The organism is Acidihalobacter sp. (genome assembly GCF_037381185.1).
In the GTDB taxonomy this organism is placed as follows: Bacteria; Pseudomonadota; Gammaproteobacteria; order DSM-5130; family Acidihalobacteraceae; genus Acidihalobacter_A.
Window position 1 is genome coordinate 1 of sequence record NZ_JARRQY010000033.1, and the last position, 51,990, is coordinate 51,990.

The window sequence follows — 51,990 nt, forward strand, 5'->3', positions numbered from 1 at the left end:
CGTATTCCAGATCCGAAAAGCTCGATTGCATGGCGATCAACCCAACTGTGACGATGACTCATTATCTCAGACTCACGACCAGCACAGACGCCTCAGGCGAATAAATCAGCGCTTCCTTAGCATCTTCCATGTGTTTTGACACGGCCTGGGCCGCTTTCAGCCCCTCCTGGGTATTTCGAGCCCCGGATACTCGATCAGCGTCATCGCCTTGTGCAGCCGCATGATACTGAAGCCTCTGCCGTAGCTTCTTCCTGTTTTGTCATTGTCACTGTGCCCCATCAGTGCATCGCTGATCTCTTCGTCGAGACCGGCCTCACGGCAAGCATCGCGGAAGTTGTTGCGAAAGCTGTGGAAGACCCGTGAGCGATGATTTATACCAACGTCCTGATGTAGAAATTCCGAAAAGGCCTTGCCAAGATAATCCGTATATTTCCCATCTTTCATCTGCTTGAGGTTGGGAAAGAGCCGAGTGTGGCCCTGGCTTCGGATACGCTCTACATAGTCGAGAAAGCCCAGTTCGATCACTTTTGGGTGTAGCGGCAACTTGCGTCGTGAGGATTTGTTCTTGAGTGTCTTGCCGCTGTTGATCTGCGGGTTGCCATCATCGTCCAGATCGGTGACATCGAGACAGATGATACCGTCGATCTTTCTGACAGGAGTTGACCGAGCTCTTCGCGGCGACAGCCCTGATACAGTGCGAGGATTGGCATCCAGTAGCCGGTCTCCCCCATCGTTCGACGGAATGGTCGTTCACCCCGAAATACGGGCGCCGTGAAGATGCGCTGGAGTTCGTCGTAGTCGAAAGGTTCACGGGGAACACTATCGTCAGGGGGCTTCGGTATTTTTTGGGCAGGGTTGACGCCTTTGAATTTTCCACTGTCGATCACGGTGTTGATCAGCGCACACAGTAAGTTGATCCGTTTTGAGACCGTCTTGGAGGCCAGCGGCCGTGCCGTGAGCGCATCGCGATAGGCGATGACCTCGGCCCGCTCGATCTGTTCGATAGGTTTGCCCTGTGTGTGGGCGTCGAACTCGGCGACCAGCCGTGCCACATCGCCAACGGTCTTGTCGGGCCGATTGGGGTCGTAGCGTTTCCAGTCCTCGAAGGCGTCCTGAAGGGTGATGCCTTTGCCCTGCCCTGCTATCGGTTGGGCTGTATCGGACCATGGCAGTTTTGCAGGGGAATCGTTTGCAGGGGAATCGGGCGTGAGGACGACTTCTCCGGCATCACGCTGAAGCTGTTCACTATGGACGCTCTTGGCAGTCTGGAGGAAACGGTAGAGCAGCTTCCTGTAGCCGTCACGGCTGGGATCGATAGGGGGGATCCCGGATAGCCAGAGAAACTGATGCAGCGCCGGCTCGAAGGCCTCTAGGTCGGTCTTGCCCAGTGTCTCCTTGAGAGCGAGATCGGTGTCCTGACGTTCGGCAAGGTACTCGGAATCGTTCAGCAGGCCATCAATACGATTTTCTTCGTCACCGGCAAGCGCCATGTGACGCCACAGGTCGCAGAGCTGCTGGATAAGCGCATCGGTAATGGGGCCGCTGGGAGGGAGTTGCCTGCGAAGCCGGTCCTGTTCGCGCAGGGCGTCGCAGCGCTGATCAAAGGCCACGGAGGCTTCGCGAACCTTACGGTTTGCGTCAGCCCTATCTTTGGTCTTGAGAGAGTATTTGACCTCTTTGCCGAGATACGGCTGTAGATCGTCAGGAACACGGGCCCGGAAGTAGTAGATGGAGCCTCGTTTCTGTAATCCCGTTTGTAGTGGCACGCTTTTCACCTCGGTAAGTGTACCACCTAGGTGTCTCACATGCCTGATTCTAAGTGACTGACAACCAATGCTTTATTGGGTAATCAATCACTTAGAAGCAATATGGCGGAGAGGGTGGGATTCGAACCCACGGAAGGTTGCCCTTCAACGGTTTTCAAGACCGCCGCTTTCGACCACTCAGCCACCTCTCCGAAGTCGATGGCGGACATCTTGAGGATGTCCGAAAGCAGACTGCGTAGAATACCGAAAGTGTTCCATTCTGTCCCCCCACAACGCTCTTCCAAAGCATGACCCACACATCTTCGACCGTAGGATCGAAAGCCCACCCGCTTTCGGTCATCTGTTCCACACCTGATGCAATGACACAGGCACACACCGTCGCCCAAGATCTGCATGCCCGATTCCTTGGCGAGTCGGCCCCCTCCTCCGACTATGTGCTCGAACTCGGAAAAGAAGGCTGGGAACTGAACACACCGCAGGAATTGGGGCTGGGCACATTGAAGCTCAGTTTTGCTCAGGGCCCGACGGCCTGGCGCCTGCGCCAGGCGGGGCGGCGTCAGCCGCTGGGCCGCGCCGTGGGCCTGAAGTCCGGCGCAACGCAACACGTGGTCGACGCCACTGCCGGGCTTGGCCGCGACGCCATGGTCCTCGCTAACCTCGGCTGCCGCGTTACGCTGATCGAGCGCAATCCCGTCATGGCGCTGCTGTTGCGTGACGCCCTGCTGCGCACCGCCCCGCCGGAGCTGCGCGAGCGCGTGCAAGTGATCGAAGCGGATGCGCGAAGCTATCTGCTCTCCCTGGCCGTTCCACCCAAGGCGGTCTACCTTGACCCGATGTACCCGGAGCGCAGCAAGTCCGCGCTGGTCAAGAAGGAAATGCGCATCCTGCGCGAACTGGTCGGCAAGGACCCCGACGCCTCCGAGCTGCTGGGTGCTGCGCTCGCCTGCGGCGCGCGCCGTGTGGCGGTCAAGCGTCCGCGCGGCGCACCGCTCATCGATGGAGCATCGCCGACGCACAGCATCCAGGCTCCAAACACGCGCTACGACGTATACCTAAGGCCGGCGAGTCATGAGTGAGCACGATTGGTGTAGGATGCGCCCCTGGAAGAAAGTCGAGGATTCTCCGCCATGCCCGCTGATCTGCGTAGCAAGACCTACGTCGGCATCCTGAACGAGGAATTCGGCGGCATGACGCCGACCGGTGCCATCGTCAAGGACGCCTGGACCTTTGGCCTCCTACCCGAGACGGAAACCTGTGAAGGCTGGGACGCAAACCGCCTGCAGGCGCTCTATGAGGAAACCACCGCGCTTTGGAGCCAATACGGCTATCGCGTCGCGAACCTGCCTGATGAAATGCGCGAACGGCACGAGCGGATCCACCAGGAGGCCATGACCCGCGCGCGTTCGCTCGGCTGGCAACCCGATGCGCTGGTCGACGAAGAGGACAACTGACGGGAATTCAGCGGCGGGTCAGTCGCGCAGGTTCTCGAACTGCAGCGGCCTGTCCCATTCCCCGCCACGCAGCAGCGCCATCGCCTCCTGCAGGTCATCGCGCTTCTTGCCGCTGACACGCAGCTTGTCGCCCTGAATCGCCGCCTGCACCTTGATCTTGGAATCCTTGACGGCCTTGACCATGCGCTTGGCGACATCCGCATCGATGCCCTGCTTGACCGTCACCGGCAGCTCCGCACGGCGCCCGGTCTCGGTCAGCTTGCCCTGCTCGATGCAACGGACGTCGATGCCGCGTTTGGCCAGTTTCTTGAGCAGGATGTCCATCATCTGCTCGATCTGGAATTCGCTCTGCGCCTCCAGCCGCAGATCGTCGCCGCTGCGTTCGACCTTGGCATCCGCCCCTTTGAAGTCGTAGCGGATTTCGATCTCCCGGTTGGCCTGATCGACGGCGTTGTTCAGTTCATGGTTATCGACTTCGGAAACCACGTCGAAGCTAGGCATACGTATTCTCCCGATTCGGTATGGACGACATTCAACAGGCTATTGAATTTCTACTCATGCGGCACGATAGGACATCAAAATCAGGCTCAAAATGCTCATTTACACTATGTAAACTGCGCTTCTTCGCCCGATTTTTCCTTCTCTCGCACTCGCCTGAGCGAATTTCAACAGCCTGTTAGGGCGAGTAGTGTAACCTCTGCCACCTGATCGGACTTCATCAACCTCAGCGGGACCATCCCATGGATAGAACCTTTCTCGCCCTCGGTGCGCTGCTTGCCCTGTTGGGCGTCATCTTCGGCGCCTTCGGCGCGCATGCGGTGCACGGCCATGTCAGCCCGCTCATGTACTCGGTCTACGAAACCGCGGTGCATTACCAGTTCTACCACGCGCTCGGTCTGATGTTGATCGGAGTCAGCGCCGCGCAGTTGGATGCGCGCGGCTGGCTGCGTACGGCCGGCTGGCTGATGTTCGCAGGCGTGATCCTGTTCTCGGGCAGCCTGTACCTGCTGACGCTGGTCGGCACGCGTTGGCTCGGCATCCTAACCCCCCTGGGCGGCACGGCCTTCATCGTCGCCTGGATTCTCTATATCGTCGCCATCCTCCGCAGCAGTCGCTGAGACTGCGCACATCGGGAGTTGCTTCATGACCCAGACCAATTTCGCCCTGCACGCCACGCAGACGCTCGAAGACATCCTCGACCGCATGAGCCGCGACGACACGCTTAGCGACCTCGACTTCGACCTCATCGACGCCGTGCTCACGATCGAGTTCGACGATGGCGGCAAGGTCATCCTCAATCGCCAGGAGGCAGCCCAGCAGCTGTGGCTGGCATCGCCTGAAGGGCCGGCGCATTTCGGCTACGATGCCCAGCAGGACGAATGGTGCAACGACCGCACCTCGGAGACGCTGATCGACACGCTCAACCGCGTGCTCAGCGAACAGATGGGCGAATCAATCGAGCTTTGAGTCACGCCCCCGCAGCCAGGCATCCACTTCCAGCAACACTTCCCGCTGCGAGCGGCCGTTCCATGCGCGCTCCAGCGCCTCGAGAGCGACACGCTGGCGCGGCTCTTCGGCACTGCGCCAACGCGCCCAATGCAGCGACAGCGGCGGATAGAGCCGAAAGAACAGATAGCTGACCGTTGCCACGCCCAACGCCAGCCAGAGCCTGCCGCTGAACAGCAGCCAGACCGCAGTGCCGTAACCGGCGAAACTGACCACGGCGATCGACGCCGTGGCGCGGTGAATAGCCGCGACGATGCGTTCGAGTTCCTCCGCGTATTGTTTCAACTCGTCATTCATTCCAGCCCCTTGTCCGTCACTCCCGAAGGTCTGTGCATTCGCAGCCAAAACGCTCTCGAGCACACAATTCCTCCGACCTCGATATACTCGGGCCATGAAGGCCGACGCTCAGCCCCGGCAGTACCATCTTTCGCTGGCCCGCAATGCGGGCGGGCGCGATTTCTGCGTCGGCGACCTGCACGGCTCCTTCAATGTGCTCGAACGCGCGCTCGACAGTCTCGGCTTCGATCCCGAACGCGACCGACTGATCAGCGTCGGCGACCTCATCGACCGCGGACCGCAATCGCCGCGGGTACTCGAATTCCTCCGCCGCCCCTGGTTCCACGCCGTGCGCGGCAACCACGAAACCATGCTGCTGGACAACATCGACGCCGCTGAGATCAACGTCCGCTGGCTGATCCAGGCCGGCGCAGGCTGGTGGCTGATGCTGGACGACGAGGAACGCGCGGCCTATCCCGCCCCCCTGTCCGAACTGCCCTACACCATCGAGGTGGACACCGCCGACGGACGGGTCGGCGTAGTCCATGCCGATGTTCCCGAAGGCCTGCACTGGGACGAATTCGTGGCCGAACTCCCGCACAACGCCCGCCTTCGCGAACACGCGCTCTGGGCCCGCACCCGCATCGGCCAGGTCCAGCAAGATACGCCTACGAACGAGGTCGAGGGCATCAATCTGCTGGTGGTCGGCCATACGCCGGTCTCGCCCATCACCTTCGCCCACAACGTCTGCTTTCTGGACACCGGCGCGGCCTACGCACCGAACTTCCCCGGCGCGGCGCTCACCCTGCTCGAAATTCACCCTCAGCGGCGAGTGCACACATTCCCGACGGCGTAGTCGGCAGCTCCGCCTCCAGCTCGTCCCAGGCATCCAGCAGCAGTCCAGGTCCGGCGTCCGGACGCCGCGCGTCCTCGCTCATATGCCGCCGGAAACGGCGCGCCCCCGGGAGCCCCTGAACCAGCCCCATCAGATGGCGGGTCAAGTGCGGCATCCGCGTTCCGCGCGCCAGCTCGCGCTCGCAGTACTCGACATAAGCCTGCAGCACCTCGCGGCGCGTCGGCAACGCGTCCGTCGCGGCGTACAGACGCCGATCGGCCTCGGCCAGCAACCAGAGATCATCGAACACCGCGCGTCCGATCATCACGCCGTCGACATGGCCCAACTCGCGCTCGGCTTCCGCCAGGCTGCGGATGCCGCCGTTGATGATGATCTCAAGTTCCGGATAATCACGCTTGAGTCGGTGCACGCGCGGGTAGTCCAGCGGCGGAATTTCCCGGTTCTGCTTCGGGCTCAGCCCCTGCAGCCAGGCCTTGCGGGCGTGGATGACGAAGGTTTCGCAGCCCGCTGCAGCCACCGTGTCGACGAAGGCGCGCAAGGCCTCGTAGCTGTCCTGGTGATCGATGCCGATGCGCGTCTTCACCGTCACCGGCACCTCGGTTTCCGCACGCATGGCGCGCACGCACTGTGCCACCGTATCCGGCTCGGCCATGAGGCAGGCGCCGAAACGCCCGGACTGAACCCGGTCGCTGGGGCAGCCGATGTTGAGATTGATCTCGTCGTAGCCGACCTCCGCCCCGATACGCGCGGCCCTTGCCATTTCGCCGGCGTCAGCACCGCCGAGCTGCAGCGCGACCGGGTGCTCGGCGGCATCGAACGCCAGCAGACGCGCCGTATCGCCGTGCACCACTGCGGCCGCAGTGACCATTTCCGTATACAGCAGCGTATGCCGGCTGATCAGGCGCAGCAGATAGCGTGCATGGCGGTCCGTGTAGTCCATCATCGGCGCCACGCTGAGCCGCCGATTCGGCATGCGCCCCATCGACATCAGCCGCCGCCGTAGCGCCGTTCGAGCCAAGCGTAGACCGCACGCAGGCCCATCGCCTCGCCGCCGCGCGGCCGACCCGGCCGGTTGCGCTGATTCCAGGCCATCAGGTCCAGGTGCACCCAGTCGGTAGTCTTCGGCACGAAAGCATCCAGAAACAGCGCCGCGGTGATCGCGCCGCCGAAGCCGGAAGTGCTGCAATTGAGCAGATCGGCGATCTGGCTGTCGAGCTGATACCGGTAGTCATCGAACAGTGGCAGGCGCCACACCGGGTCCTGCACCTCGCGGCCGAGCGCATCGAGTTCGGCGCCCAAGGCGTCGCTGTGGGTGAAGTAGGCCGGCAGCTCGGTACCCAGCGCCACGCGGGCGGCGCCGGTCAACGTGGCGAAATCGACGATCACCTCCGGCTCCTCGTCGGCCGCGTCGGTCAACGCATCGCACAGCACCAGCCGGCCCTCGGCGTCGGTGTTGTCCACCTCCACGCTCAGCCCCTTGCGGGTGCGCAGCACGTCGCCCGGGCGGAACGCGTCGCCCGACACCGAATTCTCGACCGCCGGGATCAACACCCGCAGGCGCACCGGCAAGCGCTCGTCCATGATGCGCCGGGCCAGACCGAGCACGTGCGCGGCCCCGCCCATATCCTTCTTCATATGGCGCATGCCGCTGGCATTCTTGAGATCCAGGCCGCCGCTGTCGAAGCACACACCCTTGCCGACGAGGGTCACGCGCGGATGCGCCTCGTCGCCCCAGCGCAAATCGATCAGCCGCGGCGGATGCACGCTGGCGCGGCCCACCGCATGGATGGTCGGATAGTTGCGGCTGAGCAGCGCATCGCCTACCGTGCAGGTGTACTCGGCACCGTGCTCCGCCGCGAGTTCTGCCGCCGCCTGCGCCAGTTGCGCCGGCCCCATGTCCTGCGCCGGCGTATTGATCAGATCCCGCACAAAAGCCACCGCCCCGGCCTCGCGCTGCACCGCGGCGCACAACAACTCGTCCTCGATCAGCAGCGTCGCCGCTTCGCGCCCCGGCTTCGTCTTGTAGCGGGAATAACGGTAACTGCCCAACGCCCAGCCCAACGCAAGCGTGTGCTGTTGCACCGCGTCCGCCACGCCCTCCAGGCGGTAGCAGCCGGCCGGCAGCCGGTGCGGCAGATCACCCAGTCCCCACACGTCGTCAAAACCATCGAGCAAGGCCAATGCCCGTGCGTCGCCGTCCACGGCCGGCAACATGGCATAGCGGCGGGCCTTGGGCTCGAATCCCGTGTCCGCCAGCCATTGGCGTACCGCCTCAGGCTGCGCCTGTAGCCAGGCGTCGTAACCGTCGACCGTCACGCACTCCAGAAGCCGTACCGTACCGTCGGCTGCGCTGACCAATCCCGTCATGATTGTCCGTGTCTCCTAGGGGTAAGCAAGTCCGCTATGGTAGACTGCTCTGCTCGGACTTTCATCTGTCCACCCTCATCACGACAGTCTTTCCAGCATGACTCAAGCACTCTCGATACGAAACCTAAAGAAGGTCTATCGTGGCGGCGTCGAAGCGCTGCGCGGTATCGACCTGGACGTCCAGGAAGGCGACTTCTTCGCCCTGCTCGGCCCCAACGGCGCCGGCAAGTCGACCACCATTGGCATCATCAGCTCGCTGGTCAACAAGAGTTCCGGGCAGGTTACGGTGTTCGGCAAGGACCTCGACACGCAAAAAGCGGCGGCCAAGACCTTCATCGGCCTGGTACCGCAGGAATTCAACTTCAACCAGTTCGAGCCGGTCGAGGAAGTCCTCATCAATCAAGCCGGCTATTACGGCATCGAACGCCGTCTGGCCCGTGAACGTGCCGAACGCTATCTACGCGAGCTTGACCTGTGGGAGAAACGCCGCCAGATGGCGCGCCAGCTCTCCGGCGGTCAGAAACGCCGCTTGATGATCGCCCGCGCGCTGGTACACGAGCCCAAGCTGCTGATCCTGGACGAGCCCACCGCCGGCGTGGACATCGAGATCCGCCGTTCGATGTGGACCTTCCTGCGCGAGGCGAATGCGCGCGGCACCACGATCATCCTCACCACGCACTATCTCGAGGAAGCCGAGAACCTGTGCCGCAACATCGCCATCATCGACCATGGCGAAATCGTCGAGAACACCAGCATGAAACGCCTACTGAGCAAGCTCGACCGGGAAACCGTGGTGCTCGACGTCGCCGAGGAACTCCACGCCGCGCCGGAGCTGCCCGGCTATCAGGTGCGACTGGTCGACGCCACCACGCTCGAGGCGGAGATTTCCCGCGAAAGCAGCCTGAGCGGTCTGTTCGCGCAACTCAGCGACCACGGCGTACACGTCACCAGCATGCGCAACAAGAGCAATCGTCTGGAGGAATTATTCCTTACCCTCGTCAACGATGACGGGGGCGACGAAGAACAGAGCGGGACAGACATCCGCCGCGCCGGCTAGGCCCGTTCACGCCGCCGCGCGGCGGCCTTGTTACGCCCATAAACCGCAGACCCATCGATCGGTACAGGGAAACCCGCTCCCATGAATTTTTATTTCATCGCGCTCAAGACCATCGTCATCAAGGAAGTGCTGCGCTTCTCGCGCATCTGGGTACAGACCATCGTGCCCCCCGTGATCACCACCTCGCTGTACTTCATCATCTTCGGCCACCTGATCGGCAGCCGTATCGGCGAGATGGAAGGTTACAGCTACATCGAATACATCGTGCCCGGCCTGGTGATGATGGCGGTGATCACCAACTCGTACTCCAACGTCGTATCGTCATTCTTCGGCGCCAAGTTCGGCCATTACGTCGAGGAACTGCTGGTCTCCCCCACGCCGAACTGGCTGATCCTGCTTGGCTACGTGCTCGGCGGCATGGCACGCGGCCTCACCGTGGGCATTGCCGTGACCGCGGTGTCGCTGGTCTTTTCGCACCTGCGTATCGAGAACCTGCTGGTCACGATCAGCATCGCCCTGCTGACCGCCGCTCTATTCGCCTTGGCCGGCTTCATCAATGCAGTGTTCGCCAACAGTTTCGACGACATCTCCATCGTGCCGACCTTCGTGTTGACCCCGCTGACCTACCTGGGCGGCGTGTTCTATTCCATCAACCTGCTGCCCGGTTTCTGGCAGCACGCGTCGCTGGCCAACCCGATCCTCTACATGGTCAACGCCTTCCGCGACGGCATGCTCGGGACTTCCGACATACCGCTTGGCGTGTCCTATGCGGTGATCCTGGCGTTCATCGCTGCGTTGTCGGCCATTGCGTTGACGCTGTTGAATCGGGGGGTGGGGATTCGGTCCTGAGGATCGTCTGCGGCCTTAGTTAAAACCGGGTCACTCTAGCCTGAATTTCCGGCGCGACTCGAGGTTTTTGGGCAATTGATTCTGCACAAAGCCCACGTATCGTTTTGCGTTTGGAGTGCTTTTCGGGCGCGAATCAGCGTTAGGTAGTGCTGATCTTACGTGTGTGACGCGCCCGAGTACCTTTCTTTGCACGCCCAAAGAAAGGTACGAAAGAAAGACGCCCGAAAGGCCTTGACCCTACGGGCAAACCTCGAGCGTACACCCCGTCACGGGGCACCGCAGGCACTTGCCCTCCTGGCAAAGCCTGCTCGGGCGGCTTCCCTGCCGCCCGACCCCGCGCCGGAGCGCACGCTCGAGGCAAGGCCACACGGGAACCGGAGAGTCAAAACAGCACGGCCCCCAAATGTCTGAGCTACGAATCGACCAATACAGAACGATTTCGCTTCGGACTCGCCCGGTTTTGACGTTAGGTCCCCCTTTGATCGCTTGCCTCGCGAACGTGCGCCTGGGCGGGGATGGCCGGCAGGACGCCGGCCAAGCAGCCCTTCGCAGGAAGCGAATGGCTGCGAGCCCCGTTCAGGCGTGCGTTCGCGAGGTTGCCCGCCAGGGACAAGCGATCCTGGGGTGCGTTTCTTTCGCCGGTTTCTTTGCGCACTCAAAGAAATCGGCTCGGGCGCGTCACTTCGATCGATCTGAGCCCCAAACGTCGAATCGCGTCCGAAACAAGCCCCCAAAGTCAGCAAGCACAACGCCTTCACTCACGCAAGATCAAAACCACAACCGCTGATTCGCGCAAGAAACCGGCCCAATCGCTCAACGAAAGCGCTAATTTGTACTCGAAATTCCCAAACACCCGAAAGAGCGTTCCGAACAACCCATCGGCGCTACAAGGTATGCGTCGGCCGATCCGACTTGAGCATACCCGCCAACGCGGTCTCGATGCGGCTGCGCACCTTCCCGTTGTCCTGGTCGCTGAACTGCACCCCGATACCCGGTAGCCGCCCACCCTGTGCCCCCTTGGGCGTCATCCATACGATACGCCCCGCCACCGGCAGCTTCTCACCTTCATCGAGCAGACTGATGAGCATGAACACCTCGTCGCCCAGCTTGTAGTTACGCTGCGTAGGCACGAACAGGCCACCGTTTTTGACGAAATTCATATAGGCCTGATACAGCGCGTTCTTGTCGCGAATCGTCAGGGTGAGAATGCCTTGGCCTATGGACATCTAGAACTACTCCCTAAGCGCGCAGCGCCGTCTGATAGCGCATTAATAATTCTTCGAGTTGTAGCTGCGCGTTCAAGCCGCTGTTGAGCAACCCGCGCAGCCGTAACGCCTGCTCCAGACAGGCGAAGACACCCTGCAAGTCTACCCGCTCGCCCAGCGAGCGCAAATCTCCGGCGCGGTCGGGGTTCTCCCGTACCGGCGCGCCGGCCCCCACCCGCGCCAAGTCGCGCAGCCATGCGGCGCATACGTCCAGAGCCTGGGCGTAGTCCGCTCCGGCCATCTCGGCGCTCAGCGCCGCCGGATCGAAGCGCGCTTTCGCCAACGCCGCAGTCCAGCCGCCACGGCGCCCCAGACGCTCCTCGTCTGCATGTCCCAGCGCGGCCAGGGGCGCTCCACCAGCCAGGGCCAAGGCGATCTCGGAACCTTCGCCCAATTGCGGCGCGAGCCACTTCCGCGCTTCGGCGATCTGCGGCACACCGAAACCGAGCACCTGGCAGCGGCTGCGCACGGTCGCCGGCAAGGCGCTGGGCAGACTCGTGACCAGCATCAGCAACACGCCCTCCGGCGGCTCTTCCAGCGTCTTGAGCAACGCGTTGGCGGCATGCACGTTCAGCGCATCGGCCGGGTCGACGATGGCGACCTTGTACTGCCCGAAGCTGCGCGTCAGGTTGAGAAAATCGATCAACGAACGCACCGCATCGATGCGTATCGCCTTGCCGGCCGACTCGGGTTCGATCACCGCGTAGTCCGGATGCGTGCCGGCGGCGAACAGGCGACAGGCATGACACTGTCCGCAGGACAGACCGTCCGACTGTGGTTGCTCGCACAACGCCGCCTGTGCGAAGGCCTCGGCCAGCTGCCGCTTGCCCAGACCCGGTGCACCGCTGAACAGCAGCGCATGAGGCACACGTTCCGCCTCGCGCTGCTTGCAGAGCTGATTCCATTGACGCTGCTGCCAGGGATACGGCACGCTCATGCTTGGCTTCCCCACTGTGTGGAGAACTCGATCAAGGTTTTGCGCACCTGTGCGCTCACCGTCTCCAACGAGTGCGCTGCGTCGATGATCCGGAAACGTTGCGGATCAGCCGCAGCCCGGGCCAGATAGCCTTCGCGCACACGCTCGAAGAAATCGAGCGCCTCCCGCTCGAAGCGATCACCGTCGCTGTTGCGACGCGCCGCCCGCGCCATGCCGACCTCGACCGGCGCGTCCAACAGCAGCGTCAAGTCGGGCTGCATGCCGCGCTGTACAAAGTCCTCAAGTTCTCTGATCCGCGCTGTGTCGATGCCGCGCCCAGCGCCCTGATAGGCGTAGCTGGCGTCGGTGAAACGGTCGCACACCACCCAGTCGCCGCTATCCAGCGCCGGACGGATCAGGCGGGCAAGGTGTTGATTGCGCGCGGCAAACATCAGCAGCAGTTCGGTATCGGCGTCCATGCATTCCTCGCACTCGCCGATCAGCAGCCCACGGATCTGCTCAGCCAGCGCTGTGCCGCCCGGCTCACGGGTGCGCACGACGGACAACCCTGCCGTTTCCAATGCCGCGACGACCTCGGCGATCTGGGTCGACTTACCGACGCCCTCGCCGCCTTCCAGCGTGACGAATGCTCCCCGCATCGGTTCAGCCTCCGTTCGCCCGACGACGATGCAGTTGGTACTCGGCCACTGCGCGTTCCTGTTCGGCATAGGTGCGCGAGAAGGCATGAGTGCCGTTGCCCTTGGCGACGAAGTAGAGATATTTCGTATGTGCCGGATGCAGCACGGCATGAATCGCCGCCGGACTCGGAATGGCAATCGGCGTCGGCGGCAGCCCTCTGTGCACGTAGGTGTTGTAAGGCGTGTCCCGACGCAGATCCTTAAAGGTGATATCGCCCTTGTAGGACGCCCCCAACCCGTAGATCACGGTCGGATCGCTCTGCAACCGCATGCCCTTGCGCAGGCGGTTGACGAATACACCGGCAATCAGCGGCCGCTCGCGGGCGACACCAGTCTCCTTCTCCACGATGGAAGCGAGGATCAAAGCCTGGTAAGGCGTTTTCAGCGGCAGATCCGGGGCGCGCTCCGCCCACTGCAATTTGAGATAGCTGTGCATGGCGTCATAGGCGCGGCGCAGCACGCTCAGCTCGCTTGCCCCATTGGAAAAGAAATAGGTATTGGGGTAGAACCAGCCCTCGGGCGACATACCCTTCGGACCGCCCAGCTTGTGGATCAGATCGGCATAGCCGGAGGGTTTCAGGCGTTCGCCGATGTGCGGATCCTTGTTCAGCTTCTCCATGATCTGGCGGAACGTCCAGCCGTCGATCAGTGTAATCGGGTACTGCACCGTGTGCCCGGCCACCAACAGCTCCAGCAGACTGGCCGGCGTCGTGCCCCTTTCCAACCGGTATTCGCCCTGCTTGATCTGAGCCGCGCGTCCGCTCAGGCGCGCGTACAGAGCCCATAGGCGCGGATTCCGGAGCGTTCCGCTGCGGCTCAGTTCCTGTGCCACATCGCGCGCGGAGGCACCTGCCGGGACGGTCATCAGCAGACCGTCGTCCGGGACGTCCAACGGCGTTTCCAGAGTCTGCCAGACACCGACGATCGCGATCAGCAGCCCCAAGCCCAGCACCGCACCTAACATGATGAACCAACGGCGCATCCTCAACACTCTCCCGCACGAACGGCTGACAACAGCTCCTCGATCAAGCCGGCCCGCGGCAAGAGATGTCGATCGAGGCGCGCGGCCGGCCAGATGCCGATCAGACTGTTGCACACGAAAACCGCATCCGCACTACGCAAGCGCTCCGGCGGACAGGCTTCGATACGCGCAGTCGCACCACGGCCATCGGCCCACTCGAGTATCCGTTCGCGCATGATGCCGGCCACTCCGCAACGGCTCAAATCAGGGGTCAGCAGTGTATCACCCTCGACCCAAAAGACATTGCTCATGGTGCCCTCCACGACGCAGCCGTCGGGATCGCACAGCAAGCCCTCCGCATACTCGTCGCGCCACTCGGCGCGCGCCAACACCGAGTGCAGACGATTCAAATGCTTGATGCCGGCGAGCGCCGGATCGAACGGCAGGCGCGTCCGGCACAAACGCAGCGCTGCGCCTTCGGTCGGCAACCTACGTTCAGGCCAGGTGCGTATGCAAAGAACACGTCGCGTCGGTGCACCGTCCGGCAAGCGATAGCCGACGCCGGCACTACCTGCTGTGAGCATCAACTTGAGCACCGCACGCTCGTGCCCCCGCGCCAGGCGCATGGCCTCGCCGCGCAGCAGCGCCTCGCCCGGCTCCGCCAGGCCCAGCCTGCTGCACCCGAGCACAAGACGCCGCCAGTGGCGCGCCCAGTGCGGCAGCTCGCCGGCAGCGATTTCGATCGTCTCGAACACACCGTGTCCATACGCCAGGCCGCGGTCGTCGGCCGACACGTCCTGGGCCGCCACCCCGTCTATCAGGCAGTCAATCACCGCAGCGCCCGCAGCAGGCCCTTGGCCTTGTGTCGGGTTTCGGCCAGTTCCGCCTCCGGATCGGAGTCGGCAACGATGCCGGCTCCGGCACGAAAACGCAGATGTCGCCCATCGACTTCCAGGGTACGGATCAGAATGTTCAGATCCATGCGCCCATGCGTGCTCAGGTAACCCAGTGCACCGGTATACGCCCCGCGGGCCGTATCCTCCAGCTCACGCAGGATCTGCATGCAACGCACCTTCGGGCAACCGGTAATCGTGCCACCGGGAAATACCGCGCGGATGAGATCACCGGGCGTGATGCCTGGGCGCAGGCGTGCACGGACGTTGGATACGATGTGATGGACGTGCGGATAACTTTCAGTGACCATCAGTTCGTCAACCTCCACCGAGCCAGGCCGCGCGACACGCCCCAGGTCATTGCGTTCGAGATCGATGAGCATGACGTGCTCGGCACGTTCCTTGGGGTGCGCCAACAGGGCCTCACGCAGCGCTGCATCGCTGTCCTCATCGGTACCGCGCGGCCGCGTGCCGGCGATCGGCCTCGTCGCTGCACAACCGGCATCCGCCTCCACCAGACGCTCGGGCGAGGAACTAACCACCGCCCGCTGTCCCCAGGTCGCCAAGCCGGCAAAGGGTGCCGGATTAGCGGCCCGCAAGGCCGCATACAGCGCAGCCGGCTCAACTCCCTCGGCCAGCTCCCCTTCCCACTCGCGTGACAGGTTGACCTGGAATACGTCGCCCTCGCGGATGTAGCGCTGTATCCGTTCGACCCCCTCGAGATAACGCAAAGTCTCCTCTTCGGCCATCCGCACTACCGGCTGCGGCGCGGATTCGCTACTCGTGTGCGCAGCCGCGGCCGCCGCATCCGCCGCGATCAGCTCCAACAGCCCTCCGCGACCCGGCGCCGCCACGGCATAACGCTCGCCGCGCTCGTGGTCGTGCACGATCGCCGCCGGTATATACTGAGCCCAGGCCGTGTCCCAGCCCCAGGGATGAGGCGGCGGATCGCCCAGCACGGGCTCGACCGCATAAACCAGCTCGTAGGCCAAATAGAGAAACCAGCCGCCGCGAAACGGAGGACCATCATCCCCACCAGCGGACAGTTGTCCGCCGAACTCCTCGTCCAGCGCAGACAGAAAAGCATCCGCCGCCGCGCTCAGGCGTCGCTCTGGAAAGGCGAACAGAATATCGTAACGCGCAGTCGCGCCGCCGGTCGTGGCGCTCTGCAGCAAATGAGGATAGCGGCTAGGTTGGCGCCGGTGCATCGTGAGCAGGTCCCAATCGTCGTCGAGAGGTACCCGTACAGCCACACGCCGCTCCATCACGCTATGAACGCCTCAACCCAACGGCGCCGGCCCGACCACTGCCTGCACCACAGAACCGCTCAGAGATTCTTGAACAACAAAGTGCCGTTCGTTCCGCCGAAACCGAAGGAATTCGAGAGCACGCAGTTCAGTTCCGCCTGACGCGCCTCGTTAGGCACGTAGTCCAGATCACATTCGGGATCGGGATCTTCCAGATTGATGGTCGGCGGAATCACCTGATCGCGCAGCGCGAGCACACAGAACACAGCCTCGATGCCGCCGGCCGCGCCGAGCAGATGCCCGGTCATCGACTTAGTCGAGCTGACCGCGAGCTTGTAGGCCCTGTCTCCGAAAACCAGCTTCATGGCCTCGGTTTCGGCCCTATCTCCGGTCGGAGTGGAGGTACCATGGGCGTTCACGTAGTCAACGTCGTCCGCATTCATACCGGCGTCGCGCAGAGCCCGTTGCATGCAGCGTGCTGCGCCTTCGCCGCCAGGCGACGGCTGGGTCATATGGTAGGCGTCGGCGTTGAGGCCGAACCCACCCAACTCGCAGTAGATACGCGCACCGCGTGCCTTGGCGTGTTCGTATTCCTCCAGCACCAGCACGCCGGCACCGTCGCCGAGCACGAAACCGTCGCGCCCGCTGTCCCAGGGGCGGCTGGCGCCGGCAGGATCGTCATTGCGCGTCGAGAGCGCCCGCGCTGCCGCGAAACCGGCCACACACAAGGGCGTGCTGGCCATTTCCGCACCACCGGCGATCATCACGTCCGCATCGCCGTAAACGATCTTTCGTGCCGCGTCACCGATGTTGTGCGTACCTGTGGTGCAGGCGGTGACAATGGCCGTATTAGGTCCCTGGAACCCGTACATGATGGCCAGGTTACCGGACACCATGTTGATGATGCTGGCCGGGATAAAGAACGGTGAGACCTTGCGAGCACCGCCGTCGAGCATCGCCAAATGCCCCTTCTCGATACCTGGCAGGCCACCGATACCGGAACCCACGGAAACGCCCACGCGCTCCGGATCGAAGCCGAATTCGTTCAGGCCGGCATCGCTGATCGCCTGGACGGCGGCGCCGATGCCGTAATGGACGAAGACGTCCATCTTCTTCTGGTCCTTGACCGGAATGTAATCGCTGGCGTCGAAATCACGCACCGCAGCGGAAATGCGCACCGGTGATGCCGATGCATCGAAGTGCTCGATCGCGGTGATACCACTGCGTCCGGCCAGGATGTTTTCCCACGCCGTTTCGACCAGCGAACCGACGGGGGACACGATCCCGAGCCCGGTAACGACTACACGCCGCTTGGACAAGGCAGAATCCTCTTGCTGCGACCGTCCCCGATTCGCTCGCAGACACACCTCGGGCAGCCCTCAGGGGCTGTCCGAGGCATGCGGAGAACCGGGTTCAGTCGGATTACTTCAGGTGAGCGTTGATGTAATCAATAGCCTGCTGCACCGTGGTGATCTTCTCGGCCTCTTCGTCGGGAATTTCGCACTCGAATTCCTCCTCCAAAGCCATGACCAGCTCGACGGTGTCCAGGGAGTCGGCGCCGAGGTCATCGACGAAGGAGGCCTCGTTCTTCACGTCCTCTTCCTTCGCGCCCAACTGCTCGACAACGATCTTCTTGACACGCTCTTCAACGTTGCTCATTGCTCGTAATTCCCCTGTGTAAAAAAACCCGACCGCACCGAGCCGGCGCAAAGCGATCTGTTCCAACAGACCTTCGCGCTGTTCTTCCTTCAGCGCCCGGGTCATGTCCGTATCGATGAAGCCGGGCGCGACGACGTTCACGGTGATTCCGCGCGAACCGACCTCTCGGGCCAGCGACTTTGCGAAACCGATCATGCCCGCCTTGGCCGCGGCGTAATTGGTTTGCCCTGGGTTGCCGGACACTCCGACGACCGAGGCGATGTTGATGATGCGTCCCGCACGCTTCTTGATCATGCCGCGGATGCAGCCACGGCTGAGCCTGAACACCGAACCGAGGTTGGTGTCGATGACCGCCTGCCAGTCCTCGTCCTTCATCCCCATCAGCAGCATGTCACGGGTGATGCCGGCGTTGTTGACGAGAATACCGACAGCACCGTACTCGCCGGTCACCGCCTCCAGCAAAGCGTCCACGGAGGCCTGCTCCTCGGCGCGCAGCACCTTGCCGACACCGGTCACGCCCGCCTCCGCGAGATACGCGGAAATCGACTCGGCACCGCCCTCGGAGGTCGCGGTACCGATCACGGTCGCGCCCTGACGGCCCAGCTCGAGCGCAATGGCCTTGCCGATGCCGCGGCTGGCGCCGGTCACCAGCGCGATTTCCCCCTGCAAACTCATGTTCCGTACTCCTCGCACAGCGCCAGCGCGGCGTCAGTGCTTTTGCCGTCCTCCACGCCCAACACCTTGAGCGTGCGGTCGATACGCTTGTTCAAGCCGCTGAGCACCTTGCCCGGACCGAATTCGAACACCACTGCGATCCCTTCGTCGGCGAAACCCTCAATGGTTTCCACCCAGCGCACCGGATGATTGATCTGTTGCACCAGCGCCTCGCGGATACCGGCCGGATCGGGATGCGCAGCGACATCGTAGTTGTGCGTGACCGGGATGCGTGGCGCGCTGAACTCGACGCCCGCCAGCACTTCGCGCATCGCCTCCGCCGCCGGCCCCATCAGACTGCAGTGCGACGGCACGCTCACCGGCAGCGCCAGCGCGCGCTTGGCGCCCGCATTGGTGGCCAGGGCCATCAGGCGCTCCACTGCCGCGGCATTGCCGGCGACCACGACCTGACCCGGCGCATTGAAGTTCACCGCCTCGACCACCTCGCCCTGCGCCGCCTTGGCACACAGATCACCGACCTGCTCGTCAGTGAGCCCCAGAATCGCCGCCATCGCGCCGGTGCCCTGCGGCACCGCTTCCTGCATCAAACGGCCGCGTTCGGCGACCACGCGCACGGCGTCCTCGAAACGCATTGCACCCGCACAGACCAGTGCGGTGTACTCGCCAAGGCTGTGCCCGGCCATCACGTCCGGGCGGCAGCCGCCTTCTTCCTCCCATACGCGCCATACGGCGGCGCCGGCAGTGAGCATGACCGGCTGCGTCAGCCGCGTCTGGTTGAGTTCCTCGGCCGGACCGTTCTGCGTCAGCGACCACAGGTCCAGCCCCAGTACGTCGGAGGCCTCCTGGAACGTCTCTCGGACCTGGGAATACCGATCCGATAGCTGGGCCAACATCCCGACCGATTGGGATCCCTGACCTGGAAATACGGCTGCAAAGCTCATGGAGCTCCTGACCCTCTGGGCTGAAAAAAAGGCGCTAGTTTAGGCAAAGGCCTCGATGCGGGCAAATGTCTCGATTGCAGTACCCGAAAAACCTGCCGCGCTTGTGTTATGGCTCCAATTAACGATAATGGGCGGCTTCTCGAACAGCGAGGGACTCAGTCCTAGCAAGATGGCAAAAGAAGACGCAATCGAAATGGAAGGGAAGGTCATCGACACCCTCCCCAACACCATGTTCCGGGTCGAACTGGACAACGGTCACATGGTCACCGCCCATATCTCCGGCCGGATGCGCAAGCACTACATCCGTATCCTCACCGGCGACCGCGTGACGGTCGAACTCACGCCCTACGACCTGACCAAAGGCCGTATCGTCTACCGCAAAAAATAAGCCGCACATCGGGGTCGGAATTCAGCTTACCGCCGTATCGGCGAACTCGAGCTTAAGTTCACCGTCCTCGACCGCCACATGCACCTCGCCACCCCCGGTGAGTGAGCCGAACAGCACCTCCTCGGCCAGCGGCTTCTTCAGATGTTCCTGGATGACCCGGGCCATCGGTCTTGCGCCCATCAGCGGATCGTAGCCGCGCTCGGCCAGCCAGGCGCGCGCCTCGTCGTCGACCAGCAGGTGCACCCGCTTCTCTTCCAGCTGGGCCTCCAGTTCGATCAGGAACTTATCGACCACGTTGGTCACGGTGCGCGGATCCAGCGACTTGAACTGGATGATCGCATCCAGGCGATTGCGGAACTCCGGCGTAAAGATACGTCGCAGCTCCTGCATGCCGTCGCTGGCGTGATCCTGCTCGGTAAAACCCATGCTGCGCCGGCTGACGGACTGCGCGCCGGCGTTGGTCGTCATGATCAGAATGACGTTGCGAAAATCCACCTGACGGCCGTTGGTGTCGGTCAGGGTGCCGTGATCCATCACCTGCAGCAGCAGATTGAACACGTCCGGATGCGCTTTTTCGACCTCATCCAGCAACAACACAGCATGCGGATGCTTTAGGATGGCGTCGGTCAGCAGACCGCCCTGATCGAAGCCGACGTAACCCGGCGGCGCACCGATCAGGCGCGACACGGTATGGCGCTCCATGTATTCGGACATGTCGAAGCGCACCAGCTCGATACCCAACTGCAAGGACAGCTGGCGGCTGACCTCGGTCTTGCCGACGCCCGTCGGGCCGGCGAACAGGAAGGAGCCGATAGGATTTTCCCTGCTGCCTAAGCCTGAACGCGCCATCTTGATCGCCGCAGCCAGAGTGTCGATGGCCTCGTCCTGGCCGAACACCACCAGCTTGAGATCCCGCGCCAGATTCTTGAGCGTCTCCAGATCCGAAGACGACACCTGTTTGGGCGGAATGCGCGCGATCTTGGCGATGATGTCTTCGACGTCGCGCACCGAAATCGTCTTGCGCCGCTGCGCCGGCGGCTGCATACGACGGCGCGCCCCGGCCTCGTCGATCACGTCGATGGCCTTGTCGGGCAGATGGCGGTCGGTGATGTAACGATCCGACAACTCGGCGGCGGCATGCAGCGCGGGATTGGTATAGCGCACCTCATGGTGCTCTTCGAAACGCCCCTTGAGCCCCTTGAGGATGCGGAAGGTCTCGTCGACCGTGGGTTCGCGTACGTCGATCTTCTGGAAGCGCCGCGCCAGTGCGCGATCCTTCTCGAAGATGCCGCGATACTCCTGATACGTGGTCGAACCGATGCATTTGAGTTCGCCGTTGGCGAGCATAGGCTTGATCAGGTTGGAGGCGTCCATGACGCCGCCCGAGGCCGCGCCGGCGCCGATCAACGTGTGGATCTCGTCGATGAACAGCACTGAGCCGGGTTCGCGCTTGAGCTGCGCCAGCACGCCCTTGAGGCGTTTCTCGAAATCGCCGCGATATTTGGTTCCGGCAACCAGGGCGCCAAGATCAAGCGCATAGACCACTGCGTCGGCCAGCACCTCGGGCACCTCGCCGTCGACGATCTTCTTGGCCAGCCCCTCGGCCAGCGCCGTCTTGCCCACGCCGGCCTCGCCGACATAGAGCGGATTGTTCTTGCGCCGGCGGCACAGGATCTGCACCGTGCGCTCGATCTCCTCGTCACGCCCGATCAGCGGATCGATACGCCCCTGGCGGGCATGCTCGTTGAGATTGGTGGCGAACTGCTCCAGCGGGTTGCTGCGCGGGGAATCCTCGCCACCGGGGGCGGATTCGGGCGCCGCTTCACCCTCCTGTTCCTGAGGTTCCTCACCGACGCGCGAGATGCCATGCGAAATGTAGTTCACCACGTCCAGACGGGTGATGTCCTGCTGGGCCAGCAGATACACCGCGTGCGAATCCTGCTCGCCGAACAGCGACACCAGCACGTTGGCGCCGCTCACTTCCTTGCGCCCGGAGGACTGCACATGGAACACGGCGCGTTGCAGCACGCGCTGAAAGCCCAGCGTGGGCTGGGTCTCGCGCTCGTCGCCGCCGGCCAGCAACGGCGTATTGTCGGCGATAAACTGCTCCAGCTCCCGCTTGAGCGTCAACAGGTCCGCACCGCAGGCACGCAAAACGGCGGCGGCCGTCGGATTGTCGGTCAACGCCAGCAATAGATGTTCCACGGTCATGAACTCATGGCGCTTCTCGCGAGCCTGCTTGAAAGCCATGTTCAAGGTGAATTCAAGCTCTTTGTTCAGCATCACCGCTGCCTCACCTCAGAAAGGCCGCCGCCGCGGCCGTTGACGGTCCACGGGCTCCCAGCCCGTGAGCCTCTCATACAAAAAATCAAAGCACATTGCATGCCGGATGTAGCGCGCGACTGGATAACAGCCGCGCGCCATCAGGCTTCTTCCATCGTACATAGCAGAGGATGCTGGTGCTGGCGAGCGTAGTCGTTGACCTGCGCCACTTTCGTTTCAGCGACGTCGCGGGCATAAACGCCGCACACACCCTTCCCGCGGGTGTGCACATGCAGCATGACACGGGTTGCGCGTTCCCTGTCCATGCCGAAAAACCGCTCCAGCACCTCCACGACGAACTCCATTGGAGTGTAGTCGTCATTGAGGATCACGACCTTGAATTGGGGAGGCGGCTTGAGCTTGGGGCGGCTCGTCTCGACCGCCAAACCATCCCGCGAGTCCTCATTCTCCTCGTTCATGGCAGCTATGTCGGGGCGTGTACGACGAATATCAAGCACAACTTTCGCTGCAGATTACATGTTGACCACAACTTCGTTTCCGAACTCGGAGCAGGACAGCTCCTGCGCATTCGTCATCATCCGTGCGAAGTCGTAGGTCACCCGCCCGCTGCGAATCGCACCTTCCATGCCGCGGATCACCAGGTCGGCGGCCTCCGTCCAACCCAGGTGGCGCAACATCATCTCGGCGGAGAGAATCAGCGAACCCGGATTGACCTTGTCCTTGCCGGCGTAGCGCGGCGCGGTGCCGTGCGTAGCTTCGAACATGGCGACGGTGTCCGACAGGTTGGCGCCGGGCGCGATGCCGATGCCGCCGACCTGCGCCGCAAGCGCGTCGGAGATGTAATCGCCGTTGAGGTTCAGCGTGGCGATCACCTCGTAGTCATCGGGACGCAGCAGGATCTGCTGCAAGAAGGCGTCGGCGATCACGTCCTTGATGATGATTTCCTTGCCGGTGTTCGGATTCTTGAACGAACACCATGGGCCGCCGTCGATCTCCACCGCGCCGAATTCCTGCTTGGCCAGCTGGTAGCCCCATTCTTTGAAGGCGCCTTCGGTGAACTTCATGATGTTGCCCTTGTGCACCAGAGACACCGAGTCGCGGTCATTGTCGATCGCATACTGGATGGCCTTGCGCACCAGGCGCTGCGTACCCTCGCGCGAAACCGGCTTGATACCGATGCCGGAGGTCTCCGGGAAACGGATCTTGGTCACGCCCATCTCAGTGCGCAGGAACTCGATCAGCTTCTTCGCCTCAGTGGTTTCGGCGGCCCACTCGATGCCGGCATAAATGTCTTCGGCATTCTCACGGAAGATCACCATGTCGGTCTTCTCCGGCTCGCGCACCGGGCTCGGCGTGCCTTCGAAGTAACGAATCGGGCGCAGGCAGACGTAGAGGTCGAGCTGCTGGCGTAGCGCCACGTTCAGCGAGCGGATACCGCCGCCGACCGGCGTGGTGAGTGGGCCCTTGATCGACACCACGTAATCGCGCACGGCCTCGAGGGTTTCGTCCGGCAGCCAGACGTCGTCGCCGTAGACGTGCGTCGCCTTCTCGCCGGCGTACACTTCCATCCACGCGATGCGGCGCTTGCCGCCGTAGGCCTTCTCGACCGCGGCATCGGTCACCACGCGCATGGGCGGCGTAACGTCGACGCCGATGCCGTCGCCCTCAATGAACGGGATGATGGGTTGGTCAGGTACGTTAAGCGTGCCGTCCTTGGCCGCAGTGATCTTCTCGCCGAAGTCGGGTACCTGGATGTGTTGATAGGTCATTCTGAGCCTCCCTTGCTTGAATGAAGCGCGGCGGGGTCCGGATACAGTTGCCGCGCAGCGCAAAGTATACGCCGTGATTTTCGAGCTGGCTGAATCCAGGCCGAATTCGACGCCGCATAGTAAACTGCTTGCGGCCTCCGCCTATCGCCGACGCAAGCCCAGGAGCCCCGTCGCCATGCGCTTCAAACCTCACGTCACCGTCGCCGCCATCGCCGAAGACGCCGGCCGCTTCCTCATGGTACGCGAACGCATCGACGGCCACGTACGCTACAATCAGCCTGCCGGCCACCTGGAGGAAGGCGAGTCGCTGCACGCTGCGGTGGTGCGCGAAACCCTCGAGGAGACCGCCTGGCATTTTCGTCCGCAGGCGCTGATCGGCCTGTATCGCTGGATTGCTCCGAACGGCACCACATTCCTGCGCGCGACGTTCTGCGGCGAAGCCGAGCGCCACGAGCCCGCGCGCGGACTCGACAGCGGCATCGAAGCGGCCGAATGGCTGAGCCTGGACGAAATCCGCGCACTCGGCGAGGCGCTGCGCAGTCCGTTGGTACTGCGCTGCATCGAGGACTACCGGGCCGGCATCCGTCATTCACTGGAACTGCTGCAAGATCTATGACATCGCGCCAGCGCATCATCGTCGGCCTGTCCGGCGGCGTCGACTCCGCCGTTGCCGCCCTGCGCCTGCTAGAACAGGGCCACCGCGTCGAAGGCCTGTTCATGAAGAACTGGGACGATGACGACGACGCCGAGTACTGCGCCGCAGCCGAGGACCTGGAAGAGGCCCGCCGCGTCGCCGACACCCTCGAAATCCCCCTGCACAAGGTCAATTTCGCACGCGAGTACTGGGACCGGGTGTTCAGCCACTTCCTCGACGAATACCGCGCCGGACGCACCCCGAACCCCGACATCCTGTGCAACAGGGAAATCAAGTTCCGCGCCTTCCTCGACTATGCCCTGGAGCTGGGCGCCGACGCCATCGCCACCGGACACTATGCGCGCATAGGCCCCGGCCCCAGCCTGCTCAAGGGCGTCGATCCCGGCAAGGACCAGAGCTACTTCCTGCATGCGCTCGACCGTTCCCAGCTGGCGGCCAGCCGCTTCCCGCTGGGTGAGCTGCACAAGACCGAGGTGCGTGAAATCGCACGCCGCGCAGGGCTGCCGAACCATCAGCGCAAGGACAGCACCGGCATCTGCTTCATCGGCGAACGGCGTTTCCGCGATTTCCTGAGTCGCTACCTGCCCGCCCAACCGGGCGATATCGTCACTCCCGGAGGCGAGGTCATCGGACGCCATCAGGGCCTGATGTACTACACGCTGGGCCAACGCCAGGGCCTGGGCATCGGCGGCCGCGCCGATGCTTCGGAAACCCCTTGGTACGTCGCGGAAAAAAGACTCGACAGCAACGAACTCGTCGTCGTGCAGGGCGCCGATCATGCGCTGCTGCTATCGACCTCGCTGCACGCCTCCACCATGCACTGGATCGCCGGACAGGCCCCGGCCGAGCGCTTTCGCGCGAAGGCCAAGGTGCGCTACCGCCAGACCGACCAGGACTGCAGCGTGAGCGTCGAGGGTCGCGGTGTCCGGGTTCACTTCGACGGACCACAGCGGGCGGTCACCCCCGGGCAGTCGCTGGTGCTCTACCGCGGCGACGAGTGTCTGGGCGGCGGCGTCATCGACGCCACGCAGAACACGGCCAACGCAATGCCCGAGGCTGTCGACTCGCTTTCCTGAGCCCCTTGGGGAAAAGCCGAATAACCGGACTGACGGGACGAGCCGCCCGACGCGTGCAGAACCCACCAGGCATCGGCATGCTGCCGGACAACATCCTCGCGCTTGGCAACCGCGCAGCAGGGCACGTATCCTGCGTCCGAACTTCAGGGCGCGCGGGCAAATCCGGGCGCCACAGCCGAGGATCCCGCTTGGAGCGCAACCTGCACAACCGCACACTCGCTCTCGCCGCACTGTTTCAGTGCATCGGCGAAGTCGACCGCCTCGCGCAGAGCGGCCGGAGCGACCCGGCCATTTTCGCCACCATGGTCGGCAGCGTCCTGAAACTGGAGGCGCCCAGCCTGGAATCCGTATACGGCGGCGTCGAAGCCCTGCGCCCCGGCCTCGAACTGCTGCGCCGGCAACTCGGCGCGGGATCGCAGCCGCGCGACATGGAACTCATGCGCTACGCAGTCGCCGTGCTCTATCTCGAACGCCGTCTCGACACCAACCCTGAAATCACGCAACAACTCGGTCGCGGCATCGATGCCGCCCAGCGCCAGAGCGAGTACTTCGAGCCGACGCATGAAAACGTGATCGCCGCACTCGCCAGCCTCTACCGCGAAACCATCAGCCGCCTGGGCCCGCGCATCATCGTGCGCGGCGACCAGCATCACCTGGCCAACGAGTCCACCGCCAGCCGGGTCCGCGTCCTGCTGCTCGCCGCCATCCGTGCCGCCGTGCTGTGGCGTCAGGCAGGCGGCGGTCGGCTGCGCCTGCTGTTCGGCCGACGCGCCCTGGTCGGCGAAGCCGAACGCCTGCTCGCATGAATGACGCAGCCCCGGGCTGCCGCGCGTGACGCACCGGGGCCGGGGTCTGCACATACCGCTGCCGACCCGCCACATACCGAGAGACGTCAAGGCCGGCACCGGCATTACATATTCAGCGCGTCTATATCGCGCATTCATGCCGCGCAACACTCCGGCGGCGAAAGGTGTTCTACAATAGTGCCTGCCTCGTGGCATGGCGACGGGCAGGACGCAGCGAACCGTAGAACCCAGGCGAGCACTTGGCGCCGCCCTCGTCCCATTTCAAACGACAGGGAAGTCCGATGAACAATAGCTTCGACACGCAAACCGAGCTCAAGGTCCAGGACCGCAGCTACACCATTCACCGCCTCCACGGCCTGCCCGGCGCCGAACGGCTGCCCTACTCGCTGAAGATTCTGCTCGAGAATCTGCTGCGCTACGAAGACGGCAAGACCGTCACCAAAGCAGACGTCGACGCGCTGCTGGCCTGGAAGCCGAAAGCCGAACCGTCCAAGGAAATCGCCTACCGTCCCGCACGCGTGCTGCTGCAGGACTTCACCGGCGTACCTGCGGTGGTCGATCTGGCCGCGATGCGCGACGCCATGCGCCGTCTCGGCGGAGACCCCGAACGCATCAATCCGCTGCAGCCGGCCGAGCTGGTCATCGATCACTCCGTGCAGGTCGACCACTACGGGTCCGACGAGGCATTCGGCCTTAACGCCAGCCTGGAATACCAGCGCAATCGCGAACGCTACGCTTTCCTCAAGTGGGGCCAGAAAGCGTTCTCCAACTTCAAGGTGGTGCCGCCCGACACCGGCATCGTCCACCAGGTGAATCTGGAATACCTCGCCCGCACGGTGTTCACCCGCACCCTGGAGGACGGCACCCTCGAGGCCTATCCCGACACGCTGGTCGGCACCGACTCCCACACCACCATGATCAACGGTCTGGGCGTACTCGGCTGGGGCGTGGGCGGCATCGAGGCCGAAGCCGCCATGCTCGGCCAACCCGTTTCCATGCTGATCCCGCAGGTCGTCGGCTTCCGCCTTACCGGCAAGCTGCCTGAAGGCGCCACCGCCACCGACCTCGTGCTGACCGTGGTGCAGATGCTGCGCGAGAAGGGCGTGGTCGGCAAGTTCGTCGAATTCTTCGGCTCCGGCCTGGCCAATCTGCCGCTGGCCGATCGCGCCACCATCAGCAACATGGCCCCCGAGTACGGTGCCACCTGCGGCATCTTCCCCATCGATGCCGAGACCCTGCGCTATCTCGAACTCAGCGGCCGCAGCGCCGAACAGATCGCGCTGACCGAGGCCTACGCCCGCGCCCAGGGCATGTTCCACGATGCCGACACGGCCGAAGCCGAATACAGCGACGTCCTGGAACTCGACCTGAGCACAGTCGAGCCCAGCCTGGCCGGACCGAAGCGTCCGCAGGACCGCATCCCGCTGCGCAAGGCCAAGGCCGTCATCGGCGAGGCGCTGGAAGATGCCATGCAGGCCCGCATGCGTGTAGCGGCCGCCAACGGCGCGGCGGCCGACTATGCCGCCGAGGGCGGCCACAGCGCGGTCGGCGTGGAGCATCAGGGCGAGGAATCCGCCAGCGACGACGGCCGCGAGCCCAAGCTGCACCTGCGCGACGGCATGGTGGTGATCGCCGCCATCACCTCCTGCACCAACACTTCCAATCCCTCGGTCATGCTCGGCGCCGGCCTGCTGGCGAAGAAGGCGCGCGAACGCGGCCTGAGCGTCAAACCCTGGGTCAAGACCTCGCTCGGCCCGGGCTCGCGCGTGGTCACCGACTACCTCGAAAAGGCCGGCCTCATCGGGGACCTCAATGCGCTGGGCTTCAATCTCGTCGGCTATGGTTGCACCACCTGTATTGGCAACTCCGGCCCGCTGCCCGAACCGGTCAGCCAGGCCATTCGCCGCGACGATCTCACCGTGTGCTCCGTGCTCTCGGGCAACCGCAACTTCGAGGGTCGCATCCACTCCGAGATCAAGATGAACTTCCTCGCCTCGCCGCCGCTGGTGGTCGCCTATGCGCTTGCCGGGCGCATGGACATCGACCTCGAACGCGAACCGTTGGGCGAGAACGAGCACGGCAATCCGGTCTACCTCAGGGATATCTGGCCCAGCCAGCACGAGATCCAGGAAGTGGTCATGAGCAGCCTCAGCGCCGAGCAGTTCAAGACCTCATACGCCGAGGTCTTTTCCGGCGAAAGCCGCTGGCAGAAACTCGAGGCCCCGGAGGGCGAGCTGTTCGCGTGGAACGACGAGTCCACCTATGTGCAGAACCCGCCCTACTTCGAGAACATCGACCAGCCCCTGGCCCCGGTCAGCGACATCAAGGGTGCTCGCGTGCTGGCCAAGCTCGGCGACTCGGTCACCACCGACCACATCTCCCCGGCCGGCGCCATCAAGCCCGACAGCCCGGCCGGCCGCTACCTGATCGAGCACGGCGTCAAGCCGGTCGACTTCAACTCCTATGGCTCGCGCCGCGGCAATCACGAAGTGATGATGCGCGGCACTTTCGCCAACGTGCGCCTGCGCAACCAGCTGGCTCCCGGTACCGAAGGCGGCCTCACCCGTCATCTGCCCACCGGCGAGGAAATGTCGATCTACGACGCCTCCATGCGCTACAAGGAAAAGCAGGTCCCGACCGTCATCATCGCCGGCGCCGAGTACGGCTCCGGCTCGAGCCGTGACTGGGCGGCCAAGGGTCCCCGCCTGCTGGGCGTGAGCGCGGTGCTGGTGGAGAGCTTCGAGCGCATCCACCGCTCGAACCTGGTCGGCATGGGCGTTCTACCGCTGCAGTTCATGGCCGGCGACAACGCCGAATCGCTGGGTCTGTCCGGCGAAGAGGTGTACGACATCGAAGGCCTGGGCGACGGCTCCGCCAAGGAAGTGAACGTTACCGCCACGGCGGCCGACGGCACCGTCAAGACCTTCAAGGCACGTGTGCGCATCGACACGCCGCAGGAAGTCGAGTACTACCGCAATGGCGGCATCCTCTCCTACGTGCTGCGCCAGCTTGCCAGCGCCTAATGCAAACGGCCCCGCGGAGCACACGCTCCGCGGGACCGCCCACATCCGATCCGTCAGACCTTCCGCCCCCTCCATGTCGAACACTCCCCTACGGATTCCGTACATACACACGCCCCGCACCGTCATAACCCTGCAGCGCCCCGAAAATGCCGGACTCCTGCTGCGCTACTACATTGACAACCACGCGCATCTAGCCCCCTGGGATCCCCTACGCCCACCCGATTTCCACACTCCGGAAGCCGCCAGCCGGCGCGCGCACGCGGCCTGGGAGAACTTCCGCCAAGGCAGTTCAGTGCAACTAGTGGCGTTGGACACGTCCGAAACGGAAGTCGTCGGCATCTGCAACTTCGCCAACATCGTGTACGGCGCCTTTATGGCCTGCCACATGGGCTACTCCATCGCGCACAAACATCAAGGCCAGGGCCTGATGTTCGAAATCGCCGACGCCGCGATCGCCTACATCTTCAGCGAACTCGACCTGCACCGCGTCATGGCCAACCACATCCCCGAGAACATCCGCAGCAGGAACCTGCTCGCCCGGCTCGGCTTCGAAACCGAAGGCACCGCCAAGTCGTATCTGAAGATCGCCGGCCAATGGCGCGACCACATACTGACGTCCAAGCTCAATCCCGCGCATTAGTGGGAAGATACGCGCCATGAACCCGCTCAGCGACGCGAAAATCGTCGACTTATGGCACCGCAACGCATCCACCTGGACCCGAGCGGTACGCGAACATCGGATCGAGAGCCCTCGTCTGCCGTCTGATCACCGATAAGGCCATCGTCGACACTGTCTTGAGCTGTAGCCCCAACACCGCAATCGACATCGGCTGGAGAGTCGAGTCCATCTGTTCACGGACCACAGCCTGCACTTGCGAGAAATGCGTGAACCGCTGCATCTTTCCAACGGCCGTCCGGCCTCAGTCATTTTTGTGGCGCAACGATAGCTATTCCGAGGCAATCAGCCTATAGTGTCGCCTGCGACAGATATTGTTTCGGCCGTTTCAGCAGTTCCCTCCCGGTTTTCTCCTGAATCCCCTCAGCACTACCTGTACGCGCAACACCCGACGTTTCAATCAAAGGTAAATTTCAAATGGCAACAGGTACGGTTAAGTGGTTCAACGAGTCCAAGGGCTTCGGCTTCATCTCCCAGGACGACGGCGGCTCTGACGTGTTCGTGCACTTCAGCGCGATCAGCGGCTCGGGCTTCAAGACCCTGGCCGAAGGCCAGGCGGTCAGCTTCGACGTCGAAAACGGCCCCAAGGGCCCGCAGGCCAGCAACGTCGTCGCGCAGTAATAAAGCGCACGACGTGTCCCTGCCGCACTGCAACGTGCGGCGGAGACGCCGGCACGACGATTCGGGCCGGTGCCTCGCATCCGACAAGGATGCCGGGCACCGGCCCGTTTCACATCCCCCGCCCGCCTCGCGCCTCTCCGGCGCCCACGCATGGCGGCGTCCCACGGCCTTAGGGCCGAGGAGTAGCGAATGAAAACCCTCTTCGTCGGCAACATCGCCCCCGAAACCACCGAAAACGCCCTGACCGAACTGTTCGGTGAATACGGCAAGGTCCGCAAACTCGAAATGCCCCGAGACGTGTTCTCCGGCAAGTGCAAGGGCTTCGCCCGCATCGACATGGAAGGGCACGAAGCACGCGCGGCAACCGCCGCCCTAGACGGCAAGACCTTTCTCGGCAGCAGCCTAAAGGTCCGCGACGAAAGACCCAAGCGCAAGGGTCGCCGACGCTGACACGACAACCGGTACCAAAGGAACAGGAGCGATGCCGGACATGAGAATATGGGTGGATGCCGATGCCTGCCCGGCCCCGATCAAGGAGATCCTGTTTCGCGCCGCCGAACGTACCGGCACCGAACTGACCCTGGTCGCCAATCACGCCATGCGCGTACCGCGACACGCTACGCTGTTGCAGGTTCCGCAAGGTTTCGATGCTGCCGACCACGAGATCGCCGCCCGGCTCAAGCCGGGCGACCTCGTGATAACGGCGGATATTCCGTTGGCTGCGGAAGTCATCGAAAAAGGTGGGCAGGCACTCGACCCGCGTGGCGAACTCCACGCACCGGACACCATCCGTGCACGCCTCGGCATGCGCGACTTCATGGAAACCCTCCGCGCCAGCGGCATCGCCACCGGCGGACCGGCAGCGCTCAGCCAGAGCGACCGTCAGAATTTCGCCAACCAGCTCGACCGCCTGCTGAGGAAAAATCCGAACGCGTCCTGAAGCCTTCGCAAATATAGCGGCAACGTTACTTCACCGAGATGGAGTTCGGCTTCTGCTGCGTAATTCTCAGCCCCGTACCCTTGATCGCCAGCGCCACCGCTTCCCTCGGAGTAAACACGCCTTCGACCGGATTCGGTTTGACCGAACCGGTCGCTTCCGTATTCATGACGATGAAACAACCCGTTGCATGCGCAATCTGCTGCGCTGCCTCATCCCAGCGGGCAAAATCGATCGAATAGTGTTGCGGTACGTCGCAACGGCCTCCCAGATCCGCCGCGGAGGTCAGACCAACGCAGCCCGCAAGCAGGAGCGATGCAGCAACTACAGCGATACCGGAAAATTTCATGGGAAACACTAAGATGACGTATCGTATTTTGCGCAGATTCTGAGGAGGCGGTGGCTCATATGGTGAAGTTGGAATTGCGAAGTTCTAACGACCCACAGAGGAGACCACCATGACAGAGGATAGCAAGAAGGGCCTGAGCAAAGTCGTGCAAATCGACGAGAAACGGATCAGCGACCATCTGGACGAACTGGTCCGAGGCACGGCCGAGGGGCGGCTTTCTCAAGCAGCAGGTGCTTTGCCATCAGCACTTTCATACCGATGACGAGGAACCATATTCCCTCATCTCACCCGCGGCTTGCTGCGACACATGGATATCCAAGTCCCCAAAACGCACTCAACCTTCGAAAGCCATTAAAACCCCCGCTACTCGGCGACCGTTGTCTTGCGATACCTCCATTGGTTCGCATCGCAAGACAACGCCGTCAAATGACTGGACACGATGATCGGATGTCTAGTTTGTTTTCCTCTTGTTCGCAACTTTGCCCCTAACTTTCCAACAGGCGCTGAGCCAGATACTCGCCTTTCTCAACGCCTCCTGGACACGCGAACAAGCCGCGGGCATGCAGCATGACGAACTGGCTAATCATCGCATCGATAAGGTCCATGCGCGCATACATGGGAATGCAGGAGTTGCGCGGGTCGCGCTGATAGCTGAGGAAATCCAACCCCCCATCGTAGAACATCCCCTGGTGCCAGGGAGGCCATCTCTCCGCTTCGTGCGATACCCCATGGCTATAGTTGTAGCTGCGCCGGAAGATATGCACGCCGTTGTTCTCATCCGGCGAGCCCAATCTGGCATGGGCATTGTGGGGAACCACTAATTCACCATTGCTCTTCTTTGCCTTGAAGTCCATTGGCGTCAGGTGGCCGTCCGAATTGTATTTGCTCCGTTTGCCCAAAGGGGCGCCGGAGTATTTATGCCGGCCGATGGATTTTTCCTGGAAATCCACCGGCATCTGATCCCAGTGACGCAAGTCGATCTGCATCCGCTGGAAGAACTGATAGCTACCGTCACGCATCCACTCGGGACCTTCCTCACCCACCCAGATCCACTTTTTCTGGAGTTCGGGCGTGCGGGGGTTAACGATGCCATCGTCGAATCCCAGCAGATCGCGGGTGATGCCGCCGTGCTCTCGGTCGAGATCGTGCGTCAGGTAGCCCGGCAGGTAACCGGTCATCATCCAGCGGAAATCGACGAGTCCGCCGGACAGACTCACCATCTCGCGAACAGCATTGAAGGCGACCTGCGGATCGTCGGATTGCGCATGAATCGACAGCGCCCCCCCGAACCAACCCGGTTTGATCTGATCATTGGGAAATTTCGGCGTATCGACCAACGCATCGGGACGCTGTTTTTCCAGAGCGAAGCGGTCCTTTCCGTTCTGGTGGAAGAACTCCGCGCCGAAGCCGAACGTCAGCGTCAAGCGCGCCGGGTTGAGCCCGAGCACCTCTTCAGTGTTCACGTCCGGCTTGTGCAGCGAATCCGGCTGCCCCACGGCAAACAATCCGTTGGTCAAGCGCTGGGCTGCCAGACTCCAGTCCTTGAACAGACGGATCAAGTCCTTCCGTTTGTCGGTTTTGACGTCCAGAGCGGCAAAATAGCTGTAGCCCTGCTGCAATTTCGGCTCGAGAATTCCCGCCTGCCAGCGTCCATGAAAGGGAACTGTATGCCGCTTCCCGCCCACAGCGCTCTTGGCGACGGTTTCGCCCGCCTGGGCGGACTGGCTGGGCAGCAAAGCACTGCCCAGCGTGCCGCTACCCAGAGCGGCCGTTGCATTAAGGAACCGCCGACGCGCTGAATCTGGTTTGTCGGATTGACTCATTTCGTCATCGCCTGCATCAAGGTGTTGTTGTCATCCTGTACGTAATAGAGTCCCTTGCCACCCGGCACCAATGCGAGACCAAACAGGTCGCCATTGCCCGGCGGCTGCTGCGCGGGATCGCTGTCAGCCCAGTAGGTACCCAGTTGCTTGCCAGTCTTGCTGTCGATCTCGACCAACTGGCCGTTGAGCGCATTGCTGACGATGAGCGTCTGCTGCGACGTCACCACCATGGCCAGGGGACACTTCAAAGCGCCGCCCTTGGTCAACACGGCCCCCATGCCCTGCCCCTGGGCGGGCGGAGCCCGCCGGGTCAGTGCGTCGGGTATGACGTTGACGCTGTTGTCAAGCGCGTTCGAGACATAGAGGGTACCGTTGGCTCCAAGAGCAAGCCCTGTCGGTCCTTTGATGAAGGCACTCGCCGACGAACGCGCCGGGAATCCTTTGCCGACTGTCGTAATATCCCTCACTTTCGGGGCTTTACCAGACAACGCTGCGAACCGCACACGTACGACCGTCTCGTAATGCTTGATATCTTTCGTCGAGGCGCCTTTCAGGCCATAGCCGACATTACTGATGAACAGGATTGCACTGTCGCCTTTGTCCACTACGGCCATGTTGCCCCAAGGCCCGTTGATCTTGGCATTGTTGATGGTTTTCACCCAGCGTCCTTCGGCATTGGCCACCAGCAGACAGCCCTGACCCAGGGTGCTAGTTTCTCCGTTGGTTGACGGCGTAGAACCAACCACGACATAACCTGACCTGAGCACCGCCATCGCCGCCGTCAGACCGATTCCACCGGCACATTGGGCTTGCTTCTGATCGAAATGGGCAAACACCGAAACCGCCTTGGTCCTAGGGTCGTACAACATGATCGTCGTACCCGTGCCTTGCAGGTTGTCGGAATTGTTGAAATTATCGAACAGGACGTCGCCTTTCTTGATTTTCCCCACGGACACCGGCGCAACGACCAACGAATAGGGGTTCTCGTTGCCGGCGCCGGGGCCGGAGAACGGCACGGACGAGGCCAGAAAGGCGTTCCCGGTCAGCGTGGACAAAAAACCCGTCGCCGGCCCACCCTGGGCCGGCGAATACAGCGCCGAAGCGGCCTGCGCCGGTAATGCCGCGCCCAACGCGAGCGGAGCCGAAAAGGTGGCGGCCAGCGCCAAGCGAATGCGATGTTTCATACTTGTCTCCTAAGAACAGTTGCTTTTTTAAAGAACACGTGGTCTCCCCAATGCATCCCTGTCACCATGCTCGACCTGCGGTATACCGATCCGCGGCAACGCATCGGCGGGAGCAGCAAGGGGATAGCTACAAACGCGACCCGTAACGGTGATGCCAACACGATCCCCCAACCGGGGAATTGCGTGGCTGAACACACGGGCCGTAATCGACACCTCGGCCAACTCGTGAAGCCGAAGGCCAATCAGTGCATCGCGGCCGAAATAACGAATCTGCGTCGTATCGGCGGCGACGCTCTCGGGGGCCCCGTAAGGGACCAGACCGATCTGCTCGGGGCGAATCAGCACCCGAACAGCATCGGAATTCTTTATCCTCCGGTCGGAATTCAGAGCGCCCAGCGGACATAGCACCTGCCCGTCGCGCCCGGTGCCCTCGAGCAGAATTGCCTGACCGACGAAACGCCCCACCTCCGGATTGACCGGCCGGCGATAGAGCGATACCGGGTCGGCACATTGCGCGACCTGCCCGTGCATCAGCACCGCTACGCGATCACCCATGGACATAGCCTCGGAAGGGTCGTGGGTGACCAGCACCGCGCTCGCTCCGACCTGTTTCAGCACATTCGACACGGCTTCGCGCACTTCCGCACGCAGACCGGCGTCGAGCGATGAGAAGGGCTCGTCCAGCAACACCAAACGCGGACTCGGCGCCAGCGCCCGAGCGAGCGCGACGCGCTGTTGTTCGCCCCCGGAAAGCTGGTGCGGATGACGCTTGGCGTAGTCGACAGGCAAACTCACCAGTTCCAGCATGCGCTCGACGATCCGGGTATGCGCGCGACGCGCGCCTTTGAGCCCAAAGGCGATGTTGTCGGCAACCGTCAGATGCGGAAACAGCGCCCCTTCCTGCGCCAGGTAACCGATCCGACGCTTTTCCGGAGGCAGCGCGCTACCGGGGCTGGCGACGACCCGTCCATCGAGGCGAATGGTGCCGTCGTCGAGCGGTTCGAGGCCGGCGATCAACCGCAACAGGGTCGTCTTGCCGGCCCCGGACGAACCCAGGATGGTCACCAATTCGCCGGCCGGCAGTTCAAGGTCGATCCGCTCAAGCACGGTTCGTCCGTCAATACGCTTGCGCACACCTTCGAGCGACAAGGCGTGGGTTTCATCAGTCATCATCAATCTCCCCGCACTGCAGCGGTTTCGCCAAAGCGCCGCACGGCCAGCCAGCTTCCGACGGCGGACAGCAGGATCAGCACGGCGGCAAACGGCGCCGCGGACGCGAACGCCAGGGTGGAAATGTCCTGCCATACCCGGGTCGCCAGAGTGTTGTCCCCCAATGGCACCAGCAGCAGCGTCGCCGTCAGTTCGGCGACCACGGCAGTGAACACCAACGCCGCCGCCGCACCGATGCCGGGCAGCGCCAGTGGCAGGGTGATTCGCCGCAACACGGCCAATCGCCCTCGCCCAAGCATCCGTGCCGCCTCTTCCAGGCTCGCGGGCGCCTGCACCAGCGCGGCGCGCAGGCTGACCAGCGCGAAGGACATGAACAGAATCGAATAGGCCACCAGCAGCAGTGCCGTGCTCTGGTACAACCAGGGCAGAAGCCGTATGGCAACGACGATGAAACTCAAGGCCACCACGATGCCCGGCAGCCCCTGAGCCATCCACGCACCGCGGTTCAGCACCCGTACCCAACGCAAACGTTCGTGGCGCGCCGCCAGCAGGGCCAGCGGGAAAGCCAGGACGCAGGTCAGAATTGCGGCGCCCAGGCCAAATCCGATCGACGTCAGCGACGCCTGCATCACGTTGGGCAGGCTGCCGATCGCCGGCGAGATCGCGCTTGCGCCGTGCCGCCCCAGCCAATAGACAATGGTCGCCAGCGGCACCCCCACGCTGACTCCTGCCAGAGTGGCTTGAAACAGCGCCGCCGGCCAACGCCACAGGCCAAGGTCAATTTTCTGCTGGATGCGCGCCGCGCCCCTGGCGACGCGCGCATAGCGTCGCGGACGATCGAACACGCCGTTCAGCGCCAGCACCAGCAGACACAGGGCCAGCAGCACCATCGACAGCGCCGATGTCGCGCCCTGATCCATTCCCGTGGTGAAGGCAAGGAATATTTGGGTGGTAAAGGTATGAAACCGCATCATTGCAAAGGCGCCGTATTCAACCAGCACGTTCAATGCGACCAACGAAGCGCCGCCCATGATGGCGGGCACCAGTTGCGGCAACACGGCCTTGAACAGCGTCTGCCGACCGCTGCGCCCCAACACCCGGGCCGCCTCTTCGTAGCTCGGGTCGAGATTGCGCAGCGCGGCCATTACCGGCAGGAACACCAGCGGGTAATACGCCAGAGACACCACCAGCAGAGCCCCGCCGAAGCCTTCGAACCAGGGGCTGATCGACACCCAGGCATAGCTGGCGACGAATGCCGGCACGGCCAGTGGCGCCGCACCCAGCGCGAGCCATAGCCCGCGCAGGGGCACGTTGGTCCGCACCACCAGAAAAGCGGCTACGGTGCCCAGCACCGCCGCCGCCAAGGTGGCACTTACCGTCAAGCCGACCGTATTCAGCAACAGGGGCAGCGAGGCCGGGCTGCGCAGGAACACGCTCACCCAGCCTTGCTGCACATGCGCGGCCTGCCAGACGGTCACGGCGATCGGCGCCAGCACCAGCATCACCGCCGGCAAAGCGGCGAGACTGGCGACTCTGGAAGGCCGCTTATGCATCGTTCCCTTCATCTTCTGAAGCTCAGATCAGCCCGACCTGTTCCAGCAGCTTGACCGCTTCTGGATAGGTACCGAGCTGCGTCGTGGTGACCTTGGGCGGATGCAGGTCCTTGAACGGCGTGTTTACCGGGTTGGCCGGTACGCCAGGCAGCACCGAATACTCGAAATCCTGATTGCCCTCGGCCAGCTTCTTCTGCAGGTCACGGCTGACCATGAACGCAAGGTAACGCTGCGCCAGCTTCGGATGCGGGGCGCTCTTGAGCACGCCGGCCCCGGAAACGTTGACCAGATTGCCGACGTCGCCCGGCTCGAAATGCGCGACTTTCGATACCATCTTGCTGGCGCCGATCGCCTGCCGTGCACGCGCCCAGTAGTAATTGTTGGTCAGTCCACAGGCGATTTCCCCACGCTGGACCGCGGCGACCACGCCCTCGTCGTCGTCATAGATCTTCGCGTACTTCTTCAGCCCTTCGAGCCAGTGCAGCGCGGCTGTCTTGCCCTTGAGCGCAATCACCGCGTTGACCAAAGGAAAGAAATCGGGATCGCTCGGTGCGACACCAACCTTGCCTTTCCACTGCGCGTTGGCAATATCCAGCATGGACTTGGGCAAGTCCTGCTTCGTGATCATGTGCGGGTTCCAGGTCAGCACATTCTGACGCAGCACCACGCCAACCCAGTGACCGTCGGGCGCGTTGTACTGGCTCGGCACCTGCGCCAACGTCGAGGCATAGACCTTGGCCAGCCTGCCCTTTTCGTTCAGGACATTGATCGAAGTCGAATTCTCGACGTACACCACATCGGCGGGACTGCGGCTGCCTTCCGCCAGAATCTGTTTGACGATCGGTGGAGAGTCGTCGCTGTGTACGACGACCTTCACGCCCGTGGCTTTCTCGAATGCCTTGTTGATGATGCGGACCGACTGCTCATGCTGGCCGTTGTAGACCACCAGCGTCTGCTGCGCCTGCGCGATCGACATCACCCCCAAAGACAACCCCAGGGCAACGGACGCACCGCGCATCCACGCCAACGTCTTCCCGTTCGCGAAACCGCGACTGACCTTCTCCATAACTCAATCTCCTCAAGAGCCTTTATCCAGTAATGCCAACGCCGATTGCAGAAGGCGTTGAGCGATGCGTGCCAAGGATCGAACGCCATACACGCAACCAATACGACAATGCGAATCATTATCAGTTCCATTCGTATTTCAATTTTTTTCTCCTCAACCCGACTGCAAATGATTTTTCGGCGTCACATCATGTAGTTACGCACCGTCCGAAGCCTCTATGAAATCGGATAACATCGCTTTCCAGCTCGGGACTGAACTGTGTGCAGGAACAAAAACGAAGGCTGCTCGGCGCAGATATCGCTCAAGACATGCGCGGGAATGACGAGAGGGATATAAGGAAGATTCGCCTACCACCGGAGTGCTGCGCTTAAGGGCGTAGGAAATTTTGTGCGTCAAGCCCGATACTAGTGCTCCAAGGAGGATTCCATGGCACGGCACAACAAGCCCAACATTGATGACAGATCGATGGACAAACTGCTTGAGGACCAAGAGCACAGCATGCCCTGCCCGGTAACTACGACCTGACCGGAGAACGGAAGAACGACGACCGACCAAGCACCTACTGTCCGCCGCGCCAGATGCGTATCTGGCGCGGATTGAATCGACCAGTGTTCCGCAGACGCTCACGAGCCACCTTCTAGGAACCACTTTTCGTACTCTACCGGCGACAGCCCCTGGCTGCTTCCGTGCTGACTCCACGGGTTGTAGAACATCGCGAAAACAGGTCGAGCACCACGGCTAAGAACACCCAACCTTCATGCGTGCGGATGTAGGTGATGTACGCAACCCAATGGGTATTGGGTGCATCGACGGTAAACTGGCGTTGCAGCCGCTTGGGCCCAACGTGGCCGGCAAAGCACCACGCGGCTTGAGCCGTCTTCCGTACCCCGCTTGGGCGCGCAGGCCGGCCAGTTTCATGAGTCGCGCCACGCGATGACGGCTGCAGCGTTCGCCCAGGTCAGTCGTGACCTTGCGGTAACCGTAGACCGCTCCGCTTTCCAGCCAAGACTGCTTGATCAATCCCATCAGGCAGCAATTCTCCCTGGCTCACGCACGCGCCGGTTGCTTCAGTCAGACGTAGTAGCCGCTGGGGTCCGAGCCCAGCACATGCTGCGCCGCCGAAACTGGTCGACATAGTCTTTCATGAAGGCGCATTTCACCCGGACTGCTTGGCAAAGTACGCAACAGCCTTGTATCGATAGGTAGTTCGTGGGCCTGGTTTCGGCATCGCGCGGACTCCTGAAGTGGTAGTTCAGGGTGTTCACTAAAGCGTAGGAGCTATCTGTCGCAGAACTCAATCAGGTTGAACCATGATCGGAAAGCATGATGCCTGGCACAGCCATAGTCTCTGCGCCGGTCATGCGTTCCGAGAAGTATCGCGCAGGAGGCATGCCTACTGCCTTGCGGAACATGGTGACGAAGCCGCTGGCATTTTCGTAGCCCAATTCCAATGCCACCGTCTGCACGCTTTCGCCTTTGGCCAGGCGTTGAAGCGCAAGGATCACATGCAGTTGCCGGCGCCAGCGTCCGAAACTCATGCCGATTTCGTGCAGCAGGAGCCGACTCATGCTTCGCTCGCTCATGCCAATGCGGGTGGCCCAATCGCCCTTCGAGGTTTTGTCCGCAGGGTCGGCCAGCAGCATTTCCGCGAGCCGACGCAATCTCGGATCGCGCGGCATAGGAAGATGCAAGTCTTCCACCGGAGCCGCCGCCAACTCATCCAGTAAAGTGGCGATCAGTCGATCTTCCCGTCCCCCTGACGCATACGACTCGGGAAAACCCGCCACCTTCAGAAGCAATTCGCGTAACAGCGGCGATATCGAAATCGTGCAGCAGTTTCTTGGAAGATCCTGTGCGGCATCAGGCTCGACGAACAGGCAATAACATTCCGTTTCACCCGACCCACGGGCCGAGTGGGGTAAATCACCCGGTATCCATACCGCGCACTGCGGAGGCACGATCCAGACGCCGTCCTCGATTTCGCAGTTGAGGATGCCGCGTACGGAGTAAAGCAGTTGCGCCTTGTGGTGCTGATGCCTCGCATGTTCCCAGTTCGTTGTTACCGACGCAGCACTCAGGGCGACAACGGGACGGGGGACGTTATCCACGTCTCGGACTATGGTCAGATCGGTGATGGCAATGCTCGACATGAGGTGTGTTGAGCCTAGGATCAAAGATGAGGTTCTGGCCTAATTGAAAAATATCATGACCAAATTATGCAATGACGTCCAGTCACTTCGGAGGTATCGTGCCATTGACCATGCTGGCCGTTCTGCTCGCTCGGGGCATGGCTCCTCCTGACTGGAAGAGCCCCATTTTTCTGATGAGGTATGGCCGCCAGCAATTTCTCTTTATGTTCCGAAGGAGTATTGGCATGCAGATTGACGCCTCGCGGTTCCCCCTGGTCTGGATGCGACTAAATGCGCCCGTCACCGATCCCGAAGCCTCGCCTTTTGCCGAATTCGAGGCATTGCTCGCACGCAAGGAAATCTTCGTTCTGCTCAACGACGAGGGTCTTGATGAAGGCGATCACGAACATTCGCCGGAAGAAATGAAGCAAGCGTCGCTTTGGATGAAACGCCACAAGAGAGAATTGCGGGCTTTCGTCAAGGCAGCGATCTACATCGAGCCGAATACCGCCAAGCGGCTGGCAACCAAGGCGTTCACCTTGGTGTATGAGAAATTCTGGCGCTATCCCATGCTCATGGTTGCCACCAAGGACGACGCACTGGTCCTAGCGCAGCAGTTATTGCGAGACGAGCAGGTGGGCGAACAGACACGCTAAGCTCAACCAAGGATGGTCTGAGAGACCCACCCTGGGGCGAGCGCTTCCCGACCGTGGTGCAGAGCTGGCGGCGCCACTGGGCACAGATCAGCCTGTTCTTCGCCTTCGCCGCATCGGCGCACAAAATCCTCTACACCACCAACGCATCGCAAGCTTCAACAGCAGCGTGTGCAAAAGCCCGCGACAAGACCACTTCCCGAACGACGAGGCGACCACCAAGCTGATCTGGCTGGCGTTGCGCAACATCACGGCCAAATGTAAGAATCCACCCGTCGCCTGGTTCTTGACCAAGCCGCGGTAACGGGCCTTGCGATGTCCGAAGCGCTGCTTCGTCGCCTGGAACGGATGCTCGATCGTAGTGAGCACGCAACACCGCAGATCGCCAGCCTAGCCTTTTAGCCAGCGTATCCAGCCTTTATGGTCAAACAAATTTCCCATTGGAGCTGCGATGTTCCGCATCCATGAAATCGATCATCTCGTCCTGCGCATTGTCGACCTCGATGCCATGATCGCCTTCTACTGCGGTGCGCTGGGCTGCACGATAGAAAAACGTCAAGACGAACTCGGCCTGATTCAGCTTCGCGCCGGGCGCTCTCTCATCGACCTGGTTCTAGTGGACGGCAAGCTGGGCAGAGCCGGTGGAGCGGCACCCGGCAGCGAAGGCCGCAACCAGGATCACTTTTGCCTGCGCATCGAGCCGTTCGACGAGGCAACCATCCGCAGCCATCTGGAAGCGCACGGGATCGAGGCCGGTCCCGTGAAGTCCCGCTACGGCGCCGAAGGTGAAGGGCCATCCACCTACCTCACCGACCCCGAGGGAAACACCGTTGAACTCAAAGGCCCTCCGGCCGACTGAGCATTGGAGATAGGCTCGTGTCCGAGATCCGCGACAGACTCGCAATCCGTGAACTGCTGACCGCTTACGCGAACAGCTTCGACCGGAAGGACTGGACCGGACTGGGAGAATGCCTTGCCGATACGTTGCATACCGACTATTCGCAGCTGCGCCATACGCCACCCGAGACGATCAGCCGGGAGCACTTCGTGGAACTCAGACAAAGCGCCCTGCACGAACTCGATACCCAGCACATGCTGAGCAATATCCAGGTACGTCTGAAAGGGGATCGGGGCGAAGCCATCGCCTCGATGGTCATTTTCAGGAGAGACGTTACGGGTAAAAGACTCGATACACATTGCCTTTACACCTTTGGAGTGCAAAGAATCGGGCGAGACTGGCTGATCTGCTCAATCGTGCAGAACGTGCTATGGAACGAAGGTCATGAGTCCGTGCATGCCGGAATTCAGGGCAAAAACGACTGAAAACCGCCGCTCTCACCCGCTCACGGCCAATTTACGACGAATACGCTGGCACCCAACCGCCTGCCCTCGCTACCGCTCCCCTATCTCTGAGCCCACGGTACTCGGAACTCACTCCGGGCGTTCGTCGCCGCTCTCCATGCCGGGCCGATAAAGCCGTACGGCGTCGCGCCCCTCCGCCTTAGCGTAGTACATCGCAATATCGGCGCAATGGATCAGTTCACGTGCATTTCGGGCATGATCCGGATAGGCCGCCACACCGATGCTGGAAGAGATATGCAGCGCATGTCCGGCAAGAACGAAGGATTCATTGAGCGATTGCCGGATCTTTTCTGCCACCTCCATGGCATTCTCTGTCGTCTCGATCGTCGTCAGCAATATGATGAATTCATCGCCACCGATGCGGGCGACGGAATCCGATCTGCGCACACAATCGCGCAGACGCTTGGCCACCGCCTTCAACAATAGGTCACCGACATCGTGCCCATAAGCGTCGTTGACCGGCTGAAGCCGTCCAGATCGACGAACATCAGCACCACGGCACTCTTGTCGCATTCGGCAAGAGCCAGCGCCTGGTTCAGCCGGTCGCGCAACAACATCCGATTGGGCAATTCGGTCAGCGGGTCGTGGTATGCAAGATGCTGAATGTATTCTTCCGCCTGTTTGCGGTCCGTGATGTCGTACAGCCAGCCGAGAACCGCGGGTTCCCCCCGGTACTCGGTGCTTAGATAAGTCGCCAGAACCCATTTCTTGCCCTCGGGCCCGTCCGAGAACGCCAATTCCAGCAGCTTGCCGGCGACTTTTTCGCCGCATGCGAGCTTTTCCAGCGCGGCGGCGTACTCCTCGGGCTGAGCATAGAATCGCTTGGGGTCGCCTCTCATGACCTGCTCCGGCAACAGCCCCGAAAAAAGTGCCGCGTAGCTTTGATTGGCGAACAGAATGCGCCGCATATCGACATCGGTTACGCAGGCCGCGATCGGACTGAGTTCCAGCATCCTGCGAAAACGCTCCTCGTCTTCCACTGCCCTGATGCGCAGCGTGAAATTCTCGTGGAGCGTACGCTCGGACAGTCTGGCGCTCGCCGTGATGAACGCGAGAGACAACAAGGCCATCGCGCTTATACCGAGAAATACCTTGTTGTCCTGCAGCGCGATATATCCAATGAAAGGCGACATCGTAGGCAACAAATAGCCCATGGAGGTGATGGCCCCTGCACAGAGACCGCCGAGAACGAAAACCATATAGACCTGATGGGTGATATTCCCGGCCGGCGACAGCAGGATGCTGCCCACCCCCCAGCCGAGACCGGTCACCGCTGCGGTAACCCGGAAGAGGTCCAGCCAGCGCTGGGCGTCATACTCTGAATCTGAAACGGCGCGGCACCAGAGAAGCAGCATCCACCACCCGAACCGCCAGGATGCTGTAGAACACGGCCAGCCAGCCGAAACGCAGCGAAGCCTCGACGACCTCGCTCTGTACGGCGACGACAATGGCGCTCAGCAGAACATTGATGATGAGAGCCGTAGGCAGATGACGATAGAGAAACTTTACCTGCTCGCCCCTCAGCGCATCTTCCCTTTTCATGCTTAGGTTCATGGCGCAGATTCGTCGGCTATGTTGGCCCTTTTGATGGGGAGTATTGCTTACGATTGATCCTGCACCAAGCGACTTTCGTGCCGCGACCAGCGAGCTGGCATCTTCCTGCCCGTCATTGCGACCCTTCCCGGGGCGCGATGGTAAGAGATAAGCCGCTCCGGGGCATTTACACTCTAGCCTAACTTGGCGGCCACGCGGTATTTTAGAGGAGTCTCTGCCAACGACCGAACGGAGCCCTCCCCACCCGTGCGAATTCCACGCAAGAAACTGATCGCGCTCTGGCTCGGACCGCTAGTGATGCTGGCGCTGCTGTTGCTGCCCGCGCCGGCAGGCCTGAACCCCGAAGCCTGGCATCTGGTGGCGCTGGCGGCGTGGATGGTGATCTGGTGGATGAGCGAGGCGGTGCCCGTCGCGGTGACCGCACTGCTGCCTATCCCGATGATGCCAATGCTCGGAATCACGGGGCAGAAAGCCGTGGCGGCCAGCTACGGCGACCCGCTGATCTTCCTGTTCCTCGGCGGCTTCCTGATCGCCGCGGCCATGCAGCGCTGGGGGCTGCACAGACGCATCGCGCTGCGCATCGTGAAGATCGCCGGCACCGGGCCTCAGGGCATCATCGCCGGCTTCATGCTGGCGACCGCGTTCCTGTCCATGTGGATATCCAATACGGCGACGGCGGTGATGATGTACGCCGTAGGCATCTCGATGGTCGAGTTCGTGGCCGCGCGCGTGGACGAGCCGGCCAAGGCACGCCGCTTCGGCATCGCACTGCTGCTGGGCGTGGCATATAGCGCTTCCATCGGCGGCGTGGGCACGTTGATCGGCACGCCGCCCAACACCCTGCTGGCGGGCTTTCTCGCCGACACCTACGGCATCCATATCGGCTTCAGCACCTGGATGCTGATGGGCGTGCCCCTGGTGGCGGTCATGCTGCCGCTGACCTGGTTGCTGCTGTGCCGGGTGATCTTCCCGGTCAAGGACATCGAACTGGGGGAAGCGGCCGGACTGATCGACGAGGAACTGCAGCAAATGGGGCCGATGTCGCGCGGAGAGCGCATCGTTCTCACGGTGTTCCTGTGCACCGCGTTGCTGTGGATATTCCGCAAGCCGCTGGTTGCGCTGACAGGCCTTTCCATCACCGACACCAGTATCGCCCTGCTGGGGGCCACAGTGCTTTTCGCCCTGCCCGCCTCGGTTCAGGAAGGCCGCTTCACGGTCGACTGGGATGCCGCCAGGAAGGTGCCGTGGGGCGTGCTGCTGCTGTTTGGCGGCGGACTGGCGCTGGCCGGGGCGTTCAAGACCACCGGCCTGGCCACAGCCATCGGCGAGGCCGTGGCCGGACTGGCGGCCGTCGACATCAGCCTGATCGTACTGGTCACCATCGCGGCGATCATCCTCCTGACCGAACTGACCTCCAATACCGCCACCACCGCCACCTTCCTGCCGATCCTCGGCGCGGTCGCCGTCGGCCTCGGTCAGAGCCCGATGGTGCTGGCGGTACCCGCCGCACTGGCGGCGTCCATGGCCTTCATGATGCCGGTGGCGACTCCGCCCAACGCCATCGTGTTCTCCTACGAAGGCCTGCATATCGCGGATATGATGAAGGCCGGCCTGTGGCTCAATCTGCTGGCCATCGCATTGATCTACGGCGCCATGCTGTTGGTGGCACCGCTGGTGTTCAACCTGTCATTCTAAACGGAAGTCGCCATGTCTCTGCTCTGGGTCATTTTCGGCAGCCTCGTACAGCTGACCCTGGCCGCCATGTTCTTCATGCTGGTGGTGTTCTCCTCCGCCGGCATCGCCAACTGCCGTACGCTGACGCATATGCAGAGCAAGGTCCTGGACTGGTCCATCTACGCTCTGCCGCTAAGCTGTGTATTGAGCGCCGTGCTAATGATTATTCTCTACTGGAATGGCAGCAGCGCCATCGCCTATTGGTGGTATGCACTACCCGCCGTGGCCATCACGGCTTACCTGATCTTCGCACTCATGCTGAATGCGGGCGCACCGAGGACAACGTCGTGATCCACCCCGCAACTGTCCGGGATGCCGAAGAAATCGCCGGCATCTACAACCACTACATCGCCAACACCGTCATCACGTTTGAAGAACAAATCGTCACGCCTGAACAGATGGCGGCGCGAATCGAGACGGTCGGTTCGAGTTCCCTGCCCTGGCTGGTCGCCGAACGCGATGGCCAACTGCTCGGCTATGCCTACGCAGCACCCTGGAAGGCGCGTTCGGCCTACCGCTTCTCGGTCGAAACCACGGTCTATCTCCACCCCGAAACGCTCGGCCGGGGCATCGGCAGCCTGCTCTACGAGACACTGTTCTCAGACCTCGAGAGGCGCGGCGTGCGCACGGCCATCGGCGGCATCGCCCTGCCCAATCCGGCCAGTGTCGCATTGCACGAGAAGCTGGGCATGAAGAAAGCGGCGCACTTCGAGCGGGTCGGCTTCAAGTTCGACCAGTGGATCGACGTGGGCTACTGGCAAATCAACCTGTAGATATCGAGCGAACGCCCCATGCCCAGAAATGTCGAAACCAAGGCACGGATCGACAGCGTCGACGCACTGGCCACTGTCGTTGCGGTGATAGCCGATTCTGGCTCGAAAGAAATCATCCAGGACGACACGTTTTTCCATTGCGACGGCGGATGCCTGAAGCTGCGCATGTTCCCGTCCGACTCAGGCGAGCTGATCTTCTACCGCCGCTCCGACGAACAGGGCCCCAAGGAGTCCTTTTACGTACGCAGCCCTACAGCCGAGCCGGAAACGCTGCGCGAGACCCTGTCGCTCGCGTACGGCCAGGCGGGGCGGGTATGCAAGCGGCGCACGCTGTTCCTGGTCGGACGCACGCGCGTGCATCTCGACCGCGTCGAAGGACTCGGCGATTTCATGGAACTCGAGGGCGTGCTCGAAGACGGCGAAACCACGCAAGAAGGCATTCGAGAGGCTCACGAACTGATGGACAGGCTGGGGATAGGCGCCGACCGCCTCGTGCAAGGCTCATACGTCGATCTTCTGAACGCCCTGTCCGGCTGACGCTTGCGTAGGGAGACCGCCTTTGCTGTCGCAGCTCGCTCGTATGGCATCATGCGCAACGTCGATCCGCGGCCAATGAACCTAATGCGCGCAAACTCATGAACAATCTAGACGCCCACGACCTCAAGATCCTGGAGTTGCTGCAGGCCAACGGGCGCCTGACCAACCAGGAACTCAGCGACCTCGTGGGGCTTTCGGCCTCGCAATGTTCGCGCCGGCGCATCAATCTCGAACAGGCGCAGCTCATACTCGGCTACCATGCCCGGCTGGCGCCGCAGGCCATGGGGCTGGGCGTCGTGGGACTGGTCGAGGTCAGCCTGGTCAACCACACCCAGGATTACGCCGAAGCTTTCCGCAGCATGCTGGCCGCGGAGAGCGCCATCGTCGACGCCTACAAGACGACCGGCGACTCCGACTATCTGCTCAAGGTGGCGGTGGCCGATCTTGACGGCCTGAGCCGGCTGATCAATCAAATATCAATGCACAAGAGCACCGCGCATGTGAAAACCTCGGTGGTACTCGAACGCCTCAAGGAAAACGGCCTGGTCAGCGACTCGCCGGCGCAGTAGCTCTTTTGCGCGCCTCACGCATAGATCAATGAAAAAACGAGCACATTTAGCGAATAGAACAACATATCGCACATAACACGCATTCCTGGTACAATTTTCGCTCAAAACGATTGAACACAAACACCCCGCGCACGACGCGTGCACAATGCATCCGCGCCATGCCGGCAACCGATATCGGGCTGCAAACATGGAAAACACCGCTACCCTGACCAAAGTTCCGCATAGCCTCGTCGAAGACGCTCTGGCCATGCTGATTGGCACGCTGATGGTCTCCTTCGGCGTCATTCTGCTGCGCGAGGTGGGTGCACTGACCGGCGGCACCGCTGGCATGGCCTTCCTGATCCATTACGTGACCGGCGTCTCCTTCGGACTGGCCTTCTTCGTCATCAACCTGCCCTTCTATTACCTGGCCGTGAGGCGCATGGGCTGGCAGTTCACGCTCAAAACCTTCTGCGCAGTGACGCTGGTTTCGGTATTCTCCGGACTGCAGCCGATGTTCATCCACATCGATCAGCTGCAGCCGTTCTACGCGACCGGCTTCGGCGGCATTCTCATCGGGCTCGGCATGATCGTGCTGTTCCGCCACCGGGCCAGCCTCGGCGGCGTGAACATCCTGGCGCTGCACCTGCAGGACCATTACGGAATTCGCGCGGGCAAATTCCAGATGGCCGTGGATGTGAGCGTCGTGGTGGCCTCGCTGTTCGTAGTCAGTCTGCCGATGCTGATCGCCTCGATCCTGGGCGCCGTCGTGCTGAACCTGATCATCGCCATGAACCACCGCCCCAACCGCTATCTGGCCTGAACGCCGGACGCGAAAGACTAACCTAAGGAGACGCCACACCGTGTTCGAACATGTCAAACCCTATGCGGGCGATCCCATCCTGTCGCTGGTCGAGCGTTTCCTGAAGGACGAGCGCCCGCACAAGGTCAATCTGAGCATCGGCATGTATTACGACGAACAGGGCGTGGTGCCGCAGCTGCAGGCGGTGGCCAAAGCGCAAGAAGCCATTCTACCAATGCTGCGCAAGGCTCCGCGCTATCTGCCGATGGAGGGCCTGGCGCCCTACCGCGCGGGCGTCCAGAGCCTGTTGTTCGGCGACGGGCATGCCGCACTGCAGGCCGGACGCGTGGCCACCATCCAGACCGTGGGCGGCTCCGGCGCGCTGAAGGTCGGCGCCGACTTCCTCAAGCGCCACTTCCCGGAGTCGCAGGTGTGGGTCAGCGACCCGACCTGGGAGAACCACGTCAGCATCCTGTCCGGGGCCGGTTTCAAGGTGAACGCCTACCCCTACTTCGACCCCGAAACCCGCGGCGTGAAGTTCGACGCGATGCTCGAAACGCTCTCCGCTCTGCCGGCGCACAGCATCGTGCTGCTGCATCCCTGCTGCCACAACCCGACCGGCTCCGACCTGACGAATCAGCAGTGGGATCAGGTCATCGAAATCGCGAAGGCGCGCGAACTGATTCCCTTCCTCGACATTGCCTACCAGGGCTTCGGCGACGGCGCGGACGAGGACGCCTACCTGATCCGCGCGATGGCCGACCAAGGTCTGCGCTTCCTCGTCGCCAACTCCTTCTCGAAGATCTTCTCGCTCTACGGCGAACGCGTGGGCGGCCTGTCGGTGGTCTGCGACGATGCCGAAACCGCCGACCGCGTGTTCGGCCAGCTCAAGTTCACCGTGCGCAGCAACTACTCCAGCCCGCCGAACTTCGGCGCCCAGCTCGTTTCGCACGTGCTCAACGACGCGGCGCTGAAAGCGGCCTGGCTCGACGAGGTCGAAGGCATGCGTCGGCGCATCCTGGAAATGCGCGAAACGCTGGTGGCATCGCTGCGGGACGCCCTGCCCGACCACGACTTCGAGCACCTGCTGCGCCAGCGCGGCATGTTCAGCTACACCGGCTTCAGCGCCGAGCAGGCCGACCGCCTGCGCGACGAGCACGGCGTCTACCTGCTCGCCAGCGGCCGCGTCTGCGTCGCGGGACTCAACCGGAGCAACGTCGGTCAAGTGGCGGAAGCGTTCGCTGCGGTGCAGTAAGGCACTGACCATCGCAGTCTGCCCGCCCGATCGGGCCTGCGATCGGGCGGACTCCACGGCAACCGCGCCGCAATGAAAATACTCGCGATCTCCGGCAGTCTCCGCGCAGCATCCCTGAACAGCGCCCTGCTGCGCGCCGCCGCGCGTATCGCTCCTCCGGAGATCGAGATCGAGTTGTTTCGGCAACTGGGCGACCTCCCGCTGTTCAATCCGGACCTGGACGCGGAAACGATCGAAACCGTCGAAACGTTGCGTCGGCGCATCATCGTCGCAGACGCGCTACTCATCGCCAACCCGGAATACGCACATGGCATCACCGGTGCGATGAAAACGCGCTGGACTGGATGGTTGGCAACGAATCGTTCGTACGCAAGCCGGTCGCCCTGCTGAACGCCTCGCCGCGCGCCCGCCACGCCCAGGCGGCCCTGCGCGAAACCGTGAGCACGATGTCCGCGCTCGTCGTCGACGGGGCTTCGATCACCTTGCCCGTCCTAGGCAGCGGCAGCGGACTCGATGAGGACGCCATTGTGCGCCATACGGAGATTCGCGCCGCCCTGCTTGGCGCCCTGCACACACTCGCTTGCGTCGTGCGATCATTGCCGCAAGAGAGCGATGCTTGAAAGATGAGAGTAATGATGGAAGTCGAGTACAAGATCAACGCGCCGATCACCGCGGACGAGTTCATCGCCGGACATTCTCGAATGGGAGAAGCATCTCGGTTCGTGAAGACGAACCAGACGGCAGACGGCTGCATCAACGACGCCCCCGGGCCGGCCGTGGACTTCGGCTGATTCGAAACCCGCACAAGCAGCCGGTCGAGCGCGCGGCCTTGATCGTGCCCTCCTTATCGTCCGAGGCACGGGTAGAATTCCAGCGTTCCGCCGACAGAAGGTCCTCGAAGTGAACGTTCTGATACTCGGCGGCACCGGCCTCATCGGCCGGCACGCCGCTGTCGCCATGCGCGCCCTGGGTGCGGACGTCAGCATACTCTGCCGCTCTGCGGCAGGCAGCCAATGTGCCGAAGCCCTGAATTGCACGCCGCTCGACGGCGATATCGCCGTGGCGGACGGCGGTCGCTGGCTGCAGAAACTGGGCCTGTTCGACGCCGTCGTCCATGCAGCCGCCACCTTCGACGAAGACATGCCGGACATCGACACGAGGCTGCTGGTCCGGTTGGAAAGCGCCATGCAACGCAGGCACGCCCGGCGCGTACTGCTCTACACGGGCGGTGTCTGGCTGTTCGGCGACACCCACGGCCCTGCCGACGAAACCGCGCCTCACGCACCGCCGCCCGAATGGGCCTGGCTGTCCCGCAACGCGCGCCGCGTAATGGCTTCGCAGGTCTTCGACGGCCGTGTGGTGCATCCGGCGAACGTCGTCGACGGTCCTCCCGGGGCGCCGTCCATCCTCATTCGGGAGGCGGAGGAGACGTCCGAGATCCGATTGCCGCAGGCCCTGGCGGCGACCTGGCCACTGGTCGACGCGCGGGATATCGGTGCCTTGTACGCCCTCGTGCTGGATGCCGGCAGGCGCGGCGAGGACTACATCGGCGCAGCGGTGCCCGCCGAACCCTTGGCCGTCATCGCCAGCCGCCTGGCGACGCACCTGGGTCTCGCCGACGCGTCCGTGCCGCTGCCCATCGGCCACTGGACGTCGAAATACGGCGCCTGGGCCAGCGGCTACGGTCTGGATCAGAATCTCAGCGCCGCCAAAGCCAGACAACTGCTCGGCTGGACGCCCGCGTTCGCCGCCTGGGAGTAAACGCCTCACACCGTCACGCCTGCGCCACGGCCGACGCAATGGCGGCGCCCAGGCTCTGCGTTGTGCCCTGCCCGCCGACGTCCGGCGTCAGCGCCTGCGCATCGCCGCCGGCAAGCACCT

The 51,990-nt window shown here is 62.5% G+C and carries 59 protein-coding genes, 1 tRNA gene and 3 pseudogenes; 31 read left to right on the forward strand and 32 right to left on the reverse strand.

The annotated features are described in order from the left end of the window. Positions 1-156 precede the first annotated feature (156 nt). The 3 genes from P8014_RS12120 to P8014_RS12130 all read right to left on the reverse strand — a co-directional run bounded on the left by P8014_RS12120 (position 157) and on the right by P8014_RS12130 (position 1,957). Positions 157-525 carry a hypothetical protein gene (locus tag P8014_RS12120; RefSeq protein WP_337817590.1) on the reverse strand — a complete coding sequence of 123 codons (369 nt, stop codon included), beginning with the start codon at positions 523-525 and terminating at the stop codon, positions 157-159. Further along, positions 522-1,766, reverse strand: a complete 1,245-nt coding sequence (locus P8014_RS12125) for a DUF6538 domain-containing protein (RefSeq protein ID WP_337817591.1) — start codon at positions 1,764-1,766, stop codon at positions 522-524. Before P8014_RS12125 ends, P8014_RS12120 begins: the two co-directional genes overlap by 4 nt. Before the next feature lie 103 nt (positions 1,767-1,869). After that, positions 1,870-1,957: transfer RNA gene (locus P8014_RS12130), tRNA-Ser, on the reverse strand. Between the two features lie 168 nt (positions 1,958-2,125). Here P8014_RS12130 and P8014_RS12135 point away from each other — a divergent pair. Then, positions 2,126-2,842 carry a class I SAM-dependent methyltransferase gene (locus tag P8014_RS12135; protein ID WP_337817592.1) on the forward strand — a complete coding sequence of 239 codons (717 nt, stop codon included), beginning with the start codon at positions 2,126-2,128 and terminating at the stop codon, positions 2,840-2,842. A gap of 51 nt (positions 2,843-2,893) precedes the next feature. Then, positions 2,894-3,217 carry a hypothetical protein gene (locus tag P8014_RS12140; RefSeq protein ID WP_337817593.1) on the forward strand — a complete coding sequence of 108 codons (324 nt, stop codon included), beginning with the start codon at positions 2,894-2,896 and terminating at the stop codon, positions 3,215-3,217. A gap of 18 nt (positions 3,218-3,235) precedes the next feature. Here the strand turns inward: P8014_RS12140 and P8014_RS12145 are convergent, their stop codons facing one another. Further along, the gene (locus P8014_RS12145) at positions 3,236-3,718 is read right to left on the reverse strand and encodes a YajQ family cyclic di-GMP-binding protein (RefSeq protein ID WP_337817594.1); all 483 of its coding nucleotides are present in this window, start codon (positions 3,716-3,718) and stop codon (positions 3,236-3,238) included. Between the two features lie 239 nt (positions 3,719-3,957). Between P8014_RS12145 and P8014_RS12150 the strand changes: the two genes are divergently transcribed. Further along, positions 3,958-4,335, forward strand: a complete 378-nt coding sequence (locus P8014_RS12150) for a DUF423 domain-containing protein (protein WP_337817595.1) — start codon at positions 3,958-3,960, stop codon at positions 4,333-4,335. Positions 4,336-4,360: 25 nt separating this feature from the next. Next, positions 4,361-4,684: an iron donor protein CyaY gene (gene cyaY, locus P8014_RS12155; protein ID WP_337817596.1), complete on the forward strand. Its 324-nt coding sequence runs from the start codon at positions 4,361-4,363 to the stop codon at positions 4,682-4,684. Here the strand turns inward: cyaY and P8014_RS12160 are convergent. Continuing rightward, positions 4,670-5,020, reverse strand: coding sequence for a hypothetical protein (locus P8014_RS12160; RefSeq protein ID WP_337817597.1), 351 nt, complete (start codon positions 5,018-5,020; stop codon positions 4,670-4,672). The two genes, cyaY and P8014_RS12160, sit on opposite strands and share 15 nt — an antisense overlap. Positions 5,021-5,114: 94 nt before the next feature. On the opposite strand from P8014_RS12160, the gene P8014_RS12165 reads away from it, so the two are divergent. After that, complete coding sequence (locus P8014_RS12165) at positions 5,115-5,855, forward strand: metallophosphoesterase (protein WP_337817598.1); 741 nt, start codon at positions 5,115-5,117, stop codon at positions 5,853-5,855. Here the strand turns inward: P8014_RS12165 and dusA are convergent. Together dusA and P8014_RS12175 are read right to left on the reverse strand one after the other, a co-directional pair. Next, positions 5,800-6,828, reverse strand: a complete 1,029-nt coding sequence (gene dusA / locus P8014_RS12170; RefSeq protein ID WP_337817599.1) for a tRNA dihydrouridine(20/20a) synthase DusA — start codon at positions 6,826-6,828, stop codon at positions 5,800-5,802. The two genes, P8014_RS12165 and dusA, sit on opposite strands and share 56 nt — an antisense overlap. Positions 6,829-6,842: 14 nt before the next feature. Then, the gene (locus P8014_RS12175; RefSeq protein WP_337817644.1) at positions 6,843-8,225 is read right to left on the reverse strand and encodes a leucyl aminopeptidase family protein; all 1,383 of its coding nucleotides are present in this window, start codon (positions 8,223-8,225) and stop codon (positions 6,843-6,845) included. A 94-nt stretch (positions 8,226-8,319) separates the two neighbouring features. On the opposite strand from P8014_RS12175, the gene P8014_RS12180 reads away from it, so the two are divergent. Both P8014_RS12180 and P8014_RS12185 read left to right on the forward strand, forming a co-directional pair. Next, positions 8,320-9,279, forward strand: a complete 960-nt coding sequence (locus tag P8014_RS12180; protein ID WP_337817600.1) for an ABC transporter ATP-binding protein — start codon at positions 8,320-8,322, stop codon at positions 9,277-9,279. Between the two features lie 81 nt (positions 9,280-9,360). Continuing rightward, a complete protein-coding gene (locus tag P8014_RS12185) occupies positions 9,361-10,128 on the forward strand; it encodes an ABC transporter permease (protein ID WP_337817601.1) in 768 nt (255 codons plus the stop codon). 884 nt (positions 10,129-11,012) lie between these two features. Here P8014_RS12185 and P8014_RS12190 read toward each other — a convergent pair. The 10 genes and pseudogenes from P8014_RS12190 to fabD all read right to left on the reverse strand — a co-directional run bounded on the left by P8014_RS12190 (position 11,013) and on the right by fabD (position 19,383). Further along, complete coding sequence (locus tag P8014_RS12190; protein ID WP_337817602.1) at positions 11,013-11,354, reverse strand: PilZ domain-containing protein; 342 nt, start codon at positions 11,352-11,354, stop codon at positions 11,013-11,015. Positions 11,355-11,367: 13 nt separating this feature from the next. Next, positions 11,368-12,330, reverse strand: coding sequence for a DNA polymerase III subunit delta' (gene holB, locus P8014_RS12195; RefSeq protein ID WP_337817603.1), 963 nt, complete (start codon positions 12,328-12,330; stop codon positions 11,368-11,370). Then, entirely contained in the window at positions 12,327-12,968 is a 642-nt protein-coding gene (gene tmk, locus P8014_RS12200) for a dTMP kinase (RefSeq protein WP_337817604.1), read from the reverse strand. Before tmk ends, holB begins: the two co-directional genes overlap by 4 nt. Before the next feature lie 4 nt (positions 12,969-12,972). Next, positions 12,973-13,989 (reverse strand): endolytic transglycosylase MltG, encoded by a 1,017-nt coding sequence (gene mltG, locus P8014_RS12205; protein WP_337817605.1) that lies wholly within the window; start codon positions 13,987-13,989, stop codon positions 12,973-12,975. A 2-nt stretch (positions 13,990-13,991) separates the two neighbouring features. Beyond that, a complete protein-coding gene (pabC, locus tag P8014_RS12210; protein WP_337817606.1) occupies positions 13,992-14,801 on the reverse strand; it encodes an aminodeoxychorismate lyase in 810 nt (269 codons plus the stop codon). After that, complete coding sequence (locus tag P8014_RS12215) at positions 14,798-16,114, reverse strand: aminodeoxychorismate synthase component I (protein ID WP_337817607.1); 1,317 nt, start codon at positions 16,112-16,114, stop codon at positions 14,798-14,800. The genes pabC and P8014_RS12215 overlap by 4 nt, the downstream gene beginning before the upstream one ends. A gap of 74 nt (positions 16,115-16,188) precedes the next feature. After that, positions 16,189-17,427 carry a beta-ketoacyl-ACP synthase II gene (gene fabF / locus P8014_RS12220; RefSeq protein ID WP_337817608.1) on the reverse strand — a complete coding sequence of 413 codons (1,239 nt, stop codon included), beginning with the start codon at positions 17,425-17,427 and terminating at the stop codon, positions 16,189-16,191. A 103-nt stretch (positions 17,428-17,530) separates the two neighbouring features. Next, complete coding sequence (gene acpP / locus P8014_RS12225; protein WP_337817645.1) at positions 17,531-17,767, reverse strand: acyl carrier protein; 237 nt, start codon at positions 17,765-17,767, stop codon at positions 17,531-17,533. Positions 17,768-17,803: 36 nt separating this feature from the next. Continuing rightward, positions 17,804-18,442, reverse strand: a pseudogene (fabG, locus tag P8014_RS12230) (3-oxoacyl-ACP reductase FabG); the annotation flags it as partial. Continuing rightward, positions 18,439-19,383, reverse strand: a complete 945-nt coding sequence (gene fabD, locus P8014_RS12235; RefSeq protein ID WP_337817609.1) for an ACP S-malonyltransferase — start codon at positions 19,381-19,383, stop codon at positions 18,439-18,441. The gene fabD and the pseudogene fabG, both read right to left, overlap by 4 nt. Before the next feature lie 169 nt (positions 19,384-19,552). Here fabD and infA point away from each other — a divergent pair, with 169 nt between their 5' ends. After that, the gene (infA, locus tag P8014_RS12240) at positions 19,553-19,771 is read left to right on the forward strand and encodes a translation initiation factor IF-1 (RefSeq protein WP_337817610.1); all 219 of its coding nucleotides are present in this window, start codon (positions 19,553-19,555) and stop codon (positions 19,769-19,771) included. A gap of 21 nt (positions 19,772-19,792) precedes the next feature. Here the strand turns inward: infA and clpA are convergent, their stop codons facing one another. The 3 genes from clpA to icd all read right to left on the reverse strand — a co-directional run bounded on the left by clpA (position 19,793) and on the right by icd (position 23,823). After that, positions 19,793-22,054, reverse strand: a complete 2,262-nt coding sequence (gene clpA, locus P8014_RS12245) for an ATP-dependent Clp protease ATP-binding subunit ClpA (protein WP_337817646.1) — start codon at positions 22,052-22,054, stop codon at positions 19,793-19,795. Between the two features lie 140 nt (positions 22,055-22,194). Next, a complete protein-coding gene (gene clpS, locus P8014_RS12250) occupies positions 22,195-22,512 on the reverse strand; it encodes an ATP-dependent Clp protease adapter ClpS (protein WP_337817611.1) in 318 nt (105 codons plus the stop codon). Positions 22,513-22,566: 54 nt separating this feature from the next. Continuing rightward, the gene (icd, locus tag P8014_RS12255) at positions 22,567-23,823 is read right to left on the reverse strand and encodes an NADP-dependent isocitrate dehydrogenase (RefSeq protein ID WP_337817612.1); all 1,257 of its coding nucleotides are present in this window, start codon (positions 23,821-23,823) and stop codon (positions 22,567-22,569) included. Between the two features lie 175 nt (positions 23,824-23,998). Here icd and P8014_RS12260 point away from each other — a divergent pair, with 175 nt between their 5' ends. The 8 genes from P8014_RS12260 (at position 23,999) to P8014_RS12295 (ending at position 31,620) form a co-directional block, all read left to right on the forward strand. Further along, entirely contained in the window at positions 23,999-24,439 is a 441-nt protein-coding gene (locus P8014_RS12260) for an NUDIX hydrolase (protein ID WP_337817613.1), read from the forward strand. Beyond that, positions 24,436-25,554: a tRNA 2-thiouridine(34) synthase MnmA gene (gene mnmA / locus P8014_RS12265; protein ID WP_337817614.1), complete on the forward strand. Its 1,119-nt coding sequence runs from the start codon at positions 24,436-24,438 to the stop codon at positions 25,552-25,554. Before P8014_RS12260 ends, mnmA begins: the two co-directional genes overlap by 4 nt. A 188-nt stretch (positions 25,555-25,742) precedes the next feature. Beyond that, positions 25,743-26,360 carry a high frequency lysogenization protein HflD gene (gene hflD, locus P8014_RS12270; protein ID WP_337817647.1) on the forward strand — a complete coding sequence of 206 codons (618 nt, stop codon included), beginning with the start codon at positions 25,743-25,745 and terminating at the stop codon, positions 26,358-26,360. 281 nt (positions 26,361-26,641) lie between these two features. After that, a complete protein-coding gene (gene acnA, locus P8014_RS12275) occupies positions 26,642-29,383 on the forward strand; it encodes an aconitate hydratase AcnA (protein ID WP_337817615.1) in 2,742 nt (913 codons plus the stop codon). Between the two features lie 73 nt (positions 29,384-29,456). Continuing rightward, positions 29,457-30,023, forward strand: a complete 567-nt coding sequence (locus P8014_RS12280; protein WP_337817616.1) for a GNAT family N-acetyltransferase — start codon at positions 29,457-29,459, stop codon at positions 30,021-30,023. Positions 30,024-30,476: 453 nt separating this feature from the next. Then, positions 30,477-30,680 (forward strand): cold-shock protein, encoded by a 204-nt coding sequence (locus tag P8014_RS12285; RefSeq protein WP_337817617.1) that lies wholly within the window; start codon positions 30,477-30,479, stop codon positions 30,678-30,680. Positions 30,681-30,869: 189 nt separating this feature from the next. Continuing rightward, entirely contained in the window at positions 30,870-31,130 is a 261-nt protein-coding gene (locus P8014_RS12290) for an RNA-binding protein (protein WP_337817618.1), read from the forward strand. A 40-nt stretch (positions 31,131-31,170) separates the two neighbouring features. Further along, positions 31,171-31,620, forward strand: coding sequence for a YaiI/YqxD family protein (locus P8014_RS12295; RefSeq protein ID WP_337817619.1), 450 nt, complete (start codon positions 31,171-31,173; stop codon positions 31,618-31,620). A 25-nt stretch (positions 31,621-31,645) separates the two neighbouring features. Here P8014_RS12295 and P8014_RS12300 read toward each other — a convergent pair whose 3' ends face one another. Then, complete coding sequence (locus P8014_RS12300) at positions 31,646-31,966, reverse strand: hypothetical protein (protein WP_337817620.1); 321 nt, start codon at positions 31,964-31,966, stop codon at positions 31,646-31,648. A gap of 109 nt (positions 31,967-32,075) precedes the next feature. Between P8014_RS12300 and P8014_RS12305 the strand changes: the two genes are divergently transcribed. Continuing rightward, entirely contained in the window at positions 32,076-32,228 is a 153-nt protein-coding gene (locus P8014_RS12305) for a hypothetical protein (RefSeq protein ID WP_337817621.1), read from the forward strand. A gap of 223 nt (positions 32,229-32,451) precedes the next feature. Here P8014_RS12305 and P8014_RS12310 read toward each other — a convergent pair whose 3' ends face one another. The 7 genes and pseudogenes from P8014_RS12310 to P8014_RS12340 all read right to left on the reverse strand — a co-directional run bounded on the left by P8014_RS12310 (position 32,452) and on the right by P8014_RS12340 (position 40,912). Beyond that, complete coding sequence (locus P8014_RS12310) at positions 32,452-33,789, reverse strand: Dyp-type peroxidase (protein WP_337817622.1); 1,338 nt, start codon at positions 33,787-33,789, stop codon at positions 32,452-32,454. Next, positions 33,786-34,973: a hypothetical protein gene (locus tag P8014_RS12315; RefSeq protein WP_337817623.1), complete on the reverse strand. Its 1,188-nt coding sequence runs from the start codon at positions 34,971-34,973 to the stop codon at positions 33,786-33,788. Before P8014_RS12315 ends, P8014_RS12310 begins: the two co-directional genes overlap by 4 nt. 27 nt (positions 34,974-35,000) lie before the next feature. Then, positions 35,001-36,143 (reverse strand): ABC transporter ATP-binding protein, encoded by a 1,143-nt coding sequence (locus P8014_RS12320; protein ID WP_337817624.1) that lies wholly within the window; start codon positions 36,141-36,143, stop codon positions 35,001-35,003. A 2-nt stretch (positions 36,144-36,145) separates the two neighbouring features. After that, complete coding sequence (locus P8014_RS12325; protein WP_337817625.1) at positions 36,146-37,696, reverse strand: iron ABC transporter permease; 1,551 nt, start codon at positions 37,694-37,696, stop codon at positions 36,146-36,148. Positions 37,697-37,718: 22 nt separating this feature from the next. Then, a complete protein-coding gene (locus tag P8014_RS12330) occupies positions 37,719-38,762 on the reverse strand; it encodes an extracellular solute-binding protein (RefSeq protein WP_337817626.1) in 1,044 nt (347 codons plus the stop codon). 712 nt (positions 38,763-39,474) lie between these two features. Continuing rightward, positions 39,475-39,943 (reverse strand): annotated as a pseudogene (locus P8014_RS12335) (IS3 family transposase); the annotation flags it as partial. A 117-nt stretch (positions 39,944-40,060) separates the two neighbouring features. Further along, positions 40,061-40,912 carry a helix-turn-helix transcriptional regulator gene (locus tag P8014_RS12340; RefSeq protein ID WP_337817627.1) on the reverse strand — a complete coding sequence of 284 codons (852 nt, stop codon included), beginning with the start codon at positions 40,910-40,912 and terminating at the stop codon, positions 40,061-40,063. Between the two features lie 98 nt (positions 40,913-41,010). Between P8014_RS12340 and P8014_RS12345 the strand changes: the two genes are divergently transcribed. After that, complete coding sequence (locus tag P8014_RS12345; protein WP_337817628.1) at positions 41,011-41,547, forward strand: hypothetical protein; 537 nt, start codon at positions 41,011-41,013, stop codon at positions 41,545-41,547. Between the two features lie 273 nt (positions 41,548-41,820). Here P8014_RS12345 and P8014_RS12350 read toward each other — a convergent pair. Continuing rightward, positions 41,821-41,923, reverse strand: a pseudogene (locus P8014_RS12350) (IS5/IS1182 family transposase); the annotation flags it as partial. Positions 41,924-41,995: 72 nt separating this feature from the next. Here P8014_RS12350 and P8014_RS12355 point away from each other — a divergent pair. Both P8014_RS12355 and P8014_RS12360 read left to right on the forward strand, forming a co-directional pair. Beyond that, positions 41,996-42,403 (forward strand): VOC family protein, encoded by a 408-nt coding sequence (locus tag P8014_RS12355; RefSeq protein ID WP_337817629.1) that lies wholly within the window; start codon positions 41,996-41,998, stop codon positions 42,401-42,403. A 17-nt stretch (positions 42,404-42,420) separates the two neighbouring features. Beyond that, positions 42,421-42,867: a nuclear transport factor 2 family protein gene (locus P8014_RS12360; RefSeq protein WP_337817630.1), complete on the forward strand. Its 447-nt coding sequence runs from the start codon at positions 42,421-42,423 to the stop codon at positions 42,865-42,867. A gap of 108 nt (positions 42,868-42,975) precedes the next feature. Here the strand turns inward: P8014_RS12360 and P8014_RS12365 are convergent, their stop codons facing one another. From P8014_RS12365 to P8014_RS12375, 3 genes are all read right to left on the reverse strand, one after another. Beyond that, on the reverse strand, positions 42,976-43,317 hold the full coding sequence (locus tag P8014_RS12365; RefSeq protein WP_337817648.1) for a GGDEF domain-containing protein: 342 nt from the start codon (positions 43,315-43,317) through the stop codon (positions 42,976-42,978). Positions 43,318-43,322: 5 nt separating this feature from the next. Then, complete coding sequence (locus tag P8014_RS12370) at positions 43,323-44,156, reverse strand: diguanylate cyclase (protein WP_337817631.1); 834 nt, start codon at positions 44,154-44,156, stop codon at positions 43,323-43,325. Positions 44,157-44,217: 61 nt separating this feature from the next. Then, the gene (locus P8014_RS12375; RefSeq protein WP_337817632.1) at positions 44,218-44,448 is read right to left on the reverse strand and encodes a hypothetical protein; all 231 of its coding nucleotides are present in this window, start codon (positions 44,446-44,448) and stop codon (positions 44,218-44,220) included. A 258-nt stretch (positions 44,449-44,706) separates the two neighbouring features. Here P8014_RS12375 and P8014_RS12380 point away from each other — a divergent pair, with 258 nt between their 5' ends. From P8014_RS12380 to P8014_RS12430, 11 genes are all read left to right on the forward strand, one after another. Then, on the forward strand, positions 44,707-46,155 hold the full coding sequence (locus tag P8014_RS12380) for a DASS family sodium-coupled anion symporter (RefSeq protein ID WP_337817633.1): 1,449 nt from the start codon (positions 44,707-44,709) through the stop codon (positions 46,153-46,155). Positions 46,156-46,167: 12 nt separating this feature from the next. Then, on the forward strand, positions 46,168-46,485 hold the full coding sequence (locus tag P8014_RS12385) for a hypothetical protein (RefSeq protein ID WP_337817634.1): 318 nt from the start codon (positions 46,168-46,170) through the stop codon (positions 46,483-46,485). Further along, on the forward strand, positions 46,482-46,967 hold the full coding sequence (locus tag P8014_RS12390; RefSeq protein WP_337817635.1) for an arsinothricin resistance N-acetyltransferase ArsN1 family B: 486 nt from the start codon (positions 46,482-46,484) through the stop codon (positions 46,965-46,967). Before P8014_RS12385 ends, P8014_RS12390 begins: the two co-directional genes overlap by 4 nt. 18 nt (positions 46,968-46,985) lie before the next feature. Further along, positions 46,986-47,504 carry a class IV adenylate cyclase gene (locus P8014_RS12395; RefSeq protein ID WP_337817636.1) on the forward strand — a complete coding sequence of 173 codons (519 nt, stop codon included), beginning with the start codon at positions 46,986-46,988 and terminating at the stop codon, positions 47,502-47,504. Positions 47,505-47,602: 98 nt separating this feature from the next. Then, positions 47,603-48,073, forward strand: a complete 471-nt coding sequence (locus tag P8014_RS12400) for an Lrp/AsnC family transcriptional regulator (protein WP_337817637.1) — start codon at positions 47,603-47,605, stop codon at positions 48,071-48,073. 187 nt (positions 48,074-48,260) lie between these two features. Further along, on the forward strand, positions 48,261-48,875 hold the full coding sequence (locus P8014_RS12405; RefSeq protein WP_337817638.1) for a YitT family protein: 615 nt from the start codon (positions 48,261-48,263) through the stop codon (positions 48,873-48,875). A 40-nt stretch (positions 48,876-48,915) separates the two neighbouring features. After that, entirely contained in the window at positions 48,916-50,109 is a 1,194-nt protein-coding gene (locus P8014_RS12410) for an amino acid aminotransferase (protein WP_337817639.1), read from the forward strand. Between the two features lie 72 nt (positions 50,110-50,181). Further along, a complete protein-coding gene (locus P8014_RS12415) occupies positions 50,182-50,499 on the forward strand; it encodes an NADPH-dependent FMN reductase (protein WP_337817640.1) in 318 nt (105 codons plus the stop codon). After that, the gene (locus tag P8014_RS12420; RefSeq protein WP_337817641.1) at positions 50,454-50,729 is read left to right on the forward strand and encodes a hypothetical protein; all 276 of its coding nucleotides are present in this window, start codon (positions 50,454-50,456) and stop codon (positions 50,727-50,729) included. Before P8014_RS12415 ends, P8014_RS12420 begins: the two co-directional genes overlap by 46 nt. Before the next feature lie 12 nt (positions 50,730-50,741). Continuing rightward, a complete protein-coding gene (locus P8014_RS12425; protein ID WP_337817642.1) occupies positions 50,742-50,900 on the forward strand; it encodes a hypothetical protein in 159 nt (52 codons plus the stop codon). Positions 50,901-51,009: 109 nt separating this feature from the next. Then, positions 51,010-51,870, forward strand: coding sequence for an NAD-dependent epimerase/dehydratase family protein (locus P8014_RS12430; RefSeq protein WP_337817643.1), 861 nt, complete (start codon positions 51,010-51,012; stop codon positions 51,868-51,870). The last annotated feature ends 120 nt before the right edge of the window (positions 51,871-51,990 follow it).

Bases quoted from the DNA above. Each gene is read 5' to 3' on its own strand.
- P8014_RS12135 (WP_337817592.1), top strand. From the start codon at position 2,126: ATGACACAGGCACACACCGTCGCCCAAGATCTGCATGCCCGATTCCTT.
- P8014_RS12140 (WP_337817593.1), top strand. From the start codon at position 2,894: ATGCCCGCTGATCTGCGTAGCAAGACCTACGTCGGCATCCTGAACGAG.
- P8014_RS12145 (WP_337817594.1), bottom strand. From the start codon at position 3,718: ATGCCTAGCTTCGACGTGGTTTCCGAAGTCGATAACCATGAACTGAAC.
- P8014_RS12150 (WP_337817595.1), top strand. From the start codon at position 3,958: ATGGATAGAACCTTTCTCGCCCTCGGTGCGCTGCTTGCCCTGTTGGGC.
- cyaY (WP_337817596.1), top strand. From the start codon at position 4,361: ATGACCCAGACCAATTTCGCCCTGCACGCCACGCAGACGCTCGAAGAC.
- P8014_RS12160 (WP_337817597.1), bottom strand. From the start codon at position 5,020: ATGAATGACGAGTTGAAACAATACGCGGAGGAACTCGAACGCATCGTC.
- P8014_RS12165 (WP_337817598.1), top strand. From the start codon at position 5,115: ATGAAGGCCGACGCTCAGCCCCGGCAGTACCATCTTTCGCTGGCCCGC.
- dusA (WP_337817599.1), bottom strand. From the start codon at position 6,828: ATGCCGAATCGGCGGCTCAGCGTGGCGCCGATGATGGACTACACGGAC.
- P8014_RS12180 (WP_337817600.1), top strand. From the start codon at position 8,320: ATGACTCAAGCACTCTCGATACGAAACCTAAAGAAGGTCTATCGTGGC.
- P8014_RS12185 (WP_337817601.1), top strand. From the start codon at position 9,361: ATGAATTTTTATTTCATCGCGCTCAAGACCATCGTCATCAAGGAAGTG.
- P8014_RS12190 (WP_337817602.1), bottom strand. From the start codon at position 11,354: ATGTCCATAGGCCAAGGCATTCTCACCCTGACGATTCGCGACAAGAAC.
- holB (WP_337817603.1), bottom strand. From the start codon at position 12,330: ATGAGCGTGCCGTATCCCTGGCAGCAGCGTCAATGGAATCAGCTCTGC.
- tmk (WP_337817604.1), bottom strand. From the start codon at position 12,968: ATGCGGGGAGCATTCGTCACGCTGGAAGGCGGCGAGGGCGTCGGTAAG.
- mltG (WP_337817605.1), bottom strand. From the start codon at position 13,989: ATGCGCCGTTGGTTCATCATGTTAGGTGCGGTGCTGGGCTTGGGGCTG.
- acpP (WP_337817645.1), bottom strand. From the start codon at position 17,767: ATGAGCAACGTTGAAGAGCGTGTCAAGAAGATCGTTGTCGAGCAGTTG.
- fabD (WP_337817609.1), bottom strand. From the start codon at position 19,383: ATGAGCTTTGCAGCCGTATTTCCAGGTCAGGGATCCCAATCGGTCGGG.
- infA (WP_337817610.1), top strand. From the start codon at position 19,553: ATGGCAAAAGAAGACGCAATCGAAATGGAAGGGAAGGTCATCGACACC.
- clpA (WP_337817646.1), bottom strand. From the start codon at position 22,054: ATGCTGAACAAAGAGCTTGAATTCACCTTGAACATGGCTTTCAAGCAG.
- clpS (WP_337817611.1), bottom strand. From the start codon at position 22,512: ATGAACGAGGAGAATGAGGACTCGCGGGATGGTTTGGCGGTCGAGACG.
- icd (WP_337817612.1), bottom strand. From the start codon at position 23,823: ATGACCTATCAACACATCCAGGTACCCGACTTCGGCGAGAAGATCACT.
- P8014_RS12260 (WP_337817613.1), top strand. From the start codon at position 23,999: ATGCGCTTCAAACCTCACGTCACCGTCGCCGCCATCGCCGAAGACGCC.
- mnmA (WP_337817614.1), top strand. From the start codon at position 24,436: ATGACATCGCGCCAGCGCATCATCGTCGGCCTGTCCGGCGGCGTCGAC.
- acnA (WP_337817615.1), top strand. From the start codon at position 26,642: ATGAACAATAGCTTCGACACGCAAACCGAGCTCAAGGTCCAGGACCGC.
- P8014_RS12280 (WP_337817616.1), top strand. From the start codon at position 29,457: ATGTCGAACACTCCCCTACGGATTCCGTACATACACACGCCCCGCACC.
- P8014_RS12285 (WP_337817617.1), top strand. From the start codon at position 30,477: ATGGCAACAGGTACGGTTAAGTGGTTCAACGAGTCCAAGGGCTTCGGC.
- P8014_RS12290 (WP_337817618.1), top strand. From the start codon at position 30,870: ATGAAAACCCTCTTCGTCGGCAACATCGCCCCCGAAACCACCGAAAAC.
- P8014_RS12295 (WP_337817619.1), top strand. From the start codon at position 31,171: ATGAGAATATGGGTGGATGCCGATGCCTGCCCGGCCCCGATCAAGGAG.
- P8014_RS12300 (WP_337817620.1), bottom strand. From the start codon at position 31,966: ATGAAATTTTCCGGTATCGCTGTAGTTGCTGCATCGCTCCTGCTTGCG.
- P8014_RS12305 (WP_337817621.1), top strand. From the start codon at position 32,076: ATGACAGAGGATAGCAAGAAGGGCCTGAGCAAAGTCGTGCAAATCGAC.
- P8014_RS12310 (WP_337817622.1), bottom strand. From the start codon at position 33,789: ATGAGTCAATCCGACAAACCAGATTCAGCGCGTCGGCGGTTCCTTAAT.
- P8014_RS12315 (WP_337817623.1), bottom strand. From the start codon at position 34,973: ATGAAACATCGCATTCGCTTGGCGCTGGCCGCCACCTTTTCGGCTCCG.
- P8014_RS12320 (WP_337817624.1), bottom strand. From the start codon at position 36,143: ATGACTGATGAAACCCACGCCTTGTCGCTCGAAGGTGTGCGCAAGCGT.
- P8014_RS12325 (WP_337817625.1), bottom strand. From the start codon at position 37,696: ATGCATAAGCGGCCTTCCAGAGTCGCCAGTCTCGCCGCTTTGCCGGCG.
- P8014_RS12330 (WP_337817626.1), bottom strand. From the start codon at position 38,762: ATGGAGAAGGTCAGTCGCGGTTTCGCGAACGGGAAGACGTTGGCGTGG.
- P8014_RS12340 (WP_337817627.1), bottom strand. From the start codon at position 40,912: ATGTCGAGCATTGCCATCACCGATCTGACCATAGTCCGAGACGTGGAT.
- P8014_RS12355 (WP_337817629.1), top strand. From the start codon at position 41,996: ATGTTCCGCATCCATGAAATCGATCATCTCGTCCTGCGCATTGTCGAC.
- P8014_RS12375 (WP_337817632.1), bottom strand. From the start codon at position 44,448: ATGAAAAGGGAAGATGCGCTGAGGGGCGAGCAGGTAAAGTTTCTCTAT.
- P8014_RS12385 (WP_337817634.1), top strand. From the start codon at position 46,168: ATGTCTCTGCTCTGGGTCATTTTCGGCAGCCTCGTACAGCTGACCCTG.
- P8014_RS12395 (WP_337817636.1), top strand. From the start codon at position 46,986: ATGCCCAGAAATGTCGAAACCAAGGCACGGATCGACAGCGTCGACGCA.
- P8014_RS12400 (WP_337817637.1), top strand. From the start codon at position 47,603: ATGAACAATCTAGACGCCCACGACCTCAAGATCCTGGAGTTGCTGCAG.
- P8014_RS12405 (WP_337817638.1), top strand. From the start codon at position 48,261: ATGGAAAACACCGCTACCCTGACCAAAGTTCCGCATAGCCTCGTCGAA.
- P8014_RS12415 (WP_337817640.1), top strand. From the start codon at position 50,182: ATGAAAATACTCGCGATCTCCGGCAGTCTCCGCGCAGCATCCCTGAAC.
- P8014_RS12420 (WP_337817641.1), top strand. From the start codon at position 50,454: ATGGTTGGCAACGAATCGTTCGTACGCAAGCCGGTCGCCCTGCTGAAC.
- P8014_RS12425 (WP_337817642.1), top strand. From the start codon at position 50,742: ATGATGGAAGTCGAGTACAAGATCAACGCGCCGATCACCGCGGACGAG.